General features: G+C 65.0%; 53 protein-coding genes (2 of these 53 running past the window's edge). 20 read left to right on the forward strand and 33 right to left on the reverse strand.

Features of this window, described 5'->3' with window-relative positions; genetic code table 11:
* The 4 genes in view from ABWW33_RS26080 to ABWW33_RS26095 are tightly spaced (at most 10 nt apart) and all read left to right on the forward strand, a layout consistent with a single transcriptional unit that may run on beyond the window.
* Positions 1–412 carry the 3' portion of an aminoglycoside phosphotransferase family protein gene (locus tag ABWW33_RS26080; protein WP_353404363.1) on the forward strand. The gene continues 644 nt to the left of window position 1, outside the view, so only the last 412 of its 1,056 coding nucleotides appear in the window; the start codon falls outside the window, past its left edge; the stop codon is at positions 410–412.
* Between the two features lie 10 nt (positions 413–422).
* Positions 423–1,157, forward strand: coding sequence for an N-acetylmuramate alpha-1-phosphate uridylyltransferase MurU (gene murU, locus ABWW33_RS26085; protein WP_353404365.1), 735 nt, complete (start codon positions 423–425; stop codon positions 1,155–1,157).
* Complete coding sequence (locus tag ABWW33_RS26090; RefSeq protein ID WP_353404366.1) at positions 1,154–2,479, forward strand: aminopeptidase P N-terminal domain-containing protein; 1,326 nt, start codon at positions 1,154–1,156, stop codon at positions 2,477–2,479. The genes murU and ABWW33_RS26090 overlap by 4 nt, the downstream gene beginning before the upstream one ends.
* Positions 2,476–3,615 (forward strand): UbiH/UbiF/VisC/COQ6 family ubiquinone biosynthesis hydroxylase, encoded by a 1,140-nt coding sequence (locus ABWW33_RS26095; protein ID WP_353404367.1) that lies wholly within the window; start codon positions 2,476–2,478, stop codon positions 3,613–3,615. Before ABWW33_RS26090 ends, ABWW33_RS26095 begins: the two co-directional genes overlap by 4 nt.
* A gap of 87 nt (positions 3,616–3,702) precedes the next feature.
* On the opposite strand, the gene ABWW33_RS26100 is transcribed toward ABWW33_RS26095, so the two are convergent.
* Positions 3,703–3,972, reverse strand: a complete 270-nt coding sequence (locus ABWW33_RS26100; RefSeq protein WP_353404369.1) for a hypothetical protein — start codon at positions 3,970–3,972, stop codon at positions 3,703–3,705.
* A 1-nt stretch (position 3,973) separates the two neighbouring features.
* On the opposite strand from ABWW33_RS26100, the gene ABWW33_RS26105 reads away from it, so the two are divergent.
* Positions 3,974–4,210, forward strand: coding sequence for a hypothetical protein (locus tag ABWW33_RS26105; protein WP_353404370.1), 237 nt, complete (start codon positions 3,974–3,976; stop codon positions 4,208–4,210).
* Position 4,211: 1 nt separating this feature from the next.
* On the opposite strand, the gene ABWW33_RS26110 is transcribed toward ABWW33_RS26105, so the two are convergent.
* From ABWW33_RS26110 to ABWW33_RS26125, 4 genes are all read right to left on the reverse strand, one after another.
* Positions 4,212–4,976: an SDR family oxidoreductase gene (locus ABWW33_RS26110; RefSeq protein WP_353404372.1), complete on the reverse strand. Its 765-nt coding sequence runs from the start codon at positions 4,974–4,976 to the stop codon at positions 4,212–4,214.
* A 98-nt stretch (positions 4,977–5,074) separates the two neighbouring features.
* Entirely contained in the window at positions 5,075–6,553 is a 1,479-nt protein-coding gene (locus tag ABWW33_RS26115) for an NAD(P)(+) transhydrogenase (Re/Si-specific) subunit beta (RefSeq protein WP_353404373.1), read from the reverse strand.
* The gene (locus ABWW33_RS26120; protein WP_176655730.1) at positions 6,550–6,879 is read right to left on the reverse strand and encodes an NAD(P) transhydrogenase subunit alpha part 2; all 330 of its coding nucleotides are present in this window, start codon (positions 6,877–6,879) and stop codon (positions 6,550–6,552) included. The genes ABWW33_RS26115 and ABWW33_RS26120 overlap by 4 nt, the downstream gene beginning before the upstream one ends.
* 26 nt (positions 6,880–6,905) lie before the next feature.
* Entirely contained in the window at positions 6,906–8,018 is a 1,113-nt protein-coding gene (locus tag ABWW33_RS26125) for a Re/Si-specific NAD(P)(+) transhydrogenase subunit alpha (RefSeq protein ID WP_353404375.1), read from the reverse strand.
* 274 nt (positions 8,019–8,292) lie between these two features.
* On the opposite strand from ABWW33_RS26125, the gene ABWW33_RS26130 reads away from it, so the two are divergent.
* Together ABWW33_RS26130 and mnmA are read left to right on the forward strand one after the other, a co-directional pair.
* Complete coding sequence (locus tag ABWW33_RS26130; protein WP_176655732.1) at positions 8,293–8,790, forward strand: NUDIX hydrolase; 498 nt, start codon at positions 8,293–8,295, stop codon at positions 8,788–8,790.
* 14 nt (positions 8,791–8,804) lie between these two features.
* Positions 8,805–9,911, forward strand: coding sequence for a tRNA 2-thiouridine(34) synthase MnmA (gene mnmA, locus ABWW33_RS26135; RefSeq protein WP_176655733.1), 1,107 nt, complete (start codon positions 8,805–8,807; stop codon positions 9,909–9,911).
* Here mnmA and ABWW33_RS26140 read toward each other — a convergent pair.
* The 3 genes from ABWW33_RS26140 to ABWW33_RS26150 all read right to left on the reverse strand — a co-directional run bounded on the left by ABWW33_RS26140 (position 9,908) and on the right by ABWW33_RS26150 (position 11,888).
* Entirely contained in the window at positions 9,908–10,339 is a 432-nt protein-coding gene (locus ABWW33_RS26140) for a response regulator (protein WP_353404376.1), read from the reverse strand. The two genes, mnmA and ABWW33_RS26140, sit on opposite strands and share 4 nt — an antisense overlap.
* A gap of 34 nt (positions 10,340–10,373) precedes the next feature.
* The gene (locus ABWW33_RS26145) at positions 10,374–11,150 is read right to left on the reverse strand and encodes a 5'-3' exonuclease (protein WP_176655735.1); all 777 of its coding nucleotides are present in this window, start codon (positions 11,148–11,150) and stop codon (positions 10,374–10,376) included.
* A 66-nt stretch (positions 11,151–11,216) separates the two neighbouring features.
* Positions 11,217–11,888: a glutathione S-transferase gene (locus ABWW33_RS26150; protein ID WP_353404377.1), complete on the reverse strand. Its 672-nt coding sequence runs from the start codon at positions 11,886–11,888 to the stop codon at positions 11,217–11,219.
* A gap of 152 nt (positions 11,889–12,040) precedes the next feature.
* Between ABWW33_RS26150 and ABWW33_RS26155 the strand changes: the two genes are divergently transcribed.
* Complete coding sequence (locus tag ABWW33_RS26155; protein ID WP_176655737.1) at positions 12,041–13,651, forward strand: FMN-binding glutamate synthase family protein; 1,611 nt, start codon at positions 12,041–12,043, stop codon at positions 13,649–13,651.
* 13 nt (positions 13,652–13,664) lie between these two features.
* On the opposite strand, the gene ABWW33_RS26160 is transcribed toward ABWW33_RS26155, so the two are convergent.
* Genes ABWW33_RS26160 through ABWW33_RS26170 form a run of 3 tightly spaced genes read right to left on the reverse strand, consistent with a single transcriptional unit; the run spans position 13,665 to position 16,114 of the window.
* The gene (locus ABWW33_RS26160; protein ID WP_176655738.1) at positions 13,665–13,940 is read right to left on the reverse strand and encodes a DUF6587 family protein; all 276 of its coding nucleotides are present in this window, start codon (positions 13,938–13,940) and stop codon (positions 13,665–13,667) included.
* A gap of 2 nt (positions 13,941–13,942) precedes the next feature.
* Entirely contained in the window at positions 13,943–15,844 is a 1,902-nt protein-coding gene (feoB, locus tag ABWW33_RS26165) for a ferrous iron transporter B (RefSeq protein ID WP_176655739.1), read from the reverse strand.
* Positions 15,845–15,847: 3 nt separating this feature from the next.
* Positions 15,848–16,114 carry a FeoA family protein gene (locus ABWW33_RS26170; RefSeq protein ID WP_176655740.1) on the reverse strand — a complete coding sequence of 89 codons (267 nt, stop codon included), beginning with the start codon at positions 16,112–16,114 and terminating at the stop codon, positions 15,848–15,850.
* A 227-nt stretch (positions 16,115–16,341) separates the two neighbouring features.
* On the opposite strand from ABWW33_RS26170, the gene ABWW33_RS26175 reads away from it, so the two are divergent.
* Positions 16,342–16,554 carry a (2Fe-2S)-binding protein gene (locus tag ABWW33_RS26175; protein ID WP_353404379.1) on the forward strand — a complete coding sequence of 71 codons (213 nt, stop codon included), beginning with the start codon at positions 16,342–16,344 and terminating at the stop codon, positions 16,552–16,554.
* Between the two features lie 67 nt (positions 16,555–16,621).
* A complete protein-coding gene (locus ABWW33_RS26180; RefSeq protein ID WP_353404380.1) occupies positions 16,622–17,284 on the forward strand; it encodes an energy transducer TonB in 663 nt (220 codons plus the stop codon).
* Between the two features lie 9 nt (positions 17,285–17,293).
* Here ABWW33_RS26180 and ABWW33_RS26185 read toward each other — a convergent pair whose 3' ends face one another.
* Positions 17,294–17,812: a pyridoxamine 5'-phosphate oxidase family protein gene (locus ABWW33_RS26185; RefSeq protein WP_353404382.1), complete on the reverse strand. Its 519-nt coding sequence runs from the start codon at positions 17,810–17,812 to the stop codon at positions 17,294–17,296.
* A gap of 69 nt (positions 17,813–17,881) precedes the next feature.
* Positions 17,882–18,562: a Fe2+-dependent dioxygenase gene (locus ABWW33_RS26190; RefSeq protein ID WP_176655744.1), complete on the reverse strand. Its 681-nt coding sequence runs from the start codon at positions 18,560–18,562 to the stop codon at positions 17,882–17,884.
* Positions 18,563–18,735: 173 nt separating this feature from the next.
* Between ABWW33_RS26190 and bfr the strand changes: the two genes are divergently transcribed.
* Positions 18,736–19,209: a bacterioferritin gene (gene bfr / locus ABWW33_RS26195; protein WP_176655745.1), complete on the forward strand. Its 474-nt coding sequence runs from the start codon at positions 18,736–18,738 to the stop codon at positions 19,207–19,209.
* A gap of 3 nt (positions 19,210–19,212) precedes the next feature.
* Here the strand turns inward: bfr and ABWW33_RS26200 are convergent, their stop codons facing one another.
* From ABWW33_RS26200 to ABWW33_RS26225, 6 genes are all read right to left on the reverse strand, one after another.
* Positions 19,213–20,538: an MFS transporter gene (locus tag ABWW33_RS26200; RefSeq protein ID WP_353404384.1), complete on the reverse strand. Its 1,326-nt coding sequence runs from the start codon at positions 20,536–20,538 to the stop codon at positions 19,213–19,215.
* A complete protein-coding gene (locus tag ABWW33_RS26205) occupies positions 20,535–21,476 on the reverse strand; it encodes a PfkB family carbohydrate kinase (RefSeq protein WP_353404386.1) in 942 nt (313 codons plus the stop codon). Before ABWW33_RS26205 ends, ABWW33_RS26200 begins: the two co-directional genes overlap by 4 nt.
* Before the next feature lie 34 nt (positions 21,477–21,510).
* A complete protein-coding gene (locus tag ABWW33_RS26210; RefSeq protein WP_353404387.1) occupies positions 21,511–23,370 on the reverse strand; it encodes an alpha-amylase family protein in 1,860 nt (619 codons plus the stop codon).
* Positions 23,360–25,642, reverse strand: a complete 2,283-nt coding sequence (locus ABWW33_RS26215) for a TonB-dependent receptor (RefSeq protein WP_176655749.1) — start codon at positions 25,640–25,642, stop codon at positions 23,360–23,362. The genes ABWW33_RS26210 and ABWW33_RS26215 overlap by 11 nt, the downstream gene beginning before the upstream one ends.
* A gap of 164 nt (positions 25,643–25,806) precedes the next feature.
* The gene (locus ABWW33_RS26220) at positions 25,807–26,853 is read right to left on the reverse strand and encodes a LacI family DNA-binding transcriptional regulator (RefSeq protein ID WP_176655750.1); all 1,047 of its coding nucleotides are present in this window, start codon (positions 26,851–26,853) and stop codon (positions 25,807–25,809) included.
* A 3-nt stretch (positions 26,854–26,856) separates the two neighbouring features.
* Positions 26,857–27,465 carry a glutathione S-transferase family protein gene (locus ABWW33_RS26225; protein ID WP_353404388.1) on the reverse strand — a complete coding sequence of 203 codons (609 nt, stop codon included), beginning with the start codon at positions 27,463–27,465 and terminating at the stop codon, positions 26,857–26,859.
* A 110-nt stretch (positions 27,466–27,575) separates the two neighbouring features.
* Between ABWW33_RS26225 and purB the strand changes: the two genes are divergently transcribed.
* The 5 genes from purB to ABWW33_RS26250 all read left to right on the forward strand — a co-directional run bounded on the left by purB (position 27,576) and on the right by ABWW33_RS26250 (position 31,461).
* A complete protein-coding gene (gene purB, locus ABWW33_RS26230) occupies positions 27,576–28,952 on the forward strand; it encodes an adenylosuccinate lyase (protein ID WP_353404390.1) in 1,377 nt (458 codons plus the stop codon).
* A gap of 135 nt (positions 28,953–29,087) precedes the next feature.
* Entirely contained in the window at positions 29,088–29,612 is a 525-nt protein-coding gene (locus ABWW33_RS26235; RefSeq protein WP_176655753.1) for a cytochrome b, read from the forward strand.
* A gap of 26 nt (positions 29,613–29,638) precedes the next feature.
* Positions 29,639–30,184 (forward strand): YceI family protein, encoded by a 546-nt coding sequence (locus ABWW33_RS26240; protein ID WP_176655754.1) that lies wholly within the window; start codon positions 29,639–29,641, stop codon positions 30,182–30,184.
* Positions 30,185–30,206: 22 nt separating this feature from the next.
* Entirely contained in the window at positions 30,207–30,773 is a 567-nt protein-coding gene (locus ABWW33_RS26245) for a YceI family protein (protein ID WP_353404392.1), read from the forward strand.
* Between the two features lie 121 nt (positions 30,774–30,894).
* Positions 30,895–31,461, forward strand: coding sequence for an NADPH-dependent FMN reductase (locus tag ABWW33_RS26250; protein ID WP_176655756.1), 567 nt, complete (start codon positions 30,895–30,897; stop codon positions 31,459–31,461).
* On the opposite strand, the gene ABWW33_RS26255 is transcribed toward ABWW33_RS26250, so the two are convergent.
* Entirely contained in the window at positions 31,462–32,205 is a 744-nt protein-coding gene (locus ABWW33_RS26255) for an MBL fold metallo-hydrolase (protein ID WP_353404393.1), read from the reverse strand.
* A gap of 194 nt (positions 32,206–32,399) precedes the next feature.
* On the opposite strand from ABWW33_RS26255, the gene ABWW33_RS26260 reads away from it, so the two are divergent.
* Genes ABWW33_RS26260 through ABWW33_RS26270 form a run of 3 tightly spaced genes read left to right on the forward strand, consistent with a single transcriptional unit; the run spans position 32,400 to position 37,181 of the window.
* Positions 32,400–34,088, forward strand: a complete 1,689-nt coding sequence (locus tag ABWW33_RS26260) for a M14 family zinc carboxypeptidase (protein ID WP_353404394.1) — start codon at positions 32,400–32,402, stop codon at positions 34,086–34,088.
* A gap of 7 nt (positions 34,089–34,095) precedes the next feature.
* Positions 34,096–36,249 carry an FUSC family protein gene (locus tag ABWW33_RS26265; protein WP_176655759.1) on the forward strand — a complete coding sequence of 718 codons (2,154 nt, stop codon included), beginning with the start codon at positions 34,096–34,098 and terminating at the stop codon, positions 36,247–36,249.
* 17 nt (positions 36,250–36,266) lie between these two features.
* Positions 36,267–37,181 (forward strand): EamA family transporter, encoded by a 915-nt coding sequence (locus ABWW33_RS26270; protein ID WP_353404395.1) that lies wholly within the window; start codon positions 36,267–36,269, stop codon positions 37,179–37,181.
* Here the strand turns inward: ABWW33_RS26270 and ABWW33_RS26275 are convergent.
* The gene (locus tag ABWW33_RS26275; protein WP_353404396.1) at positions 37,178–38,527 is read right to left on the reverse strand and encodes a sensor domain-containing diguanylate cyclase; all 1,350 of its coding nucleotides are present in this window, start codon (positions 38,525–38,527) and stop codon (positions 37,178–37,180) included. The two genes, ABWW33_RS26270 and ABWW33_RS26275, sit on opposite strands and share 4 nt — an antisense overlap.
* Before the next feature lie 226 nt (positions 38,528–38,753).
* Between ABWW33_RS26275 and ABWW33_RS26280 the strand changes: the two genes are divergently transcribed.
* Positions 38,754–39,005, forward strand: a complete 252-nt coding sequence (locus ABWW33_RS26280) for a hypothetical protein (protein ID WP_353404398.1) — start codon at positions 38,754–38,756, stop codon at positions 39,003–39,005.
* Positions 39,006–39,207: 202 nt separating this feature from the next.
* Here ABWW33_RS26280 and ABWW33_RS26285 read toward each other — a convergent pair whose 3' ends face one another.
* The 12 genes from ABWW33_RS26285 to ABWW33_RS26340 all read right to left on the reverse strand — a co-directional run.
* The gene (locus tag ABWW33_RS26285) at positions 39,208–40,668 is read right to left on the reverse strand and encodes an APC family permease (RefSeq protein WP_176655762.1); all 1,461 of its coding nucleotides are present in this window, start codon (positions 40,666–40,668) and stop codon (positions 39,208–39,210) included.
* Between the two features lie 342 nt (positions 40,669–41,010).
* Positions 41,011–41,520, reverse strand: a complete 510-nt coding sequence (locus ABWW33_RS26290; RefSeq protein WP_353404400.1) for a DUF1993 domain-containing protein — start codon at positions 41,518–41,520, stop codon at positions 41,011–41,013.
* Between the two features lie 56 nt (positions 41,521–41,576).
* The gene (locus ABWW33_RS26295) at positions 41,577–42,092 is read right to left on the reverse strand and encodes an EF-hand domain-containing protein (RefSeq protein WP_353404401.1); all 516 of its coding nucleotides are present in this window, start codon (positions 42,090–42,092) and stop codon (positions 41,577–41,579) included.
* Positions 42,093–42,190: 98 nt separating this feature from the next.
* Positions 42,191–43,180, reverse strand: a complete 990-nt coding sequence (locus tag ABWW33_RS26300; protein WP_353404402.1) for a succinylglutamate desuccinylase — start codon at positions 43,178–43,180, stop codon at positions 42,191–42,193.
* Between the two features lie 4 nt (positions 43,181–43,184).
* Positions 43,185–47,909 carry an NAD-glutamate dehydrogenase domain-containing protein gene (locus ABWW33_RS26305; RefSeq protein WP_353404403.1) on the reverse strand — a complete coding sequence of 1,575 codons (4,725 nt, stop codon included), beginning with the start codon at positions 47,907–47,909 and terminating at the stop codon, positions 43,185–43,187.
* A gap of 120 nt (positions 47,910–48,029) precedes the next feature.
* Positions 48,030–49,367, reverse strand: coding sequence for an N-succinylarginine dihydrolase (gene astB / locus ABWW33_RS26310; protein WP_353404404.1), 1,338 nt, complete (start codon positions 49,365–49,367; stop codon positions 48,030–48,032).
* Between the two features lie 9 nt (positions 49,368–49,376).
* Entirely contained in the window at positions 49,377–50,849 is a 1,473-nt protein-coding gene (astD, locus tag ABWW33_RS26315; protein ID WP_353404405.1) for a succinylglutamate-semialdehyde dehydrogenase, read from the reverse strand.
* Entirely contained in the window at positions 50,842–51,900 is a 1,059-nt protein-coding gene (astA, locus tag ABWW33_RS26320; RefSeq protein ID WP_353404406.1) for an arginine N-succinyltransferase, read from the reverse strand. The genes astD and astA (ABWW33_RS26320) overlap by 8 nt, the downstream gene beginning before the upstream one ends.
* A 13-nt stretch (positions 51,901–51,913) precedes the next feature.
* Entirely contained in the window at positions 51,914–52,951 is a 1,038-nt protein-coding gene (gene astA, locus ABWW33_RS26325) for an arginine N-succinyltransferase (RefSeq protein ID WP_353404407.1), read from the reverse strand.
* 144 nt (positions 52,952–53,095) lie between these two features.
* Positions 53,096–54,340 (reverse strand): acetylornithine/succinylornithine family transaminase, encoded by a 1,245-nt coding sequence (astC, locus tag ABWW33_RS26330; RefSeq protein WP_353404408.1) that lies wholly within the window; start codon positions 54,338–54,340, stop codon positions 53,096–53,098.
* A gap of 141 nt (positions 54,341–54,481) precedes the next feature.
* Positions 54,482–55,426, reverse strand: a complete 945-nt coding sequence (locus ABWW33_RS26335) for a GlxA family transcriptional regulator (protein WP_176655772.1) — start codon at positions 55,424–55,426, stop codon at positions 54,482–54,484.
* Between the two features lie 7 nt (positions 55,427–55,433).
* Positions 55,434–55,816, reverse strand: partial view of a DMT family transporter gene (locus ABWW33_RS26340; protein ID WP_353404409.1) — the end only. 532 nt of this gene lie beyond the right edge of the window; only the last 383 of its 915 coding nucleotides appear in the window; its start codon lies beyond the right edge, outside the window; its stop codon occupies positions 55,434–55,436.

Here is a 55,816-nt window from a genome sequence, read left to right on the forward strand (position 1 = left end):
GGACGCCGGCAACCCCGGCGTGCTGGATTTCCAGGACGCGCTGTACGGCCCGATGACCTACGACCTGGCCTCGCTGCTGCGCGACGCCTACGTGCAGTGGGACGAGGAGCTGGTGCTGGACTGGGCGATCCGCTACTGGCAGCACGCCAAGGCGGCCGGCCTGCCGGTCAACCAGGACATCGACGCCTTCTACAAGGATTTCGAGTACATGGCCCTGCAGCGCCACCTGAAGATCCTCGGCCTGTTCTGCCGCCTGAACTACCGCGACGGCAAGGCCCAGTACCTGGGCGACCTGCCCACCGTGATGGACTACGTGCGCAAGACCGCCGGCCGCTACAAGGACCTGAAGCCGCTGCTGCGCCTGCTCGACACGCTGGAAGACAAGCAGCCGCAAGTCGGCTACACCTTCTGAGGTGGCGCGCATGAAAGCCATGATCTTCGCCGCCGGACGCGGCGAGCGGATGCGTCCGCTGACCGACACCACGCCCAAGCCGCTGCTCAAGGTACGCGGCCGGCCGCTGATCGTCTGGCATATCGTCAACCTGGTGCGGGCCGGCATCACCGAGATCGTCATCAACCATTCGCACCTGGGCCAGCAGATCGAGGCGGCGCTGGGCGACGGCAGCCAGTTCGGCGCGCGGCTGATGTACTCGCACGAGCCGGTCGCGCTGGAGACGGCCGGCGGCATCGCCCAGGCCCGCCACCTGCTGGGCGAGGAGCCGTTCGTCGCCGTCTCGGGCGACATCTATATTCCCTACTTCGACTTCGAGCAGGTCAAGGACGTGCTGCACGACAAGGACATGTGGGGCAACCCCTACCCCGCCGACCAGCGCGACATCTGCTGGCTGTACCTGGTGCCGAATCCGGACTTCCTGCCGGACGGCGATTTCGGCCTGACGATGTACTCGCTGACCAACGACGGCTCGCCGAAATGGACCTTCGGCAACATCGGCGTCTATCGTCCCGAAATGTTTGACGGCATCGCGCCCGGCGCACACGCCAAGCTGGGACCGCTGATCCGCGCCTACGCCGACAAGAAACAGGTCGGCGGCGAGGTCTACCAAGGCGAGTGGCACAACCTCGGCACCGTGCAGCAGCTCGACCGGCTGAACGCGCCTATCGCCCCCCGCGCACGCGGCGCCAAGGGCGTGCAATGACGACGGTCCACGCCGAGCGCCGCGCGCGCCTGCTGGCCCACATGGCGCCCGGCGCGGTGGCCGTGCTGCCGACCGCGCCGGAAGTGACGCGCAACAGCGACAGCGAATACCTGTACCGCCACGACAGCTACTTCTACTATCTGACCGGCTTCACCGAACCGGACAGCGTGCTGGTGCTGGCGGCCGCGCGCGGCGATGTGCCGGCCCGCGCCGTCCTGTTCTGCCGCCAGAAAAATCTCGAGCGCGAAATCTGGGAAGGCTTCCGCCACGGCCCCGAGGGCGCGCGCGCGGCCTTCGGCTTCGACGCCGCCCACGCCATCGAAGATCTCGACGGCGAGATAGTCAAGCTGCTGGCCGACGCGCCGGCGCTGTACTACGCGCTGGGCAGCCCGCTGGATGCGCAGGTCAGGCTGTGGCTGGCCAACGTGCGGCGCATGGCGCGCACCGGCGTGAGCGCGCCGGCCAGCGCGGTCGACCTGCTGCCGCTGCTGGACGAAATGCGCCTGTTCAAGGACGCGGGCGAACAGGCGACCATGCTGCGCGCCGCGGCCATCTCGTCGCAGGCCCACGCGCGGGCGATGCGGGCCGCGCGGCCAGGCATGTACGAATACGAACTCGAGGCGGAACTGCTGTACGAGTTCCGCCGCAACGGCGCGCAGGCGCCGGCCTACAACTCCATCGTCGCGGCGGGCGCCAACGCCTGCGTGCTGCACTACAGCGCCAACAGCGCGCAGAGCAGGGACGGCGACCTGGTGCTGATCGACGCCGGCTGCGAGCTCGATGGCTACGCCTCCGACATCACGCGCACCTGGCCGGTCAACGGCCGTTTCAGCGCGCCGCAAAAACGCCTGTATGAACTGGTGCTGGCGGCGCAGTCGGCCGCGCTGAAGGCGATCGCCCCCGGCCTGCCCTACTCCGGCGGCCACGAGGCGGCGGTGCAGGTGCTGGCGCAGGGCATGCTGGACCTGGGGCTGCTCGACAAGAACAGCCACGGCAGCCTGGCCGACATCATCGCCGACAAGCGCTACCTGCAGTTCTACATGCACGGCACCGGCCACTGGCTGGGCATGGACGTGCACGACGTCGGCCAGTACCGCGACACCGCAGCCGAAGGCAAGCCGTCGCGCGCGCTGCAGCCGGGCATGGTGCTGACGGTGGAGCCGGGCATCTATGTGCGTCCGGCGGAGGGCGTGCCCGAGGAATACTGGAACATCGGCATCCGCATCGAGGACGATGTGCTGGTGACGCACGGCGGCCACACCATCCTCAGCACCGCGCCCAAGACCGTCGACGAGATCGAGCAACTGATGCGGCAGCAATGACGGATTCCACTTTCGACGTCGCCATCTGCGGCGCCGGCCCGGCCGGCATGGCGCTGGCCGCGCTGCTGGCCAGGCGCGGCATGGCCCCGAACCGCATCGCGCTGATCGATGCCAGGACGCTGGAGCAGGCCGGCAAGGATCCGCGCTCGATCGCGCTGTCCTGGGGCAGCCGCCAGATACTGGAAGACATCGGCGCGTGGCCGGTGGCGGCCACCGCCATCCACCAGATCCACGTGTCGCGCCGCGGCCAGTTCGGCCGCAGCCTGATCGACCGCGACGAGCACAAGCTGCCGGCGCTCGGCTACGTCACCCGCTACGGCGATCTGGTGACCGCCCTGGGCGCCGCCTGCGAACGGGCCGGCATCGTCATGCTGCGTCCCGCCCGCGTGCAGGCGATCAACGAAGGCGACGACGCCGTCGCGCTGGCGCTGGACGCCGCCGGCACCGCGCGGTCGCTGCACGCAGCCATCGTGGTGCAGGCCGAAGGCGGCTTGTTCAGCGACCAGGAAAGCAAGGCCCGCCGCCACGACTACCAGCAAACCGCGATCATCGCGCAGGTGCGCGCCAGCCGCCCGGTCGAGCATCGCGCCTACGAACGCTTTACCGGGCAAGGCCCGCTGGCGCTGCTGCCGCAAGGCGACGAATATTCATTGGTCTGGTGCGTGCGCCCCGAGTCGGCGGCGCGCCTGCAAGGCCTGGACGACGAGGCCTTCCTGGCCGAACTGGGCGCCGCGTTCGGCGAGCGCGTCGGCCGCTTCACGCACGCTTCTCCCCGTTTGGCGTTCCCCCTCGGCCTGAACGCGGACCCGCGCGGCACCGCCCGCACCGTCGCCATCGGCAACGCCGCGCAAACGCTGCATCCGGTCGCCGGACAAGGCCTCAACCTCGGCCTGCGCGACGTCACCGTGCTGGCGCGGCTGCTGGCGCAAGGCGCCAATCCGGCGATGCTGGCGCAGTTCACCGAACTGCGCCGCCAGGACCGCGACACCACCGTGCGCCTGACCGACACCATGGCCCGCATTTTCGCCAACGATTCGCCGGCCCAGGCGCTGCTGGGCCTGTCGCTGGCCGCCATCGACATGATCGGCCCCGCCCGCGGCGTGCTGGCCGAACTGATGATGTACGGTCACCGTTGACCTGAGAACACACAGGTGGGCTTGCCCGTCCCACTCCCTGTGGTAAACCATCGCTTTCGACCTCTCTTTTCCTCTCTTTTTCTTGCCTTACCTCGCTTTTTGAACTTCTTCCAAAATTTGCGGTCTAAAGAAATGAAAAGTGAAGAAAAGAGAGGAGAAAGCAGAATGTTTACCACAATGAGCGTGCAGCTCTCTACTGATACCCTGCTCCGGCTGGTCGAGCGGCTGCGCCGCGACGGCGGCGTGCAGGACTTGTCCGAAGCAATGAACGCGGCGCTGGAATTCTGGCTCGACGCCAAAAAAGCGCTGCCGCCGGTTCGACCTGTCCGTCAAATTCCCGGGCGAAAAGCATTTCAAGATGGCGAACCTGCTGCGCAAGGAGCAGGCGAAGCAGGAAGAGCTGCGGACGCAAGCGCAGCCCGGGGCCGCGGCTGCCGCGGCCTCTGTCCTGCCACCGCCTTTACCCGTCCCGGTCCAGGTCAAGCCGGCACCGGAGCCATCCCCCGCCCCGGCCAGAAATACCGACCACGAGCCGGGATGGAATCTTCCAGAGCGGCGCAAATTCCGCTACCGCCTGGAAGACGTGGCCTACTAGACTAGGTGCGGGTGATCGAAGCGCCGCCGTCGACCAGCGAGGCGGTGCCGGTGACGAAGGACGAGTCGTCCGAAGCCAGGTACAGCACCGAGCGCGCCAGTTCTTCCGGCTGCGCCACGCGTTTCAACGCATGCAGGTTGGTGACGAAGGAGGTCGACTCCGGCGTATCGTTCATGTCGCGATACATCGCCGTATCGACGGCGCCCGGCAGCACCGCGTTCACGCGCACGCCCTGCGGGCCGTATTCCGCCGCCAGCGCCTGCGTCAGCCCGATCAGGCCTGCCTTGCTGGCCGCGTAAGCCGCCACGCCCGGGAAGGCGAAGCTGTAGCCGACGAAGGTCGAGGTGAAGATCACCGAACCGCCGCCATGCTTGATCATTTCAGGAACCTGGTGCTTGGCGCCGAGGAAGGCGCTGGTCAGGTTGGCGGCGAGGGTGTCGTTCCAGCCCTGCTCGGAAACGCCGGTGGTTGCGCCCATTTCGCCCAGCGTGCCGGCGTTGTTGTAGGCGATGTCCAGGCGGCCGTAGGCTTCCACCGCGGCGGCGACCAGTTGCGCGTTGAACGATTCGGAAGTGACATCGCCGGCCAGCGCGATGGCGGCACCGCCGTCGGCGACGATTTCAGCAACGAGGGTATCGAGTTCGGCCTGGCGGCGCGCGGCCACCACGACTTTGGCGCCTTCGGCGGCGAACAGTTTGGCGGTGGCGCGGCCGATGCCGGAAGATGCGCCGGTGACGATGGCGACTTTGTTTTGCAAGCGGTTCATGGTGAGGCTCCTTGTGGTGGGTTGATGTAGCCATGGTAGGCTTCACCAACACCACCAACAATCACCTCAAAGCTAAGACATCATTCACAAAATGTGAATTACTCCACAGCCTTGACCATGTCCTCGATGACCTTCTTCGCATCGCCGAACACCATCATGGTGTTGGCCTGGTAGAACAGCTCATTGTCCAGGCCCGCATAGCCGGAGGCCATCGAACGCTTGTTGACGATGATGCTCTTGGCCTTGTAGGCCTCCAGGATGGGCATGCCGGCGATCGGCGATTTCGGATCCTTGGCGGCCGGGTTGACCACGTCGTTGGCGCCGAGGATCAGCACCACGTCGGTCTGGCCGAATTCGCCGTTGATATCCTCCATCTCGAACACCTGGTCGTACGGCACCTCGGCTTCGGCCAGCAGCACGTTCATGTGCCCCGGCATGCGGCCCGCCACCGGGTGGATCGCATACTTGACGGTCACGCCCTTGTGCGTCAGCTTCTCGACCAGCTCCTTCAGCGAATGCTGCGCGCGCGCCACGGCCAGGCCGTAGCCCGGCACGATGATCACGCTTTCAGCGTTGGCCATGATGAACGAGGCGTCGTCCGCCGAACCGGATTTGACCGGACGCTGTTCCTTCGAACCGCCACCGCCCGCTTCCGCCGGCGCGCCGCCGAAGCCGCCCAGGATCACGTTGAAGAACGAACGGTTCATCGCCTTGCACATGATGTACGACAGGATCGCGCCGCTTGATCCGACCAGCGACCCGGCAATGATCAGCATCGCGTTGTTCAGCGAGAAGCCGATGCCCGCCGCCGCCCAGCCGGAGTACGAGTTCAGCATCGACACCACCACCGGCATGTCGGCGCCGCCGATGGGGATGATGATCAGCACGCCGAGCACGAAGGCGATCGCGGTCATGATCAGGAACGGCACCCACGCCGGCTCGTTGCCGCCGGCGAAGCAGAACGCCAGGCCCAGGCCGACCATGACGATGGCCAGGATCAGGTTCAGCATGTGCTGGCCGGCAAAGCTCACCGGCGCGCCCTGGAACAGGCGGAACTTGTACTTGCCCGACAGCTTGCCGAACGCGATCACCGAACCGGAGAACGTGATCGCGCCGACGAAGGTGCCGATGAACAGCTCGATGCGGTTGCCGAACGGCAGCGCCTCGCCCACGGCGGCGATGCCGAAGGCGTGCGGTTCCGACACGGCGGCCACCGCGATGCAGACGGCGGCCAGGCCGATCAGCGAGTGCATCGCCGCGACCAGTTCCGGCATCTTGGTCATCTCGACCTTCTTCGCCAGCACCGCGCCGATGCCGCCGCCGACGATGACGCCCAGCGCCACCAGGCCGAGGCCCATGCCGCCGGAAGTGCCCGCCACGGCGGCGGCCGTCGCTTCCGCCTTCAGCTTCAGGATCAGCGCGATCGTGGTGACGGCCGCGATGGCCATGCCCGACATGCCGAACGCATTACCGGTACGCGCCGTGGACGGCGACGACAACCCTTTCAGCGCCTGGATAAAGCACACCGATGCGATGAGATACATCATCGTCACCAGGTTCATGGAGATGAAATTCATGCGTGCTCCTCCTTGATGGCCACGACGGGCTTCGCCTTGGGCTCTTTTTTCTTGAACATCTCCAGCATGCGCTGCGTGACCAGGAATCCGCCGAACACGTTGACGGCGGCCAGCGCCACCGCGACGGTGCCGGCGACCTGCCCGATCACGCCTTCGGTCAGCGAGGCGGCCAGCATGGCGCCGACGATGATGATCGCCGAGACGGCGTTGGTGACCGCCATCAGCGGCGTATGCAGCGCCGGCGTGACGGTCCAGACCACGTGGTAGCCGACATAGATGGCGAGCACGAAGATGATCAGATTGATGATGGTGTGGCTGACTTCCATGATGGTTCTCCTTCTTATTTTCTTACTTATTTTCGTAACAATTCGCCGCCGGAGCACAGCAGCGTGGCCTTGATGATTTCGTCTTCGCGGTCGATCACCAGCTTGTCTTCCTTGTCGATGATCAGCTTGAGGAAGTCCAGCACGTTGCGCGCGTACAACGCCGACGCGTCGGCCGCCACCAAGGTCGCCAGGTCCGGCTCGCCGACGATGTGCACGCCGTGCCTGACCACGGTTTTACCGAGTTCCGACAACGGGCAGTTGCCGCCCTGCGACACGGCCAGGTCGACGATCACCGAGCCCGGCTTCATGGCCTTGACCGTCTCCTCGGAAATCAGCACCGGCGCAGGACGCCCCGGTATCAGCGCGGTGGTGATGATGATGTCGGCCAGCTTGGCGCGTTCGTGCACCAGCTCGGCCTGGCGGCGCATCCAGTCCGCCGGCATCGGCCGCGCATAGCCGCCCACGCCCTTGGCGATTTCCTTTTCCTCGTCGGTCAGCAAAGGCACGTCGATGAACTTGGCGCCCAGCGACTCCACCTGCTCCTTGACCGGCGGCCGCACGTCCGACGCCTCGATGACCGCGCCCAGCCGCTTGGCCGTCGCGATCGCCTGCAGGCCGGCCACGCCCACGCCCATGATCAGCACCCGCGCCGCCTTGACGGTGCCGGCGGCGGTCATCAGCATCGGCATGAAGCGCTGGTAGGTGTTGGCCGCCACCATCACCGCCTTGTAGCCGGCGATGTTGGCCTGCGACGACAGCACGTCCATCGACTGCGCACGCGTGATGCGCGGCACGGCCTCCAGCGCGAACGCCTGCAGCCCCGCCGCCGCCATCGCCGCGTTGTTGTCCGCGTCGAAGGGGTTGAGCATGCCGATCACCACCGTGCCGGCCTTGATCAGCGCCCGTTCCTCGGCGCTGGGGGCGCGCACCTTCAGAACCACGTCCGCCGCGTAGGCTTCCGCCGCGCCAACGATTTGTGCGCCCGCCGCCGCATAGGCCTCGTCGGTCACCGAGGCCGAAATGCCGGCTCCCGATTGCACGACCACCTGATGCTTGGTTGCGAGTTTCTTGACTGTCTCGGGCGTTGCCGCGACCCGGGTCTCCCCCGGCCGTGTCTCGGCCGGTATGCCTATTCTCATGCTGCCTCCAAAAGGATTAATAAACTGACTAGAATCTAACACGGAATGCCGGGACAGCAACGCCCCTCGTTGGCCCCATCATACCCAATGAATTTTTATCAATAAATAGCGGTTTCATCACATCATTTATTACTATTTATCATGAATTGCCCGCTAAAAGCTTAATCCGACACAAAGCTTGTATCTTTTTGCTACGTTCCCGCCATTCGCCAGCGGCGTTCCAGACCAAATGCCAGGAACAGGCTAAAATGTCGGCTCTTTTCAAGGATGACTCATGCCGCGTATCTGGAAACCCTCTGTGACTGTTGCCGCCATCGTGGAAAAGGATGGCAAGTTCCTGCTGATCGAAGAAGAGACCAGCGACGGCATCCGCATCAACCAGCCGGCCGGCCACCTGGACCCGCACGAATCGCTGGAGCAGGCGGTGATCCGCGAAACGCTGGAGGAAACCGCCTACGACTTCACGCCGACCGCGCTGGTGGGCATGTATATGTCGCGCTACACCTCCAACCGCACCGGCGAGGAAGTGACGTATCTGCGCTTCACCTTCTGCGGCGTGCCGGGCGCCCAGCACGACCGGCCGCTGGACGAGGGCATCCTGCGCACCATGTGGCTGACGCGCGACGAACTGGCCGCCTGCGCCGACCGCCACCGCAGCCCGACCGTGCTGCAGTGCGTCGACGAATACCTGGCCGGGCGCCGCGCCCCGCTGGAACTGATACAAACCCACACCTCGGTGTACAAGCAAGCGGTGAGCACCGCGAATGGATAGGCAGGATTAGCAAGATGAGCAAGAAAAAAGTCGTCATCGGTATGTCGGGCGGAGTCGATTCCTCGGTCGCGGCGTGGATGCTCAAGGAACAGGGCTACGACGTGGTCGGCCTGTTCATGAAGAACTGGGAAGACGACGACGATTCCGAATACTGCTCGACGCGCCAGGACTGGATCGACGCGGCCAGCGTGGCCGACGTCATCGGCGTCGACATCGAGGCCGTCAACTTCGCCTCCGAATACAAGGACCGCGTGTTCGCCGACTTCCTGCGCGAATACCAGGCCGGCCGCACGCCCAACCCGGACGTGCTGTGCAACGCCGAGATCAAGTTCAAGGCCTTCCTCGACCACGCCATGCACCTGGGCGCCGACCTGATCGCCACCGGCCACTACGCGCGTGTGCGCCGGAACGGCGAGCGCCACGAGCTGCTGAAGGCGGTCGACCACACCAAGGACCAGAGCTATTTCCTGCACCGGCTGAACCAGGCCCAGCTGTCGAAGACGCTGTTCCCGCTGGGCGAGATCCCCAAGACCGAGGTGCGCAAGATCGCCGAGAAGCTGGCGCTGCCGAACGCGGCCAAGAAGGATTCGACCGGCATCTGCTTCATCGGCGAGCGGCCGTTCCGCGAATTTTTGAACCGCTACCTGTCGTACAAGCCGGGCCCGATGAAGACGCCGGACGGCAAGGTGGTCGGCGAGCACGTCGGCCTGAGCTTCTACACGCTGGGCCAGCGCAAGGGCATCGGCGTCGGCGGCATGAAGGCCTACAAGAATCCGGACGGCAGCAGCGACGCCTGGTACGTGGCGCGCAAGGATGTGGCCGAGAACACGCTGTACATCGTCCAGGGCCACGAGCATCCGTGGCTGCTGTCGTCGCGGCTGCGCGCCGACCAGGCCAGCTGGATCGCCGGCGAGGCGCCGTCGGCGCGCGCGATGTCGGCCAAGACCCGCTACCGCCAGGCCGACGTGGCGTGCGAGCTCGCCCCGGAAGGCGATACCGATTTCGCGTTGAAGTTCATGGATGCCCAGTGGGCGGTGACGCCGGGCCAATCGGCCGTGCTGTACGACGGCGACGTCTGCCTCGGCGGCGGCATCATCGACAGCTCGACCTTCGTCGGCTAAGCCGGCGCGCCGTCGTCCGCCTGCGGCGCATCGGCGGCCTTCGCCAGCGCCGCGCGCTGGCGCTTGACCATCGCGATCACCGTGTTGCGTATCGTATTGAGCACGGTGTCGGCCTTGAACGGCTTGACGATGAAGCCGTTCACGCCCATCGCGTGCGCGGCCTGCACGGTGGCCGCGTCGAATTCGCTCGAGACCATGAAGATCAGGGTCTTCGGCCAGTTGGTCTTGATTTCGCGCACCACGTCCTCGCCGTTTTCGATCTGCTCGCGGGCGATGCAGACGATGTGCGGATGATGCTTGATCAGCAGCGCCAGGCCGCTGGCGCAGGTGTGGGTCTGGCCCACCACGTCGTAGCCGCCGTCCAGCAGCACCGTGTTGAGCAGCCCGCGTGCGACGGCGCTGGTGTCGATAATGACCGCTTTTAACATCTTGCAAACCTTGTTCTAGTGGCCGCGTGCGCGCCTAGAAAGTCTCCCAGGCCAGCATATTCCAGGTCACCCCGACCCGCACGTCCGTTTTTAATTGCACCAATTGTCGAGAAAGATACAGCATTTCGCGTTCTTTTCGTAGTGTTTCGCCCAGCGTGTCCTTCAGAATCCCGGCGCCGGCCATGATCGCGTCCAGAGTGCCGTATGTACGCAACAGTCGGGCCGCCTTCTTGACGCCGACCTTGGACACGCCGGGGATGGAATCGGTGGCGTCGCCCATCAGCGCCAGCAGGTCCGGCAGCTGCTCGGGCGGCACGCCCCACTTCCGCTCGACCCAGGCGTGGTCGTGCCATTCGCTCTTGAAATGGTCCCACACGCGGGCGCCCTGCGCGATCAGGCCGTGCAGGTCCTTGTCGGTGCTGGCGATGGTGGCCTCGCCGCGGCCGTCGGCCAGCCAGCGCAGCACCACCGTGCCGATGACGTCGTCGGCCTCCACCTCCGGCAGCGACACCACGTGCAGGCCGAACTCGCGCAGCTTGTCGTAGAAGGCCGGCAGCGCCTCGCGCAGCGGCGACGGCATCGGCGCGCGGCCCTCGCGGTAGCCGGCGTACAGCTCGTGGCGCCAGGTGCGGCCGCCGAAGTCGAAGGCAGGCAGCACATGGGTCGGTTCGTGGTCGGTGACCAGCTTGCGGAAAGAGGACAGCGCGTGGCGCAGCGCGATCTCGGCCTTTTCCGGGCTGTCGGGTTCGGGGCTGGCTTCGTAGACGCGGCGCACAATATTGAGGCCGTCGATGGCAAGGAGTCTACCCATGTTCAACATCATCCGGGCTTGTTCAAGCCGCCATTCTACCGCACCGCCGCACCGGCCCGGCTTGATCTATTTCAGCAGCTCGTAAGGGCCGCCGCGCTCGAGCGCGCGCTGGAACGCCGGGCGGCTGTGGATGCGTTTGAGGAAGGCGCTCAGGTTCGGCCGGCTCGCGTCCAGCCCGGCGCGCGCGGCGGCGGCCTCCAGCGGAAAGCTCATCTGGATGTCGGCCGCCGTGAACTCGGCGCCGGCAAACCACGGCGTCTTGTTCAGCTCCGCCTCCAGGTAATCCAGGTGCGCCGCGATCTGCGGCAGGATGTAGCTGGTCTTGACCTTGCGGGCGATGGCGCGCGCGATCGGCTTGACGAAGAACGGCGCCGGGCTGGTCTCGACCCGGTCGAAGACCAGCTTCATCAGCAACGGCGCCATCGCCGAGCCCTCGGCGTAGTGCAGGAAGTAGGTCCAGCGGCGCCGTTCCGCCGTGCCGGCCGGCGGCACCAGGCGGCCGTTGCCGTAGGTCTCGATCAGGTACTCGACGATCGCGCCCGACTCGGCCACCACGATGTCGCCGTCGGTGATCACCGGCGACTTGCCCAGCGGGTGGATCGCGCGCAGTTCCGGCGGCGCCAGCATGGTCTTCTTGTCGCGCTGGTAGCGCACGATCTCGTATTCCAGGCCCAATTCCTCCAGCAGCCACAGCACCCGCTGCGAGCGCGAATTATTCAGATGGTGGACTACGATCATGGTCAGCTTCCCGAAAAAAAAGAACGGCCGTGCGCCGCAACCCCGCTAGCTTAGCATTGTTGTCCATCTTGCGCGCCCCCCCGCCATAGACTGATGGATTCCCCTGAGAAACAGCAGTACACTGCCCCCATCAGTGGCCTACCGGAGCGTCCATGAACCTGTTTTCACCGCGTTACCTCGTCTTTGTTGCAGCTGTCGTCACGCTGGCCGCCTCGCTGGCGCTGGGCGCGCCGTGGTGGATTCCGCTGACCGCCGCCGCGCTGACCGTCGTCGGCATCACCGACCTGCTGCAAACCAAGCGCGCGCTGCGGCGCAACTATCCGATCCTGGCGCACTTCCGCTTCTTCTTCGAATCGATACGGCCCGAGATCCGCCAGTACTTCCTGGAAGACGACACGGTGGCCGAGCCGTTCTCGCGCAACCAGCGCAGCATCGTCTACCAGCGCGCCAAGATGGACACCGACAAGCGCCCGTTCGGCACCCAGATGGACGTCTACGCGCCCGGCTACGAATGGATCAACCATTCGATCAGCCCGGCGCCCGAGCAGCACCACGACTTCCGCATCGAGATCGGCAACCATCCGGACTGCCGGCGCGCGCAGCCGTATTCGGCCAGCGTGTTCAACATCTCGGCGATGAGCTTTGGCGCCCTGTCGGCCAACGCCATCCTGGCGCTGAACGGCGGCGCCAAGGCCGGCGGCTTCATGCACGACACCGGCGAAGGCAGCATCAGCCCCTACCACCGCCAGAACGGCGGCGACCTGGTGTGGGAAATCGGCTCCGGCTACTTCGGCTGCCGCAACGCCGACGGCAGCTTCTCCGAGGCGAACTTCGTCGCCAACGCCACCTCGCCGCAGGTCAAGATGATCGAACTGAAGCTGTCGCAGGGCGCCAAGCCCGGCCACGGCGGCGTGCTGCCGGGCGCCAAGGTGACGATAGAAATCGCCACCACGCGCGGCGTCACGCCGGGCCAGGACTGCATCTCGCCGTCCAGCCATTCGGCCTTCAGCACGCCGCTGGAAATGCTGGCCTTCATCGACAAGCTGCGCACGCTGTCCGGCGGCAAGCCGACCGGGTTCAAGCTGGCCATCGGCCATCCATGGGAATTTTTCGGCATCGTCAAGGCGATGCTGGCCAGCGGCATCACGCCGGACTTCATCGTGGTCGACGGCGGCGAGGGCGGCACCGGCGCGGCGCCGGTCGAGTTCACCGACCACATCGGCACGCCGCTGCAGGAAGCCCTGCTGCTGGTGCACAACACGCTGGTGGGCGCCAACCTGCGCGACAAGATCAGGATCGGCGCCTCGGGCAAGATCATCACCGCCTTCGACATCGCCCGCATCCTCGCGCTGGGCGCCGACTGGTGCAATTCCGCGCGCGGCTTCATGTTCGCGCTGGGCTGCATCCAGTCGCAGAGCTGCCACACCGACCACTGCCCGACCGGCGTCGCCACCCAGGACAAGCAGCGCCAGCGCGCGCTGGTGGTGCCGGACAAGACCCGGCGCGTGGCCAACTTCCACCAGAACACCCTGAAGGCGCTGGCGCAGCTGATCGCCGCCGCCGGCCTGACGCACCCGTCGCAACTGAAGCCGCACCACCTGGTGCGGCGCATCTCGACCAACCAGGTCAAGCTGGCGTCGACCCTGCTGCCGTATCTGGAACCGGGCGAGCTGCTGGACCCGAGCCAGCTGTCGCGCCTGCCGCCGGTGTTCGGCCTGTACTGGCCGATGGCGCAGGCGGAGTCGTTCAATCCGCTTTGTTAGGAAGGCGTGGCAATCAGCGCTGCACGTGCAGCTTGATGACGCGCTTGAGCGGCGCGGAGGCGGGGGCGTCGGACGACGCGGACGGCGTGGTTTCGCACGAGCCGCAGCTGGCGCAGCCGTCGCCGCAGCTCGATTTCGTGTTAAACAGTTTAGCCAGTTTGTTCTGGTCGAAGCCGCGCCGGGACAGCAGGTAGACGATCTGCTTGCGCAAGGCCGCCGGCAGGTACTTGGTGCAGAAATGCGCCAGCGCCGCCACCACGATCAAAGCCACAATCACTTGCTGCCACATGGTCAGCCTCCGATAAAGAACAGTGAAATGCGATAAGTCAGGAACGATGCCGTATAGGCCAGCGCGAACATGTAGCCGGCCATCAGCAGCGGATAGCGGATGCTGTTGGTCTCGCGGCGCACCACGCTCAAGGTCGACATGCACTGCGGCGCGAACACATACCAGGCCAGCAGCGACAAGGCCGTCGGCAGCGCCCACGAGCTGGCGATGATGGGCGTCAGCGACTGCGCCAGTTCCTCGCCGCTCTGCGACAGCGCATACACGGTGCCCAGCGCGCCGACCGCCACTTCGCGCGCGGCCAGGCCCGGCACCAGCGCGATGCAGATCTGCCAGTTGAAACCGATAGGCGCGAACACGTATTCGAGACCGCGCCCCAGGATGCCCGCCAGGCTGTAATAGATGGCCGGATGCGTCGCCCCTTCAGGCGCGCCGGGGAAGGAGCTGAGGAACCACAGCAGCACCATCAAGGTCAGGATGATGGTGCCGACGCGCGACAGGAAGATCTTGCAGCGCTCCCACAGGCCCAGCGCCAGGTTCTGCAGATGCGGCCAGTGGTAGTCCGGCAGCTCCAGCATCAGCGGCTGCTGGTGGCTCGAGCCCATGGTGCGCTTCATGAAGTAGGCCACCGCCATCGCCGACGCGATGCCGGCGAAGTACAGCGCGAACAGCACCAGGCCCTGCAGGCTCATGAAGCCGCCCACTTCGCGCTCCGGGATGAAGGCCGCGATGATCAGCGCATACACCGGCAACCGCGCCGAGCAGGTCATCAGCGGCGCGATCATGATGGTCACCAGCCGGTCGCGCGGATTCTGGATCGTGCGCGCCGCCATGATGCCGGGAATGGCGCAGGCAAAGCTGGACAGCAGCGGAATGAAGGCGCGCCCCGACAGGCCGACGCCGCCCATCAGCCGGTCCAGCAGGAAGGCCGCGCGCGGCAGGTAGCCGCAGTCCTCGAGGATCAGGATGAAGAAGAACAAGATCAGGATCTGCGGCAGGAACACCAGCACGCTGCCGGCGCCACCGAGGATGCCTTCGACCAGCAGGCTGCGCAGCAGGCCGTCGGCCATCGCCCCCTTGATCAGGCCGCCGACGCCGTCGACGCCGGCCTTGATCATGTCCATCGGCACATTGGCCCAGCTGAACACGGCCTGGAACACCAGGAACATCAGCACCGCCAGGATCACCGGCCCCAGCGCCGGATGCAGCACCACGTTGTCGATCTTCTCGGTCAGGTTGCCGGTGTCGTGGAAATCGCTGCTGACCAGCGCCAGGATGCGGCGCACTTCGCGCTGCGTCTCCTCCACGCTGACGGCGTCGATCGCCGACAGCGGCTGCGGCGTGCTCACGTGCAGCGGCCACATCTCGTCGAGCGCGCGCAGCAGCGACTTCTCGCCGCCGGCCTGCACCGCCACCGTCTCGACCACCGGCATGCCCAGCTCCATCGCCAGGCGGTCGGCGTCGATCTCGATGCCGCGCTTCTTGGCCACGTCGACCATGTTCAGCGCCAGTATCATCGGCAGGCCCAGGCGCTTGATCTCCAGCACCAGGCGCAGGTTCAGGCGCAAATTGGTCGCGTTGACCACGCACACCACCACGTCCGGCGATTGCTCGCCCGCGCGCAGCCCGGCCACCACGTCGCGCGTGATCGCCTCGTCCGGCGTGTGGGCCGACAAACTATAAGCACCGGGCAGGTCCAGCACGCGGAAGGCGTTGCCGGCCGGCGAGTTGAACGAGCCTTCCTTACGCTCGATGGTCACGCCGGCGTAGTTGGCCACCTTCTGGCGCGCGCCGGTCAGGCGGTTGAACAGCGCGGTCTTGCCGCAATTCGGATTGCCCAGCAACGCCACCATCGGCGTCCTGGAGACGACCGGCGCTTCCGGCACTGGTTTTTCTACTGCACCCATGGTTTATTCCGGTTGGATCGAGATCAGCGCCGCCTCGAAACGGCGCAGCGCGAAAGTGGAGTTGCCGACCTTGATCGCCAGCGGCTCGCCGCCCGGCATGCCGCGCTTGAGCATGCGGATTTTCTCGCCCGGCACGAAGCCCAGCTCCATCAGCCGGCGCGCCAGCGTGGAGCCGTCCTCGTGCACGTCGCCGGGGGCGACATGCACCACGGTGGCGCTGCCGCCTACCTTCAGGGCATCGAGAGTGATCAGGGGAACAGCGTGCGTCATGGGCTAAGTCCGTTCAAGGCTTGCCGGCGGGCAGCAAAAACGCGTTCTCGCCGGAAATAAGATACTAGCATTATAAACGGTAATGCGAATTACTTCTATTTGCGCTTGCATCTGGATTCAAGTTGAGGCAGTATACGCTTAATGATAATGATTCGCATTAAGTAGCTAAGAAGCAATCATGTCGCTCTGTTATTTGTTCTCATGTAGCTTAGCCAGAAGGTGTAGCAATGATTGTATGTGTCTGCAACAACATATCTGATCGTGAAATCCGTCAAGCCATGGAGCTGGGCATCACCAGCATGGAAGAACTGTGCCGCGACCTGGGCGTGGCGACCTGCTGCGGCCAATGCTTCTCCTGCGCCGAGGAAATCCTGAACGAGCACCTGGCCGGCGCCGGGCTTCAGGAAACACAATTGAAGCGTCCCGTCTTCACCAACTAAGACTGTCTATATGAACACCATGGTTTATGGCCGGACGGCGCCAGCGCCCTCCGGAGATGCTGTCGGCTTGCCCGCGCAATTGCAGCGGCAATGGCAAACGCGCGGCCGCAAGTTCGCGCCGCTGGCCGCCATCGTCCTCGGCCATGCGTTCATGTTTTACCTGTTCCAGTCGGGCATGCTGCACAAGGCGGCGCACGCGATGATGCCGCAGGTGGTCAACATCACCTTTGTCGCCTCGCCGGAACCGCTGAAAGCGCCCGCGCCGCCGCCCAAGACAGTGCCGGTGGTGCACAAGGCGCCTGCTTACGTGCCGCCGCTGCCCCAGCTGAACATCGTGCAGACGGAACCGGCCATCACCGCCGCGCCGGTGCAGCCGCGCAACAGCGAGCCGGTCGCCGTAGCCGCGCCGGCGGCAACGCCCGCGCCGGCCCATGCGGCCGCACCGGCCGCGCCGAAAACCGTGTCAGGTGTGGAATATGTGCGGGCGCCGCAGCCGGTGTATCCAAGCATCTCGCGCCGCATGGGCGAGAGCGGCACCGTGATGCTGCGCGTGCTGATCGGCGAAAAAGGCCAGGCGGTGCAAGTGGATATCCAGAAATCGTCCGGCTCGGCCAACCTCGACGAGGCCGGCCGCCAGGCCGTGCTGCGCGCGCTGTACAAGCCGTGCTATGAGGACGGCAAGCCGGTGCCCGTGTACGCGCTGGTGCCGATCAACTTCCAGCTGGGCTAAGCCCGGCTCTCAAACGTCCAGGCGCCCCTCGACCGAGTCGTCGAGCGTCTTGCCGATGACGGCGCCGATCAGCATCTTGACGCTGGCCACCGCCCTGCCATGGCGGGTATCCCAATAATAGCCGTAGGTCGGCGCGAACTTGATCAGCGTGATGCGCGGATCGTCTTCGCCGCCGGTAAACCACGTCTTCATCGTAAAGCTCCACAACTCCTTCAGCTTGAGCGGATCGCGCAGCACCGTGGCGATGCCTTCCAGGTGCATGAACTCGGCGTTGCCCGTCCCCTGGAAATACAGCGTGGCCGACGGCTCGACCGCCAGCTCCTGGTTCTTCAGGCTGTCGCTGGCGCTGATGAACCACAGGTTGCCCTGCTCGTCGACCTGCAGCGCCGTCATCGGCCGCGCGTCGCCGGGGCCGCCCTGCGCGTCGCTGGTGCAGAAGAAGCAGCCTGGCGTGCTGTCGACGAAGTCCTTGATTTTCTTGACGGCATCCTCGCCGATCAAGTCCCGATGATGTTCTGTTGTATCCATGGCGATGCGCTCCGGTGGGGATGGTGGACCGATACTACCCCCGGCGGCGTCAGCACATCGTGCTGTTCCTCACACATCGGCCCACATGCGCAGCAGATTGTGATAATGGCCGGTCAGTTCCACGGTGATATCCGAGTCGCCGTGCCTGGCGCGCAGCTTCTGGATGTTCTGGTCCAGCTCGAACAGCATGCCGCGCTTGGCGTCCTCGCGCACCATGCTCTGCGTCCACATGAACGAGCTGACGCGCTCGCCCCTCGTCACCGGCTCGACCCGGTGCACGCTGCTGGCCGGGTAGACGATCAAATCGCCCGCCGCCAGCTTGACCTCGTGCGTGCCGTAGGCATCCATCACCACCAGTTCGCCGCCGTCGTACTCCTCCGGCTCGCTGAGGAACAAGGTGGACGACACGTCGGCCCGCATCGCGTTCGCGGTGCCGGGGCGGGTGCGCACCGCGCCGTCGACATGCATGCCGTAGTGCTCGCCGCCGGCATAGCTGTTGAAGTACGGCGGCAGGATGCGCAGCGGCAGCACCGCGGCGAAAAACATCGGATGCTGGGCCAGCGCCTGCGTGATGAAGCCGCCCAGCTCCTGCGCCAGCGGCGACATGTCCGGCAGCTGGCGGTTGCGCTTGACCTGCGCGCTCTGTTCGCCGGCGGTGGCGCGGCCGTCGATCCAGTCGGCCTGCGCCAGGCGCTGGCGGATTTCCTGCACCTGCGGCTTGGTCAGCACGGCGGGGATATGCAGCATCATCGGACGTCCTTGGCGGTGAGTGGCATGCGAATGTTAATTGTTTTCATTAGCGCCAACAATCTCAGTCCGGGCATATTGCTACAGTTTGGCCGGTTTCTGCCTGCGAGACTACGTGCCGGAAGGTGGTTCGTGGCAAAATGTCAGTATTCCACCACCATTTTAGAAAGCCTCCCATGAAGGGTGACCCAGAAGTAATCCGATTGCTGAATGCTCAGCTGACCAACGAACTCACCGCCATCAACCAGTACTTCCTGCACGCGCGCATGTACCGCCACTGGGGCCTGGAAAAGATCGCGAAAAAAGAGTACGAGGAATCGATCGGCGAAATGAAGCACGCCGACAAACTGATCGACCGCATCCTGATGCTGGACGGCCTGCCCAACCTGCAAGCCATGCACAAGATCATGATCGGCGAAAACACCGAAGAAATGATCGGCTGCGACCTGAAGCTGGAAAAAGGCGCGCAGATCACCGTCAAGGAAGGCATCGCGGCCGCCGAGAAGGCCGCCGACTACGTGTCGCGCGACCTGCTGCTGACGATACTGGAAGACACTGAAGAGCACATCGACTGGCTCGAGACGCAGCTGGACCTGGTCGGCAAGATCGGCATCCAGAACTACCTGCAAAGCCAGATGAACGAGGACTAAGCTCTACGCCGCCTCGTCAAGCCGCAGCTTCGCCTGCGGCTTTTTTATTTTCACCGCCAGCACGGCCAGCGCGCCGCACAGCATCAGCCCGCCGGCCAGCCGGATCACGTTCTCTGGATTGCCGCCCAACAGGCTGCGGTAGTACAGCGGCAGCGTGAAGATCTGGATGATCATCGGGATCACGATGAACATGTTAAAGATGCCCATGTAGACGCCGGTGCGCTCGGGCGGGATGCAGCCCGCCAGCATGACATACGGGTTGCCCATGATGCTGGCCCACGCCAGGCCGATGCCGACCATCGGCACGAACAGCAGCGCCGGCGTATGGATCATCGGTATCGCCAGCATGCCGATGCCGGCCAGCGCCAGGCAGATGCTGTGCGTGACCTTCGGCCCGTGGCGGCGCGTGAACGGCACCAGCGCCAGCGCGCCGATAAACGCGACGAAGTTGTAGAACGCGCCCACCTGCCCGGCCAGCAGGCCGGCGTCGCGGAAACCCTGCGAGCCCTGGTCGGTGGTGCCGTACAGGGTGGTCGACAGCGACAGCATGATGTACTGCCAATAGCAGAACATCGCATACCACTGGAACAGCTTGACCCAGGCCAGCTGCTTCATGGTCGCCGGCATCTCGCGCATCGCGCTGGCGACATCGCCCAGCGTGTGGCGCCAGCCGGCCGGACGCGCGCGGATCTGCGCCAGCTCCGCGCTGCTCAACGGATGTTCGGGCGTGGTCTTCAAGGTCCACAGCACGGAGGCGATCGAGAACACCGCGCCGATCAGGAAGGCGACGATGACGATATGCGGAATATGGCTGCCGTTGACGGCGTCCTTGTTCATGCCCAGCCACACCAGCAGCGACGGCGTCAGGTAGGCCAGCGTCTGCCCCAGGCCGGTGAAAGCGCTCTGCATCAGGAAGCCGACCGAATGCTGCCGCTCATCGAGCTTGTCGCTGACGAAGGCGCGGTACGGCTCCATCGTCACGTTGTTGGCCGCGTCCAGTATCCACAGCAGGCTGGCTGCCATCCACAGCGTGGGGCTGAACGGCATCGCCAGCAGGCCCAGGCTGCAGAGGATGGCGCCGACCAGGAAGTACGGCGTGCGCCGCCCCCAGCGCGTGACCGTGCGGTCGCTCATGGCGCCGATCAGCGGCTGCACCAGCAGGCCGGTCATCGGCCCGGCCAGCCACAAATACGGCAGGCTGGCCTCGTCCGCGCCCAGGTATTTGTAGATCGGGCTCATGCTGCTCTGCTGCAGGCCGAAACTGAACTGGATGCCGAAGAAGCCGATGTTCATGTTGACGATCTGCCAGAACGACAGGCGCGGCTTCATGACACGGCTCCGGCCCGCCACGCGGCGGCCCACGGCAGGTAGAACGCGATATCCGCCGGCACCGCGCCGGAGATGCCGCAAATGGCGCCGGCAAAGGCGTTGGCCCGCGCCAGCGTGAGCGCCAGCGGCCAACCCTGCAATTGCCCGTACAGGAACACGGCCGAGAAGGCGTCGCCGGCGCCGACCGTATCGACGATGCGCACCGGCGCGTGGCAATCCTGGTTGGACGTGACCGTGCCGTCGGCGCCGAAGTGCAGCGCGCCGCGCTCGCCCAGCGTGACGATCAGGCCTTGCAGCGAGAAGATGCGCATCAGCGCCTGACAGGCCTCCACCATCTCGGCGCCGTCGATGGCCTTGGTGCCGGGCTTGGTGTGGGTATACCAGCTGAACAAATCCTTGAGCTCATCCTCGTTGACCTTGACGATGTCCGCCAGGTGCAGCGACTCGAAGGCGCAGCGCTCCGTCACCTGGCCCTCGCGCACGTTCAGGTCCAGATAGCGCTGCGCGCCGGACGCATCGAGCATGGCCCGCAGCGCTGCGCGCGAACGCTCGTGCCGCTGCGCCATGGTGCCGAAGTAGATGACGCCGGGCGCGGCCTGCGCCAACGCGGCCAGCGCCGGCGCCGTTTCCACGTAGTCGTAGGCCTGGTCGGGCAGGATGATGAAGCGGTGGCCGTCCGCGTTGCGCTCGACCACGACGCGGCCGGTGGCCTCCTTCGCATCGATCTGCAGGCCCGCCTCGCTCATGCCGAAGCGCTCGAATTCCTTGCGCACCAGCGCACCGTTCTTGTCGGCGCCGATGCGCGTGACCATCAGCGTGGCCACGCCGAAGGCCGCCAGGTTGCGCGCGACGTTGAACGGCGCACCGCCGACGACTTGCTCGGTGATGAAATCGTCGACCAGCGCTTCGCCGAATACGGCGATGGTTTGTTGGGTCATGCTTGTCTCCACGCCCTGCTTGGGCGATTCTATATTATTTGCGTTCCAGCCAGTACATCGCATACGGTTCCAGCACCAGCGTGCCGCCCGTTGCGCAATTGGCCACGCAATCCCGCCAATCGCCCTGCAGCGCATAGCTTTGCGGCTGGCCGGAGAAATTCATCAGCGTCAGGAAGCGTTCGCCGCGCGCCAGCGCCAGCATGCCGTCCGGCGCATCGTCCAGCAATGCGCGCGGCGCGTTGGCCGCCAGTTCCTCGTGCCGCTGGCGGATGCGCACCAGCCGGGCCAGCGCCTGGTGCATCGCGCCCGGCACCGTGGATGCGTCGTAGCGATGCTTCCAGCGCTGCTCGTCGAACAATGGCCGCTGCAGCCAGCGGCTGTCCATCGCATGCTGCGGGCGATTCAGGTAGCTGTAATCGTTTTCCATCGCCAGCTCGTCGCCCATGTACAGCACCGGCAGCGCGCCGAAGCTCAAGGCCAGGCCGTGCAGCAGCAGCATGCGGCGCAGCGCCAGCGCGCGTGCTTGCTCGTCGGCCGCGCCCTGCAAGCCCGTCAGCGAGGCGGCCATGCCGTTGCTGCCGTGCGCCGCGTTCGGATCGCTGCTCTGGAAGGCGGCGCCGCTGGCGTAGCTGCCTTCGGCGCCGCTGAAGAAGCGGGCCACGCGCGCGAGGCGCGCCGCGCTGTCGCTGCCGTCGGCGGCCGCTTCCGCGCGCAGGACGTTCCAGCCGATGTCGTCGTGGCAGCGCACGTAGCTGAGCCACGTCGCGGCGGCCGGCAGCGCGGGCGTGTTGCGTATCACCTCGCGCAGCACGCCGGTGTCCTGCTCCGCCAGCCCCACCCAGCCGGCCGCCATCAGGCTGCTGTGATAGGCGATGTGGCACTCCGGCGCGGTGGCGCTGCCCAGGTAGGCCGGCAGCTCGCGCGTCGGCACGATGGCCTCGGCCTTCAGCAGCACGCCCGGGGCGACGATATCGACAATCGCGCGCAGGGCCTGCAGCAGCTGGTGCGCTTCCGGCTGGTTCATGCTGTTGCTGCCTTCGCGCTTCCACAGGAAGGCGGTGGAATCGAGGCGGAATACCTCGATGCCGCGATTGGCCAGGCGCAGCAGCGCGACGGCCATCTCGGCAAACACCGCCGGGTTAGCGTAGTTCAAGTCCCACTGGTAGGGATAGAAAGTGGTCCACACCCAGCCGTCCAGCGCGCCGACAAAACTGAAATTGCCCGGCGCGACTTGCGGGAACACCTGGCCCAGCGTGCGCTCGTAGCGGTCCGGCATATCGCGGTCGGCGAACACATGGAACATCGCGCGCGCGCCGGCGTCGCCCGCCTTGGCGGCCTGCGCCCAGGCGTGATCGTCGGCCACGTGGTTCAGGATGAAGTCCGAACACAGGCTGATGCCGGCCGCGCGCAGTTGCGCGGTCAGCGCATCCAGGTCGGCGTTGCTGCCCAGCGCCGGATCGACATCGTCGAAGCTGGAGACGGCGAAGCCGCCGTCGTTCTCGCCCGCGCGCGGGCGCAGGAACGGCAGCAGGTGCAGATAGCTGACGCCCAGCTCCTGCAGGTAAGGGATGCGCGACGCCACGCCGCGCAAATCGCCGCCGAAGTTCTGCACGTAGGCGCAGTAGCCCAACATGCGCTGGCTCAGGAACCACTCCGGCTGCGCCGCGCGCTGGACATCCAGCGCGCGCAGCTCCGCCGGCCGCGCCGCGTACAACACGCCCAGGGACTCCATCAGATCGCCAAGCCAGGCGTCGAAACCGGCGTGGCCGCCATACAGGCCGGCCAGCAGCCGGCGCAACACCGGCTCGGCCGCCGCCAGCCGCTGCGCGGCCTGCGGTCGCAGATCGTCGGGGAGGGCCGCCAGCAGGCGGCCCGGCATTACATTAGAAGGCATAGGACAGGCTGACTTTCGCGGCGCGGCCGGAGATCGAGCGCGCGGCGTGGCCGTCGCCTTCCACTTCGGTGTAGCCGATCTTGTTAAACAGGTTGTTCACGCTCAGCGACAGGGTGGCCTTCTCCGTCACGCGGTAATTGGCGAAGGCGTTCACCACCTCATACGCCGGCAGCACGATGGTGTGCGCGTCGTCGCCCCACGACTTGCCGGTGCCGATCAAGCTGGCGCCGACGGTGACCTTGTCGAATTCGTAGGTCGGAGCGATCTGGTACACCACCTTGGCCTGGCGACGCGGCGTGTTGCCGATCACCGCCACGTCGCCGGGCGCGGTGCCGGTGATCTTGGCGTCGGTGTAGGTCATGCCGCCGGTGACACGGAAGCCACCGATGTTGTACGCGCCTTCCAGCTCGACACCCTTGGCGTCGTACTGGTTGGAGGTGCTGCGCTGGGTGGTGGCTTCGTAGTTGCTCTCGTCGGTCTTGGCCTGGAACAGCGTGACGAAGGTGCTGATGCCGCCGCTGCGCCACTTGACGCCGCCCTCGACCTGCTTGACGGTGTTGATGTTGATCGGCGCGCTGCCGTCGAGCGGCGTGCCGAACAGGATGCGGTCGGCATTGAAGGCCACGCCGTCGCTGACGCGGGCAAACGCCGCCAGGTTGCTGGTCACCCGATAGTTGCCACCCACCGAATACGAATTGTGATTGATCTTGTAGTCGACCTGCTGCTCGGTGGCCGCATCGTAGCGCAGGCCGCCGGTGGCGATGTTGGCGGTGCCGCTGGCGCGCTGGCGGTCCTGGCGCACGCTGGCGTCCAGGTTCAGCGGGCCGGCTTCATAGCCCAGGTTCAGGTACGGCGACGTCAGCTTGTATTCCATGTCGACCGCGCGCGAGCAGCAGCCGCCGAAGGCCGGACCGACCAGGCCCGGCGTGGCGTTCGCCGTCTGCAGCAGCGCCGGTTTGTCGCCGGTGGCCTGCATCAGGTATTCGTTGAAGTTCCAGGTCAGGCCCAGCTTCTGCGTCGACAGGTACAGGCCGGCGGTGGTGGTCAGCTTGCTGCCATCGGCCAGCTTGAAGGTCTTGGCCAGCTTGGTGTCGTTGAGCGTATTGCCGGCGTCGTCGATCGAGGTGTTGAACACCACGGCCGAGAAGGCGCGGCCGGCATAGGCCTTGCCCTTGTTCGGTCCGGTCGCGAACACGTAGTTGCCGACCGTGCCGTTGTTTGCCGCGAACACGCCGGTGAAGCGGCCGCTGTTGCTGGAGACGCGGAATTTGTCGCTCAGGTTCCAGCCCTCGCCCAGGTCGAACGAGCCTTCGAGGCCGACCGTGTCGCTCTTCACCTTCAAGCCGTCGTTGACGTTGGTCGAGACCTTGTTGTTGCTCTTGTCGAGCGTGACATCGCGCACCCAGTACGGCGAATAGAAGGTCACCTTGCGCGGATCGATGCCCGGGATTTCCTGGATCTGCTGGTTCACCACCTGCACCGGCACCGGCAGCGCGGTCGGCGACTTGTCGTCCAGGTGCTTGAACGACAGGCGGATGAAGCCGTTGTCCAGGTCATGCGTGATATTGCCGCGGATCTGGCCGCCGTTCTCGGTGCTCATGCCGGTGTTGCGCACGCCTTCGCCGGTGCGGTAGCTGCCGCCGATGAAGAAGCGCGTCTTGTCGGAGATCGGCGCGCCGTAGTCGAAGTCGAGACGGGTTTCGTCGTAGCCCAGGCCGTGGCTGATGCCGATATGGCCGCCCTTTTCCTCGCCGGTCTTGGTGATGAAGTTGATGATGCCGCCCGGCGCGTTGGTCGCCAGCGTGGAGGCCGAGCCGCCGCGCACCACTTCCAGGTGGTCCAGCGTGCCGTCGATCTTGACGTAGCTGTCCGGCGTGATGAAGTTGAAGTCGCCCGATTGCAGCACCGGCAGGCCGTCTTCCTGGATCTGCACGTAGCGCGCGCCGCCGGCCGAGATCGGCACGCCGCGCACGGTGATGTTGGCGTTGCCCTCGCCGCCCGACGATTCCGAGCGCACGCCGGGCACCGAACGCAGCACCTCGGCCGCGCTCAGCGGCGCGCCGTTCTTGATGGTATCGCCTTCCAGCGTACTGATCGACACGCTGCTTTTCATTTTCGACGAGCCTGCGGTGGTGCCGGTGACCACCACCCGCTCCATGTTGAGGCCGTCGGTGGCCGGTGCGGCCTCCTGCGCCGAGGCGCCGCCCATGTGCAGGACAGCCGTTGCAACAGCGGCAGCGATGCCGCCCAGTTTGAAGGTGCGTTGTTCCATTGTCGTCTCCAGATATTGTCGTTTTGGCCTGCCCTTTTATTGAGCAGATGCGCCATTATTCATCGGATTTCAATTTAATGCAATCGATTGCATAACGGTGCAAAAAAATATTTACCCGCTACCTATCTGTCATAGTGCACAGTCATTGCAATCGGTTGCGTAAATCACACAGAGCTGGCGCGGACGATCAATTGGGTGGGAAGTTGCAGCGAAGGCGCCGGGCGGCCGTCGACCAGTTCCAGCAGCTGGGCCACCAGCGCCCGGCCGGCCTCGCGGATAGGCTGCCGCACGGTCGTCAGCGGCGGATGGAAGTAGCTGGCCAGCTCGATATCGTCATAGCCGACCACGGCCACCTGGCCCGGCACGTCCAGCCCGTGCTGGCGCAGCGTGTTGATCGACGTCATGGCCATCAGGTCGCTGCCGGCGAAGACCGCGTCGAACGGCACGCCGCGGCGCAGCAACTCCTGCACCGCCTGCCTGCCGCCCTCCGGCAGGAAGGACACCGACACCTGCAGCGCCGGATCGACCGCGATGCCGGCCCGTTCCAGCGCGCGGCACTGGCCCGCGTAGCGCTGGCCCACTTCGGGCAGGTTGATGTCGCCGAAAAAGGCGATGTGCCGGCGGCCCTGCGCGATCAGGTGCGCGGCCGCCAGTTCGCCGCCGGTCAGGTTGTCGCCGCCGACGGTGCAGTACAGCTGCTGCGGCAGCTGCGCGCCCCACACCACGATGGGCACGTGGCGCGCGGCCAGCTGGTTCAGCTGTTCGTGGTGGCGCCACTGGCCGATCAGCACGATGCCGATGACCCGGCCCGTGTCGAACGGCGCGGCGGCCGCGTCCAGCTCCTCGGCATCGACGCGCGACACCAGCATGTCGAAGCCCAGCTCGGTGAGCGCGTCGGCCAGGCTGCCGAGCATCGACAGGAAGAAGGGATCGGACAGGTGCTGGCGCGTGGCCGAGTCGTAGGGAATGACCACGCCGACGGTGCGGTTCTGCTTCATGCGCAGGTTTTGCGCGCCGATGTTGATGGTGTACTTGAGCGAGCGCGCCAGCTCCATGATGCGCACCCGCGTCTCTTCGCTGACCAGCTTGCTGCCCGCCAGCGCGCGCGACACCGTCGACGTCGACACGCCGGCCAGCCGCGCGATGTCGGCCATTTGCAGGCGCCGCTGCTGGGCGGAGCCGTCCGCGTCGGGCGGCGTGGTCTTGGGCATGGCTTATTGCGGCACGGTGTCTTTGAACGACTGGCGCTCGGACAGTTTGTCGTACAGCCGCGCCAAATTGGCGTAGTCGTCACGCCAGCTGATTTCCGGGAAGCGGAACGACAGCCAGCCCAGCGTGCAGCCGACCGCCACGTCGGCCAGCGTGTAGTGGTTGCCGGCGCAATAAGGCTGCTCGCCCAGCTTTTCCGACAGCGACGCCAGGCCCAGGTGCACCTTGCGCATCTGGCGCGCCATCCATTCCTTGCTTTGCTGCTCCACCGGGCGCTTGATGCGCTCCAGGCGCACGCTGACGGCGGCGTCCAGCATGCCGTCGGCCAGCGCTTCCCAGCACTTGATGTCGGCGCGGTCGCGGCCGTTGGGCGGCAGCAACTTGCACACGGGGGTCAGCGTATCGAGGTACTCGACCATCACGCGCGAGTCGATCATGACGTTGCCGTCTTCCATGATCAGGCTGGGCACCTTGCCCAGCGGGTTCAGCTTGTCGATGGTGGTATCCGCGGCCCACACATCTTCCAATTCAAACTCGTAGTCGAGCTTTTTTTCCGCCAAAACGACACGAACTTTGCGTACATAGGGACTGGCGAGGGAACCGATTAGTTTCATAGAGGCTTAGAGTGGAAGATCAGACAACAGTATAACATCGGCGGGGTGGGGGCCGGCCAATGGTAAAATCACGCTTTGCGCAATTTTAACCCTGCCTTTCCTCCCCCATCATGACCACTACTCCTTACTCCACGCTGTCGGCGCTGTCGCCGCTGGACGGCCGCTACGCCGGTAAAACCGATCTGCTGCGTCCCATCCTGTCCGAATCGGGCTTCATGCACCACCGCGTCAAAGTGGAAATCTCCTGGCTGCAGGCGCTGTCGCAGGCCGGCTTCGCTGAAATCAAGCCGTTCTCGGCCGCCGGCACCGCGCTGCTGGACAAGATCGCCAACCAGTTCACCGAACAGGACGCCGCCCGCATCAAGGAAATCGAAGCCGTCACCAACCACGACGTCAAGGCCGTGGAATACTGGCTCAAGGAGCAGGTCAAGGATGTGCCGGAACTGGTGGCCGCGTCGGAGTTCATCCACTTCGCCTGCACCTCGGAAGACATCAACAACACCTCGCACGGCATGATGCTGAAGGCGGCCCGCGACAGCGTCATGCTGCCGTCGCTGACCAAGATCATCGCCCGCCTGAAGGAAATCGCCATCGACAACGCCGACGTGCCGATGCTGTCGCGCACCCACGGCCAGACCGCCAGCCCGACCACCCTGGGCAAGGAAATGGCCAACGTCGTGGCCCGCCTGCAGCGCGCCATCCAGCGCATCGAGCAGGTCGAGATCCTCGGCAAGATGAACGGCGCCGTGGGCAACTACAACGCCCACCTGTCGGCCTACCCGTCGTTCGACTGGGCGTCGTTCTCGAAGGACGTCATCGAGCAGCGCCTGGGCCTGGTGTTCAACCCGTACACCATCCAGATCGAACCGCACGACTACATGGCCGAGCTGTTCGACGCCTTCGCCCGCGTCAACACCATCCTGCTGGACCTGAACCGCGACATCTGGAGCTACGTCTCGCTGGGTTACTTCAAGCAGAAGACCAAGGCCGGCGAAATCGGTTCGTCGACCATGCCGCACAAGGTCAACCCGATCGACTTCGAAAACTCGGAAGGCAACCTGGGCCTGGCCAACGCCGTGCTCAAGCACCTGTCCGAAAAACTGCCGGTCTCGCGCATGCAGCGCGACCTGACCGATTCGACCGTGCTGCGCAACATCGGCGTCGGCCTGGGCTACACCCTGCTGGCCTACGACAGCTGCCTGCGCGGCCTGAACAAGCTGGAAGTGAACCACGCCCGCCTGGCCGCCGACCTCGACGCCAACTGGGAAGTGCTGGCCGAGCCGGTGCAGACCGTGATGCGCCGCTACGGCATCGAGAACCCGTACGAGCAGCTGAAGGAGCTGACCCGCGGCAAGGGCATCTCGAAAGACGCGCTGCGCGACTTCATCACCGGCCTGGCCATCCCGCAGGACGCCAAGGACCTGCTGCTGGCCATGACCCCGGCCAACTACATCGGCATCGCCGCGTCTCTGGCTAAAGCCATCTGATGTAGCAAAGCAATCTGCTTTACACTAGCCCCCGCGACGCAAGTCCCCCGGGGGCTTTTTTTTCGCCCGTCCAGCACGCAATGCATTTCTTTGGTATATTAGTCCTAACACGTACTATTTTCTGGAGCAACGCTTATGCAACGCTATACCAAAACGGCAATGTTGCTGCACTGGCTGACCGCCCTGCTGATCATCGCCGCCTTCTTCCTCGGCCTGACCATGGTCGACATCCCCGGCATCACGCCGACCAAGCTGAAGTACTACTCCTGGCACAAGTGGCTGGGCGTGACGGTGCTGGGCGTGGCCGCCGTGCGCCTGTTGTGGCGCAAGGCCAATATCCCGCCGCCGCCGCTGGCCAGCATTCCCGCCTGGCAGCACAAGGCGGCCGAAGGCATGCACTACCTGCTGTACTTCTTCATCTTCGCGGTGCCGGTGTCCGGCTACCTGTACACCTATGCGGCCGGCGTGCCGGTGGTCTACCTGGGCCTGTTCCAGCTGCCGGCCCTCATCGCGCCGAACGCCGAGCTTAAGCCCATCTTAAAGACCGTTCATTATGTTTTGACCATGACGATGGCAGCGGCGGTGGTCGCCCACGCCCTGGCCGCACTGAAGCACCATTTTATCGACCGCGACATCACGCTCAAGCGCATGCTGCCATAAACTTCGCCTACTATTGGAGTCCAACAATGAAAAAACTCGTACTCGTATCCCTGATGGGCGTTGCCCTGGCCGCCAGCGCCGCGGCGCTGAAAACCGATCCCGCCAAGTCGACCGTGTCGGCCGTGTTCAAGCAGATGAACGTGCCGGTGGAATCGAAGTTCAAGAAATACACCGTCGCCATCGACTACGATGCGGCCAAGCCGGACGCCTCCAAGGCCACCGTTGAAGTCGAGACCGCCAGCCTGGACGTCGGCGACGCCGACATGAACAAGGAAGTGGCGAAGAAGGAATGGTTCAACTCGGCCCAGTTCCCGAAAGCCACCTTCGTCTCGAGCGCGATCAAGAGCGCCGGCGCCGGCAAGCTGACCGTGACCGGCAAGCTGACCATCAAGGGCAAGAGCGCCGACATCACCTTCCCGCTGACGGTCAAGGCCGACGGCGGCAAGCAGGTATTCGACGGCGCGCTGCCGATCAAACGCCTGGCCTACAACATCGGCGAAGGCGAATGGAAAGACACCGGCATGGTTGCCGACGAAGTGACGATCAAGTTCCACGTCGTCGCCGGCCAATAATTTTTCACACGGAGAGCGCTACATGAAATTACAGATCCTGATCGCCACGCTGCTGGCCGCCTCGGCCTCGTCGGCCATCGCCGCCACCTACAACATCGACCCGACGCACACCTACCCGAGCTTCGAGGCCGACCACATGGGCCTGTCGGTATGGCGCGGCAAGTTCGGCAAGACCAGCGGCACCGTGACCATGGACCGCGCCGCCAAGACCGGCGCGCTGGACGTGACCATCGCGGCCGACTCGGTCGACTTCGGCATGGACAAGATGAACACCCACGCCAAGACGGCCGACATGTTCAACGTCGAGAAATTCCCGACCATCACCTACAAGAGCAAGTCGTTCAAGTTCGACGGCGACAAGCTGGTCGGCGTGGACGGCGAGCTGACGATGCTGGGCGTGACCAAGCCGGTATCGCTGAAGGTGGACAAGTTCAACTGCATCATGCACCCGCGCTACAAGCGTGAAGTGTGCGGCGCCAACGCGCTGGCCGAGTTCAAGCGCACCGATTTCGGCCTGAGCTACGGCACCCCGGCCTTCGCTCCCGAAGTCAAGCTGGCGATCCAGATCGAAGCCATCAAGGCCGACTGAACGCCTGAGCCGGCGTAGCGTTGATCGCTTGCAAGACCCGACCACGCCCCGGCAACGCGGCGTGGTTTTTTTTGCAAATGGGTTACATTAACGTTCCATTCCACCAACCTGAGGAGATGTCATGGCCGCGAAAAAAATCGCCGTAGTGATCGGCAGCCTGCGCAAGGATTCGCTGAACCGCAAATTCGCCCACGAGGTCATCGCGCTGGCGCCGCCATCGCTGGCGTTCGAGATCGTGGAGATCGGCGAACTACCGCTGTATAACCAGGACCTGGAAGAGAACGGCGCCACCGCGCCGCAGGCGTGGACGCATTTCCGCCAGCGCATCAAGGACGTCGACGGCGTGCTGTTCTTCACGCCCGAATACAACCGCTCGGTGCCGGCGCCGCTGAAGAACGCCATCGACGTAGGCTCGCGCCCTTACGGCAGCAGCGTCTGGAGCGGCAAGCCGGCCGCCATCATCAGCGTGTCGCCGGGCGCGGTCGGCGGCTTCGGCGCCAACCACCACCTGCGCCAGTCGATGGTGTTCCTCGACATGCCGCTGCTGCAGCAGCCGGAAGCCTATATCGGCGGCGCCGCCGGCCTGCTGGGCCCGGACGGCAAGCTGAACAACGACAGCACCAAACAGTTCCTGCAGAAGTTCGCCGCCACCTTTGCCGCGTGGGTAGAGACCAACGCCAGGAAGTGATCAGCGCCTGATCGCCCTGAAGGCAAGCCCGGCCGCAGTCAGCGTGGCCGGCTTGCCTGGCGGTGCCGTCTCGCGCCGCAGCGCCAGCAGCAAGGGCGTATTCCCGGCCGGCAGCAGCGCCAGGTCGGCGCCCGGCAGGCGCTGCGCCAGCAGTCCCGCCTCGTCCTCGCCCACGCGCTCACAGCTGACATAGAGCCGGTACGACGCCCAGCTATTGCCCACCTCCAGCATGAATCCGGCGACGTGGGACGTGCCCGGCTGTCCCGGCAACGCCGTCACCCGCAGCCGCGTCTTGCCCTTGCGCAGATGCAGCGTATCCCAGGTTTGCATCGGATAAAACCGCGGCGCATCCGCCGCCACGGCAGCGCCCAGCTCAGCGTTGGTTGACGGCTCGACCATGATCACCGGCAAGCCGCCCAGCGCATCCAGCGGCGCCAGCCCGCCGTAGCGGCCGGCGCTGGCCGGCGTCACCAGCAGCAGGTCGGCTTGCGGCCAGTTGCGCACCGCCTCGGCGCTGTAAGCGTCCGCGTCGGCGCCCACCGTGAGAATATCCAGCCCCTGGAAGCGGATCAGCGCCAGCCCCTTGCCGGCCAGTTGCACACGCCCGGCGGACGTCTGCGGCACCCGGGTGGTCGCGTCCAGCTCGATCACATAACGGGGCCCGATCTGCGCCACGCCCATGCTGCAGCCCAGCGCCAGCAACAGCACCACGATCAATGCCCGCAATCCATACCTGTTCCGCATTGCTTCCTCCTGGCTGACGGCTCACCAGCCAGTAGAACACCGCCACCGCCAGCTTTTCTTGAAGCAACGCAATCGCGGCAGCCGGCTTGCCTGCCGGCGCTCAAAAATCGGGCACGAATGATACAATTCGCCCCTCGACGACGTGCTTATCCAGCGCGCTTCTTCCGCCAACTTCCTCTGAGATCCAGACAGCCATGCACCCAGAAATGCCGACGCCTTACGAAAAGGGCAATCAAAATCAAACCACCTTATGGACTGAATGCATCGCGTTCTACCAGGAGCTGGCGCAGCGCTTCCCGCAAGTGCTGCGGTTTGAGCAGATCGGCGTATCCGACGGCGGCATCGCCGTGCATGCGGGCGTGGTCAGCGCGGACGGCGTGTTCGACCGCGCGCAGATCAAGGCCGAAGGCCGCCCCGTCTTCTTCAACAACAACGGCATCCATCCCGGCGAGCCGGAAGGCGTGGACGCCTGCATGGCCATCGTGCGCGACCTGTGCTTCGAGCCGGCCCGCCTGGCCGCGCTGGGCAAGACGGTGCTGCTGTTCGTCCCGCTGTACAACGTCGACGGCGCGCTGAACCGCGCCAACACCTCGCGCGTGAACCAGGACGGTCCCGAGCAGTTCGGCTTCCGCGGCAACAGCCGCCACCTCGACCTGAACCGCGACTTCATCAAGTGCGACACGCTCAACGCACAGCTGTTCAACCAGCTGATCGCCAGCTGGGATCCGGACGTCATGGTCGACACCCACACCTCCAACGGCGCCGACTACCCGTACACGATGACCTTGATCCACACGCAGGCGGACAAGCTGGGCTACGGCCTCGGCCCCTTCCTGCGCGAGACCATGCTGCCGCACATCTACGCGCAGATGGAGGCGAAAGGCTGGCCGACCTGCCCCTACGTCAACCCGGTCAAGGACAGCCCGGACGACGGCATCGCCGAATTCCTGGAAGTGCCGCGCTTCTCGACCGGCTTCACGGCGCTGCACCACGTGATCGGCTTCATGCCCGAGACGCATATGCTCAAGCCCTTCAAGGACCGCTACGATTCGATGCGCGCGCTGCTGGACGTGACGATGGCCTTCACCGTCAGCCACGGCGAGCAGATACAGAAGCTGCGCGCCGAAGCGCGCGAGCAGGCCGCCAGCGCAAAGGAATGGACCGTCAACTGGAAGCTGGACGAATCGAATCCATCGACCTTCCGCTTCAAGGGCTACGAAGCCAAGCGCAGCCCCAGCCTGCTGGGCGACTACATGCGCCTGTCCTACGACCGCAGCAAGCCGTGGGAAAAAGACATCCCCTACTACAACAGCTTCGTGCCGTCGGTCACCGTGCGTGCGCCGAAAGGATACGTGGTGCCGCAAGCCTGGCGCGAAGTGATCGAGCGCCTGCAATGGAACGGCGTCGAGATGGCCCGCTTCGACGAGGCCTCGGTCATCGAGGCGCAGTACTACCATATCGCCGCCGTCACCTCGCGCCCGAACGCCTACGAAGGCCATATGTACCACGACGCGGTGGAACTGGAAGCGCGCACCGGCAGCTTCACCGTGCAGCCGGGCGACTACTTCATTCCACTCAAGCAGGTGCGCGCCCGCTACGTCGTCGAAACGCTGGAACCGCAGGGCCACGACTCGTTCTTCCGCTGGGGCTTCTTCAACAGCGTGCTGGAGAAAAAAGAAGCGTTCTCCGACTACGTGTTCGAAGACCTGGCGCTGGAGATGCTGGAAACCGAGCCTGAGCTGAAGGCCAGGTTCGAGCAGTGGAAGGCCGCCCATCCGGAACTGCTGGCCAACCAGGACAAGGTCCTCGGCTTCATCTTCGAGCACGGCAAGCGTCACGCCGAGCCGGAATGGCGCCGCTACCCGGTGCTGTCGGTTTTCTAAAACCGCCATGCACTACGCCCTCAACCCGCGCACCTTCTTCTACAGTCATTACTTCTATCTGGGCCTGCGCTTTGCCGCGGGCCTGATCGGCGTGACGCTGATCGCCCTGCAGTTCTCCAACATGGCGACCGCGATGACGGTCTGCATCGGAGCCCTCTGCACCGCGCTGATGGACATGCCCAGCCCGTTGCGCCACAAGTTCAACGAGATGAGCGCCTCGGTGCTGCTGTGCAGCGCCGTCACGCTGCTGATCAGCCTTTGCGCGCCGCTGCCATGGCTGCTGATGACGATGCTGGTGGTGATCAGCTTCCTGGCCTGCATGATGGTCGTCTACGGCAAGAAGTCGATGCCGCTGCAACTGGCCACCTTGTTCATCATGACCATGTCGATGGAACACGAGATGACGGTGCGCGAGTCCTTCATCCACACCGGCCTGTTCACGCTGGGCGCCGTCGCCTACCTGGCCTACGCCATGGGCATCTCGTGGATACTGCGCCACCGCATCAAGCAGCAGGTGCTGGCGGAAGCCTTGTTCGAGCTGGCCGCCTACATCGACATCAAGGCCGACTTCTACGACAACCGCTACAACCTCACCGAACAATTCAACAAGCTGGTGCGCCATCAAAGCCTGCTGGCCGACCGCCAGCAGGCGTCGCGCGACCTGATACTGCGCAGCCACCAGAACAGCAAGGACGCCATCGTCGTGCAGACCCACGTCTGCATGCTGGACCTGTATGAGCTGATCCTGTCGACCCACACCGACTACACCCAGCTGCGCCTGCACCTGGCCGATGCGCCGGTGCTGAAAACGCTGCACGACCTGGCTTACAAGGCTGCGCGCGATATCGAATCGGTGGCCTACGACGTCACCCGCAAGAAGGCTTCCTACCCGGAGATCAGCTACGCACCGGAGCTGGAGGCGATAGAGGCGGAGCTGGCGGCCCTGCAGCGCCGCATCGACGAGGGCAAGCCGCAGCAGGAGGCGCTGGCCGTGCTGCGCGCCCAGCGCAACAAGATCCGCGCCATCATCAAGATGATCGGCGAGCTGCACCAGGCCAGCCAGAAGGCCTACGACAGCACGCCATTCTGGGTCGACGCCGACATGGGCCCGTTCCTGTCGCAGCAGAAGTACGAGTTCCGCATGATCCTGTCGCACCTGCGCTGGGACTCGCCGATCTTCCGCTTCTCGCTCCGCGTGGCGATGGCGATCTCGGTCGGCCTGGCGGTGGCCGCGTGGCTGCCGTATGCGGCGCACAGCTACTGGATCGTGCTGACCATCGTCATCATCCTCAAGCCCAGCTTCAGCATGACCAAGCAGCGCCGCGGCGACCGCATCGTCGGCACCATCGTCGGTTGCGTGATCACCGCGCTGATCATCAAGTTCTTCAACTATCCGGCGGTGATACTGGGCTTCCTGATTTTGTCGACAGTGGCCACGCCGACCTTCATCTACCTGCGCTACCGCTATGCGGCGATCGCCGTCAGTATCATGATACTGCTGCAAATGCACCTGATCGCGCCGGGCAACCACGACCTGATCATGGAGCGCCTGATCGACACCTTCATCGGCGCGGCCGTGGCGACGGCGTTCAGCTTCGTGCTGGCCAGCTGGGAATATCAAACCCTGCCGGGCCTGATCCGCGAGGTGCTGGACGTGAACCTGCGCTACATGCGGGCCAGCTTCGATCTGCTGCAAGGCAAGGGCAAGGACGATTTCGCCTACCGCATCGAGCGCAAGCGGCTGATGGACAGCCTGGCCTCGCTCAGCTCCGCGCTGGTGCGCATGCTCGACGAGCCGGCCCGCATGCAGCGAGCGGTGGAGGACATCAATCTGTTCATCGTGCAGAACTACCTGCTGGTGGCCCATGTGGCCGCGCTGCGCGCCATCCTGCGCCGCCACACGAAGGAACTGCCGACGGCGCCCGTCAACGCCATGCTGAGCGAAAGCCACGACCAGGTGGTGCGCATCCTGACGCAGGCGCTGGCGCCGCAGGGCAAGGCCGCCATGACGATGACCGCACCAGCCGCCGCACCGTCCATCGACGAAACCAGCGTGCCGTGGTCCGGCTGGCCGCTGGTCCAGCGCCGCATCCGCCTGCTGCAGGCCGACGCCCTCAAGATCATCGTCCACAGCGAAGCCATCGTACGCGACGTCGCCTAGGCTGATAACATAGGGCGATGAACTCATCGTCCACTTCCTTCAGCACGCGCGACCTGGTGTCCGCATTGTTCGTCGTCCTGATCTGGGGCACCAACTTCGTCGCGATGAAGGTCGGCCTGCGCGACCTGACTCCGTTCCAGATGGGCGCCGGCCGCTACGTCTTCGCCGTGCTGCCGCTGATCCTGTTCGTGCGTCCGCCCAAGCTGCCGGTCAAGTGGGTCGTGCTGTACGGCCTGTTCCAGGGCGTCGGCCAATTCGGCCTGCTGTTCCTGTCGCTGCGGATCGGCATGTCGGCCTCGCTGGCCTCGGTGATCCTGCAAACCCAGGTCTTCTTCACCGCCTTCTTCGGCTTCGCGCTGCTGCACGAACGCGCCAGCCGCGCGCTGCAGGCGGGCTTGCTGCTGGCCGCCGCAGGCCTGGTCTGCTTCGGCATGAACTACGTGCAACCTGGCCACGCCGGCGCCACCACCGCTGGCGGCTTCGCCCTGTGCCTGGCCGCCGCCGCGATGTGGGCGGCATCGAACATCGTCGTGCGCCGCGCGCAGCAGGCCACGCCGCAATTCGATGTGGTGAGCTTCATGGTCTGGTGCAGCCTGGTGCCCATCGTGCCGTTCGTCGGCCTGTCGCTGGCCTTCGACGCTCCCGCCACCCGCTGGCACTGGACCGCCGCGCCTTTCAGCACCTGGATCGCCGTCGCCTACCTTGGCTGGATGGCCACCATCCTCGGCTACGCGATGTGGACGCGTTTGTTGAAGCGCCACCCCGTCAACCGCGTCGCGCCGTTCAGCCTTGGCGTGCCGGTGGTCGGCATCAGCACCGGCATGATCGTGCTGGGCGACGTCATCACCGCCTGGCAGTGGGGCGGCATCACGCTGATCGTGCTGTCGCTGGTCTGCACCATGTTCGGCGGCCGCTGGCTGGACAGGCGCTAGGCGAAGCACACCCGGTTGCGGCCCGACTCCTTGGCGCGGTACAGCAGCGCGTCGGCCTTCTGCAGCATCGCTTCCGCCGTGCCGGCGGCGATGTCGGCGTACACGCCCATGCTCATGGTCACCTTCAGGTCCGGGTGCATTTCATGCCACGGGAAGCCCTCGATCAGGTTGCGCAGCTTGTCGCACAGCGCGGCCGCCTGCGGCAGCTCGGTCTCCGGGAAGGCGATGACGAATTCCTCGCCGCCGTAGCGCGCCACCAGGTCGCTCAGGCGCATGTGGCTGCGCAGGATCTCGCCCACCTGGCGCAGCACCGCGTCGCCGGTGGCATGCGAGAACTGGTCGTTGATGCGCTTGAAGTGATCGATATCGCCGATCACCATGCTGAATGGGCGCTGGTGGCGCACCGCATGGCTGAACAGCGTGGTGGCCTGCTCGTCGAAGTGCCGGCGGTTATGCAGCTTGGTCAGCGCATCGCGCACGCTCAACTCGCGCATCTGCTCCGCCTGCGCCAGGATGGTCTGGTGCGAGTTCTTCAACTCTTCGTGCGAGCGCGCCAGCTTCTCGCTCATGTCGTTGAAGGCGCTGGCCAGCGTCGCCACTTCGTCCTTGCCCTCCACCGGCACGCGCTGCAGCAGCGAGCCGCCGTGCATCGCCCGCACGGCGCCGGTCAGGTGGCTCAGCTTGCGGCTCAGTCCACGGCTCAGCAGCACGCCCAGCGCCAGCGCCAGCACCGCGGCGCCCGTCACGCCGGCGATCAGCGCCTCGCGCATCGCCGCCAGGTATTGCAGTTCCTGCTTGCTGGGCGTGAACACGCCTTCCGGCGAGATGTAGGCGGCCACCTGGCCGTTCACCATCACCGGGCGCGCGTCCTTGCGCGAGGCCTCCGGCAGCAGGTCGTCGTGACGATAGACGCCGGCGCCCAGCAGCACACGGTAGTTCGGGCCGGTCAGGATGAAGTGGAAAGGCGGCTCTCCGCCCGCACCCGGCCCCCGTGGCGGTGGCGGGCGACGGCCTTCCGGCGGCCCGTTCTCCTCGCCACGAGGGCCTTCGGGCGGTGGCCCTTCCGATCTTTGGCCATCTTCCTCGCGCGGTGGCCTGCCGTTATCCGGCCGGCCGTCGGCGCGATGCATATAGTTGTCGAACGGCTCGGCGGCCACGGCCGCCTCCCAGCTGCCATGCTTTTGCAGATAAGCGTTGACGGCGTCGTAGAAATGATCGGCCGCCTGCTGGCGCCGGATCAGGTCGACTTTCTTGGTCATGCCGACGTACGCCAGTCCCCCCACCATCGCCACCGCAGCCAGACCGGTCAGCAGCAAAGCCAGCATGAATTTTGTGCGCAGGGACATCGAAACTCCATCAGATTATTGCCAATTGGACACAATGATACCTCGAACGAACGCGTCCGAGCCAAGAAATACTGACTATAACGTTGCCAATAGGAACGCTTTTCTCATAGGAGAAAGCACCAGTTATATAGAAAACTTATGGCGTTTATCACAAATCAAAAGTTTTCTTATTACTGAAAGCCGCGCATACTGCACTGCAACAAACGAACATTCATAGGAGCTTCTGATGAGCACGACCAACCTGACCTACAACGACTTCGCAAGCAATGGCTACCTGAGCAACGTGGCAACTGCCGCCCGCCAATTGATCGCAGCACTGTTCGCTGTCAAGGCAAGTCCAGCCGTAGTGGCGGACGAGGTGGCCGAGATGCACAGCAAGGAAGCTTCGATTTACTGGCTGAACAGCCTGGCCAATGATTGCGAACGTCATTCCCCTAACCTGTCTGCCGAACTGCGCTTCATGGCGTCGCGCGGTTAATTGAACCAATTTTTGAATTTAACTTCCTGGAGATCACCATGCTGACCATTATCGAAAACCTGCCTGCCGCCATCGCCCTGTCCGGCCTCGTTCTGCGCCTGTACCTGGGTGCCAACCCAAGCAAAGACGAAGCGTAAGCTGCAGACGTAAAAAAAGCCCCGGCCGCATTCAGCGCGCCGGGGCTTTTTTACGTCCAGGGCTGTTACTTGTTCAGGTTCGACTTGCGGATGCCGTAGAAGAAATAGGTAACGATCGCGGCGCTCATCCAGATGATGAAGATGGTGTAAGTCGTCAGCGACAGGCCGAACATCAGGTACAGGCAGGCGCAGATGCTCAGGCCCGGCACAAAGTAAGGGCCGAAAGGCACGCGGAAGCCCTTGGTGCCCTTGCCGTTTTCCTTCTTGCGCATCACCGGCACCGCCAGCGACACCACGATGAAGGCCGTCAGCGTGCCCATGCTGACCATGTCCCACAGGAAGGTCGCGTCGACAAAGCCGGCCACCAGGCCCACCACCGTGCAGACGATCAAGGTGTTGTGCACCGGCGATGCCGTGCGCGGGCTCACCTTGCGGAACGATGGCGAGATCAGGCCGTCCTTCGAGATCGCGTACAGGATGCGGGTCTGGCCGTAGATCGTCACCAAGGTCACGCTGAACACCGAGATCACCGCGCCCGCAGCCAGCACCAGCGCCGGCCAGGTCTTGCCGGTGACGTTCTGCAGGATCACGGCGAGGCCGGCTTCCTGCCCGGCGAATTTATAGGCCGGCTGCGCGCCCATGGCCGCCACGGCCACCAGCAGGTAGAACAGGGTCACGATGCCCAGCGCGGCCAGGATGCCGATCGGCACATTGCGCTTGGGGTCGCGCACTTCCTCGCCGGCGGTGGCCACGGTGTCCAGGCCGATGAAGGAGAAGAACACGGTTGCCGCGGCGGCCGTCACGCCGGTCATGCCGGTGATGTGGACGCCGTTGTCCGGGCTGAAGAACGGATGGAAATTGTTTATATCAAAGCCGGAGAAGGCGATCACCACGAAGAAGATCAGGATCGCCAGCTTGATCATCACCATGATCGCGTTGGTGGTGGCCGATTCCTTGGTGCCGCGTATCAGCAGCAGGCAGCACAGGCCCACCAGCAGGATGGGCGGCAGGTTGATATGGCCGCCATGGAACTCGATGCCCTTGGCCGTCGACACTATCATCGGCGAGCGCAGCACTTCGGGGATATGCCAGCCGAAGGCGTTGTTGAGGAAGTTGTTCAGGTAGTCGGACCAGCCGATCGCCGTGGCGCTGGCCGCCAATCCATATTCGAGCAGCAGGCAGGCGGCCATGATGAAGGCCAGGAACTCGCCCACCGTCGCGTAAGCGAAGGAGTACGAAGAGCCGGACGCCGGAATGCGGAACGACAGCTCGGCATAGCACAGCGCGGTCAGGCCGGCGGTGATCGCGGCGAACAGGAAGGACAGGATCACGGAAGGACCGGCTTTTGGCACGGCTTCGACCATCGTGAAGAAAATGCCGGTGCCGATCGTGGCGCCGACACCGATCATAGTCAGGGGAAACAGTCCGATGGAGCGGTGCAGGCTGTTGCTGCTTGGGGCGTGTTCTACTGCTGTGGTGTCGACCGGTTTGGTACGGGTCAGTTTCTGGACCAGCGTTTGGTTCACAGGCGGTTCCTTGTGGGAGAGATGTTCGGGCAAAAAAACTAAGCGATTATAGGGCCTTCCGGCCCATCGCCATACAGTAATTTTGTGTTAGAAAAACAACTCAGAGGCCAGACGCCACAAGGGGAAGGTTACAGTTGCTTACTTTTGATACAGCACGATGTATAGATTGAAAACCCGCGCCCCGCTACTCTTGAGTCAAGTGTTACATTCCGTCAAGAAGGAGCCTGCCATGCCTATCCAAAAGATCCCTACCGTATCCCGGCGTTTCCACCCTGCGGTGGCGGGCGCCGCCGTGGCCCTGCTGGGGCTGGCGGGCACCCTGGCGGCGTTGCTGATGCGCGGTTAAGCGAACGGTCCCAGATAGTCGCGTTTCCCCACCGGCACGCCCTGGTTGCGCAGGATGTCGTGCGCGGTGACGATGTGGAAGAAGAAATTCGGCAGCGCGAAGGTCAACAGGTAATCGTCACCTTTGAACTCGGGCTGGAACGAACCAAAATTAAGTTTGATCGTACGCACCTCGCTGCCCGCCAGCGCATCCGCGTCGACGCTGTTCAGATAGGCGATGGTGTTGGCGATGCGTTCCTGCAATTGATCGAACGACGTCTCGTTGTCTTCAAACTTGGGCGCCGCCACGCCGCTGAGGCGCTCCACCGACATTTTCGACGTATCGCTGGCGCGCTGCACCTGCGCCGACAGCGGAAGCATATCGTCGGCCAGCCGCGCAGAGATCATCGCATCCGGCACCGAGCCATGCTGCTCCACGTGCGCCTCCGCCTTGTGCAGCAAATCCGCCAGCACATTCAACCCGCGCACAAACACGGGCACCGAAACCTGATGCATCGATAGCGACATAGTCTGCTCCTGTTGATTGAATACAGCAGTATAGCCGCTACCCACCATGCGCGCCGTCAGGCCAGCTCGTCGACGTTGTTGCCGATTTTGCTGGCATCGGAAGCCTTGTCCGATGGATGCGAGACATCGTAGACCAGCTGCTCCTGTTCGGAGACCGTGCCATCCTGGTTGGTGTCGGCCGCTTCGTAGGTTTTGGTCGAGCTGCTGGCGCCACCTGCTCCGCCCGCGCCTTCAGGAGGCTTGCCACCGCCGTGTGCTCCGCCGGTGCCGCCCGCACCACCCGCAGGACGCGGCGGTGCGAAGGTGCCGCTCTTGATCGCCGTCTCCAGATCGGACTGCGTGATCGAGCCGTTCTTCTGCGTGTCGATGGCGTCGAACTGCTTGGTGGCGTCATCGGCCGATACGCCCTTGGACTCCAGGCCGGACACGAATTCATCCTTGTTGACCTTGCCATCCTTGTCGGTATCCAGATCGCTGAATACCTTGGATGCAAAGCGCGCCGCGCCCTTGGCGGGATCGAAGACGGTGGCTTGGGTGCTGGTGCTTGAGATGCCGCTGATTGCTGTCGTCATGGTGCTTACTCCGTAGTTAAGGACAATGCTGCTCCTGTTAACGAACTAATCCATGTAACCATGATCCCGCAAGGTGTAAAGGCGGGTAAAGATCGGGATCAGCTGACGCGCACCACCATCAAGCCGGCCCGCAGGCCGACGCGCACGTCGGGATTGGGGAAAACCACCAGCTCCTCGGGATGCTGGACGGTGTAGATCGTGTCGCCGTCGCGGGCGATTTCCTCGCCTTGCTTCAGCGCCGTGAAGTTGTGCGTGTCCTTGCCGAAGGCCATCTGGAACTGATCGCTCAACTTGATGATCTGGCGCGCGGTGTTGAAGACGTGCGGCTGTTGTTTGGCCTCGCGCCTGGCCGCGCCGCGCAGCAGATCGTCCAGCGCCAGCGAGGCGTCGGCAAATTGCGCGAGGTCGTTCTGGCCCAGCGTGCCGATGCGCCCCAGCTCGATCGTGGTGCCGGCCGCCGCATGATGCTCGGCCGAATAGTAGCTGTACGTCCCCACCGACGCCGGGTTCATGATGACGGCGCCGATGCCGGCCAGGCCCAGCCATTCGATCAGCGTATGCCGCGGCTGGTCCGCGATAATCTCCGGCACGATGGCGAAGGTTGGATAGACCGACGGCCGTATCGCCGTGTGCAGATCCAGGTGCCAACGCACCGGCCCCGCATCCGCAAAGAAGGCCGTGGTGGCGGCGATCATCACGTCGGCGCGCGCCGCTTCGGCGGTGCCTTCCAGCGACCCGCGCTCCTTGCGGAACATGCGGTTCAGGTCGGCATCGATGAAGCGTTTGCCGGCGCGGATGGCGCCGATATTGCCGACGCAAAGCATCAGGTTGACCGCCAGCGAGGAAGCCTGATGCGACAGGGCGTCCAGCAGATACGCCACCATCTCGATCGGGCCGGTCTCGTCGCCGTGCACACCGACCGAGACCAGCACGCTCGGACGATCGCCGGCAGCCTTGATGGTCAGGATACCGTCGGCCGGCTGCGCCACCGCAAAACCGGCCGCCGAAAAGCGCTGCGCCACGGCGCTGAAATCCGCTTCGGCGAGCGAGCGTACGGCTTCCGGCAAGGCTGCTGGAAAATCTCCCATCGCCTTACACCACCAGCATCGTGTTGCCGGAGTTGGTCGCTTCGGACAATGCCCACACATCCAGCATCGCCTGCTCCAGGTCCGTCGCCGCCGCATAGCCGGACAGGCCCAGCGTGTTGGCCACGACTTCCACCGCCTCCGACGCGCTGTGGCCGCCGGTCGCATGCTGCAGCACCTGCGACAGCAGGCGTTGCTGCGTGCGGCGCAGCGCGTTCTGCGCATAGCTGCGCAGCTGCTCCTGTGAACGGCTGGTGGCAGGCAGTTTCAGGCCGCGCTCCAGCGTATCGATGCCGACCTGCGCGCGCAACGCCAAGCCAACCTGCAGGAACGCCGGCAGGTCCATGCCTTCCGGACGCGATACCGACAGCGCGGCAAACACAAACGCCGCCACCGCCTCGATCGCTTCGACCGCTTTCCATGCCAGCACAAAACCGGTGCGCAGGCCGGCGGTGATATCCGCGTCGGACTGACTACCCGCAGGCGTCAGCGCCGCCAGCGTCTCCGGCTTGGCGAACAGCTTGGTCAGTTCGGCCACGCCCGCGCGCAGCTGGTCCGCAGGCACCGTCAGCACGCCTTCGATGACGGATTTCTGCAGCACGCGGGTACGGCCGTCGACCTTGATCGACACGGCGCGCGGCACCTTCAGCGCGTCGGCATCCAGCGTGGCAAAGACAGGCGCCAGGTTCAGCGCGGACCATGCCTGGCCCCACGCCAGGATCACTTCCGGTTCATCCACGCCATGCTCGCCGGCCAGCTGGCGCAGCATCAATGGACCGCAACGGTTGACCGATTCATTGGCCAGCACGGTCGCCAGGATGGCGTTGGCCAGCGGGTGCCCCAGCGCGGGACGGGTAGCCACCAGCAGGTCCGGGAAGTACGGCTTCAGCACCGACTCGGCCCAGCTCAGGTCCGTCAGCGGCAGCGCCGACAGGATGCGCTTGTAGCGGTTCTTGACGTTGGCGATCACCACCGCCAGTTCCGGCGTGGTCAGGCCACGGCCGTCGGCCTTGCGGCGCGCCAGTTCAGCCACGGATGGCAGCTGCTCCAGCTCGCGCGACAGCGCGCCCTCTTCTTCCAGGAAGGCGATCAGCGATGCGTAGCCGTCCTGCACGGAGGCGTCGGCCTGCGCCTGGGCTTCGCGCACCAGCAACTGCGTTTGCAGCGTGTTGTCGCGCAGGACCAGGCGTTCGATGTCGGCGGTCATTTCGTTCAGCACGCGGTTGCGGTCCGCTTCGCTCAACTGGCCGGCGTTCATTTCCACGTCCAGCCACATCTTCGCGTTCACTTCATGGTCGGAGCAATCCACGCCGGCCGAGTTGTCGATCGCATCGGTGAAGATGCGGCCGCCCGACAGCGCGAACTCGATGCGGCCGGCCTGGGTCGCGCCCAGGTTGCCGCCCTCGGCCACGACCTTGCAACGCAGCTGGTTGCCGTCGACGCGGATGTTGTCGTTGGCGCGGTCCTTGACCTGCGCGTGCGATTCGGTCGACGCCTTGATGTAGGTGCCGATACCGCCGTTATAGAACAGGTCCACCGGCGCCAGCAGGATGCGGTGCATCAGCTCTTCCGGCGGCAGCGAGGTTTCCTCGATATCCAGCGCGGCGCGGATCTGCGGCGACAGCTCGATGCTGCGGGCGGTGCGCGGGTACACGCCGCCGCCGGCCGAGATCAGTTCCTTGTTGTAGTCGTCCCACGAGGAGCGCGGCAGCGCGAACATGCGCTCGCGTTCGACGAAGGATTTTTCCATGTCCGGATTCGGATCGAGGAAGATGTGGCGGTGATCGAAGGCCGCGACGATCTTCAGCTTGCGCGACAACAGCGCGCCGTTGCCGAACACGTCGCCCGACATGTCGCCGACGCCGACCATGGTCACAGGCGTGGCGTGGATGTCGTGATCCATTTCGTAGAAGTGGCGCTTGACGGCTTCAAACGCGCCCTTGGCGGTGATGCCCATCTTCTTGTGGTCGTAGCCGTTCGAGCCGCCCGACGCGAACGCGTCGCCCAGCCAGAAGCCGCGCTCCACGGCGATGCCGTTGGCGATGTCGGAGAAGGTCGCGGTGCCCTTGTCGGCAGCCACCACCAGGTACGGGTCGTTGCCGTCGTAGCAGACGGTGTCGGCCGGCGAAACGATATTGCCCAGCACACGGTTGTCGGTCATTTCCAGCAGGCTGGCGATGAACAGGCGGTACACCGCCTCGCCTTCGGCCGCGATGGTCTCGCGCACGGCGTCCTTCGGCATCTGCTTGCAAACGAAGCCTCCCTTGGCGCCAGCCGGCACGATGACGGCGTTCTTCACCATCTGCGCCTTGACCAGGCCGAGGACTTCGGTGCGGTAGTCTTCCATGCGGTCCGACCAGCGCAGGCCGCCGCGGGCGACAGGGCCGCCGCGCAGGTGCACGCCTTCGAAGCGGCGCGAGAACACGAAGATCTCGCGGAACGGACGCGGCTCCGGCACCAGCGACAGATTGCTGGTGTCGAACTTGAAGATGATCTTGTCGCCCTTCTGATTGTTCTGGAAGTAGTTGGTGCGCAGCGTGGCGGTGATCAGGTCGACCATCGCACCCAGCACTTCTTCGCTGTCGGCGTGGTTGATGGCCGGCAGGCGGCTCTTGATGCCGGCCAGCGTATCGAGTGCGGCGGCGCGGGTGGCGGCGTCCAGCGCGGGATTGAAGCGCTGCAGGAACGCGTCCACCAGCTCCTTCACAATCGCCGGCTGCTTGCGCAGCGTTTCAGCGATGTAGCGCACCGAGAAACGGGTGCCGGTCTGGCGCCAGTAGCTCATGTAGGCGCGCACCAGTTGCACTTGTCGCACGCTCAAGCCGCCTTCGATGACCAGGCCGTTCAGGCGGCCGTCTTCGGCCTCGTTGTTGAACAGCGAGGCAAACAGTTCCTGCGCGACCGGCACCACTTCGGCCTTGGCCAGGTTGGCGGCGCTGGCTACATCCACCGTCAGGCTGGTGACGAAGCGACGCTGGCCGTCCAGGCGGATCGAGTGCGCCTGTTCGCGGTCGATGGCGACGCCGGCGTTATGCAACGCAGGCAGGATGGTTGACAGCGACGGTACGCGGTCGACGGAATACAAACGGATCGTGGTGGCATCTGCCTCCGCGCCGTTGCCGACGTCGACGCGAACGTCCACGCGCGATGGGTCGGTGTTGGCCAGGATCGCTTCCAGGTCGTGGAAGGCGGCTTGCGGCGCGGTCGAAGCGACATAGTCGGTCGGCAGCGTGGCGCACATGCGGCGCAGGTGCGCGCGCATCGGCACGTTCGGCACGGCGTCGGCCAGCGCGGAGAACTGGTCATGCCAGCCGTCCAGCACCGACAACAGCGGCTGCTGGATATCGGTTTCCAGGTCCAGCGGATAGCGCGCGGCATGGGCGATCAGGTAGACGCGGGCCAGCGGACCATCGGCCACCAGCGTCTGCGAGCTGACATGCTGGGCGCCGGAGCTGGCTTGCAGCGCCTTGGCCAGCGACGAAGCGACGCTTGCGCTGTAACGCTCGCGCGGCAGGTAGACCAGTACATTCAGGTGGCGCGCATAGACGTCGCGGCGGGCAAACACCTTGGTGCGCGGCTGCTTGTACAGCGATACCACGGCGCCGCAGACCTCGGCCAGCCATTCCGGTTCGCCTTCCAGCGCTTCGGTGCGCGGCAGCGATTCCAGGATCTCGATGAATTTCTCGGCGCGGAAGCCTTCCTGGCGCACGCCGGCGATGCTCAACACCTTGGCGACGCGGCCGCGCGCGAACGGCAGGCGATTCAACGGCGTGGCGGTGGCGGCGCGGGTGAACAAACCGACGAAGCAATATTCGCCAAGGATCGCGCCTTGCGCGTCGGTGTGGCGCACGCCGATGAAGTCCAGCTGCTGGTCGCGGTGCAGCGTGCCTTCGACGTCGGCCTTGACGATGGACAGCGTGTTGGCGCGTTTCGACAGCGTGTCGAAATCTCCGGGAATATTGGCCAGGCAGGTGCCGTAGACCGGATGCGACGTATCCTGCAGCACGCCGATGCGGCTCGGGATGTCGCGTTCCAGTTCGCGCACGCCCGGCTTGACCTGGTAGTAGGCATAGCCGAACGGCTCGAAGCCTTCGGTCTTGGCCCATTCGAGGAAGGCCGCGACTTCCTTGCCTTCGTCGCCGTGGGCGGCGGCTTCGGCGCCGATGCGGCTGAAGTGCGCTTCCATCGCGGCCTTGTCGCGGCGGACCACGGCGGCATCGCGCGACACCATTTCCAGTCGCTCGACCAGCATGCCGATTTCAGCATCCGGCAGGTCTTCGGACAGCAGGCACAGTACGTACGATTCCAGCTTGTCGCCACTCTGGCCGACGGCCGTCACCACGCCGTCCGCGTTACGCGCGACCGGCAGCACCGAATTCAACACGCCGTCGACGCCGACGCGCAGCTTGCGCATCGCCATGACGATGGAGTCCACCAGGTACGGCATGTCATCGTTCAGGATCAGCAGCGCGGTGGCCATGCCGCCGCGGCCGTCCGCGTAGCGCAGTTTGGCGATTTGCGCGCCGGATCCGGTGCGCTTGGAAGCGAAGGTGAAACCATCCCACAAAACTGGCGCCAGGCTGTCGGGCGCGGTGCCCGACAAGTCTTCGTCATCCAGGGAGCCGAGCCAGGCGCCGATCAGCGCCGCGACTTGTGTGCTGTCGCTGGCAGGCTTGCTTGCGTTGACCAAATCCAGCGTCTGTTTGCGCAGGTCTTGTGGCATTTGTTTCATCGTTGCTTCTCCAATACGTTATGAGTATTTTATGTTGCAGAGCCGCGCCGGCTTGTGGCTGCGCGGCGGTGGTCGCGTGTTATTAAACACCAAATCGCCATATGGGGGTGAAATCCCGTTTTACAAATCGTACAGGCCAGGCAGGCCCAAAATACGGCTCAAATCTTCCAGCGCGGCGTGCACCTCGATCGCCAGCGCGGGATCGGCCAGGTCGGACGGCTCCAGGCGGTCGCGGTAGTGTTTCTCGACCCACGCCACCAGCGTGTGGTACAGCGCTTCCGTCATCACCACGCCTTGATGCATGGCCGCCGCTTCGGCGTCGGTCAGCGCCACGCGCAGGCGCAGGCACGCAGGACCGCCGCCGTTGCGCATCGACTGGCGCAGGTCGAAATGTATCAGTTCGTCGACCGCGTTGCCGCTGGCGACCAGGCCTTCGAGATAGGCCGCGACGGCGGCGTTTTCCTGGCATTCCTGCGGGATCACCAGCGCCATCTTGCCGTTGCCCTTGCTCAGCAGCTGGCTGTTGAACAGGTAGCTGTGCACCGCGTCGGCCACCGACACCTTTGCCGTGTCGACGCGGATCGCGTTCAGGTCCGCGCCCACGCCGCCCATCGCGCGGCGCAGCTGCTCGAGCGCGCCCGCTTCGTCGGCGAAAGCCTGCTCGTGGTAGAACAGCACATTGCCGTTGCCTACCGCGATGACGTCGTTGTGGAACACGCCCTGGTCGATCACGTCGGGATTCTGCTGGATGTAGACGGTGCGTTCCGCCGACAGGCCGTGCAGTCGCGCGACCGCCTGCGACGCTTCCAGCGTCTGGCGTGCCGGGTATTTTTTCGGCTGCGATGCCGACACGTCGAACTCGGTACGGCCGTAGACGAACATCTCGACGGCGGCGCTGCCGTGGTCCTTGCACAGGCGCGTGTGATTGGCCGCGCCTTCGTCGCCGAACGCCGGTGTGCCCGGCAAGGCGTCATGCACGGCGAAGTGCTTGTCGTCCTTGAAGATGGCGCGCAGCGAACGGGCCGACTGCGCGTGCTCGAAAGCGCGGTGCAGCTTGTTGTTCAGGTTGGCGGCGGTGAAATGCGCGCGGCCATCGGCGCTGTCGGCGGATGGGCTGACGGTGGCCGCGTTGGCGGTCCACATCGGCGAGGCCGACCAGGCGCAGGCCAGGATAACCGGCGCTTCCTTGGCGGCCTTCGCCAGCACCTCGGCATCGCTGCCGGTAAAGCCTATGCTGCGCAGCAGGCGGAAATTCGGACGGTCCTGCGGCGGCAACAGCGCCTGGCCAAAGCCGCGCGCGGCCAGCGCGCGCATCTTGGCCAGGCCTTGCAGGGCCGCCAGCTTCGGATTCGAAGCGCTCTTGACGTTGCTGAACGAGGCCACATTGCCGAACGACAGACCGGCGTAGTTGTGCGATGGGCCGACCAGACCGTCAAAATTGAATTCGCGTGCGCTCATGGCAGTTCCTTAGAAGTTCATACCCGGCGACAGCTTCGCAGGCATTTCAAGTACGTTGTTTTCGATCGATGCGACCGGGTAGGCGCAGTAGTCCGCCGCGTAGTAGGCGCTCGGACGATGGCTGCCCGACTTGCCCACGCCGCCGAACGGCGCGCTGCTGGCGGCGCCGGTGGTCGGACGGTTCCAGTTGACGATGCCGGCGCGCGCGCGGACCTGGAAGATCTTCCACAGGTTCTCGTCGTTCGAGATCAGCGCCGATGCCAGGCCGAATTCGGTGGCGTTGGCCGCCTTGATCGCGCTGTCGAAGTCTGCCACGCGGATCACCTGCAGCAGCGGGCCAAACCACTCTTCGTCCGGAATGCCCTGCGCATCGGTCACATCGACGATGCCGGCGGTGACGAAGCCGGTGTTCTCGTCCAGCTGGCGCATCTGCAGCAGGCTCTTGCCGCCCTTGGCCACCATGTCGGCCTGCGCCTGCACCAGTCGTTTAGCGACGGCTGACGAAACCACAGGACCCATGAATGGCGCAGGTTCCGCGTTCGAGGCGCCGACCGTCAGGCGGCTGGCGACATCGACCAGGCGCACGACGATCGCATCGCCCTCGGCGCCCTGATTGACAATCAGGCGGCGCGCGCAGGTGCAGCGCTGGCCGGCCGAGATGAAGGCCGACGAAATCGCCATGAAGACGGCGGCGTCGATGTCCTTGACGTCCCACACCACCAGCGGATTGTTGCCGCCCATTTCCAGCGCCAGCATCTTGCCCGGCTGGCCGCCGAACTGCTTGTGCAGCGCGGTGCCGGTCTGGCAGCTGCCGGTGAACAGCACGCCGTCCAGCAGTTCGTTCCGGCCCAGCGCGATGCCCGCATCGCGGCCGCCGTTGACCAGGTTGATGACGCCCTTCGGTAAGCCGGCCTTCTCCCACAGTTGCACGGTCTTGACGGCGGTGCGCGGGGCGAATTCGCTGGGCTTGAAGACGACGGTGTTACCGGCGATCAGCGCCGGCACGATATGGCCGTTCGGCAGGTGGCCGGGGAAGTTGTATGGACCGAACACGCCGAACACGCCGTGCGGACGGTGGCGCAGCACGGCCTCGCCGTCGGCGACCTTGCTCTGCGTTTCGCCGGTGCGCGCGCCGTAGGCCTGGACCGAGATGTCGATCTTGTTGGCCATGGTGGTCGCCTCGGTGCGGGCTTCCCACAGCGGCTTGCCGACTTCCTCGGAGATCAGCAGCGCCAGCTCTTCGGCGTCCTGCTTCAGCAGATCGCGGAAACGGGTGCAGACGGCGATGCGCTCGGCCAGCGGCGTCAGCGCCCAGGCTTCGAAGGCGCCGCGCGCGGCGGCGCAAGCCTGCGCCACGTCCTGCGCGGTCGATTCCTTGCTGGCCCAGGTCTGCTTGCCGTTCGACGGGTCGATGGTGACCAGTTCGGCGCCGCTGCCCGGCAGCCATTCGCCGTTAATGTAGTTGCTTAAAACGTTAGACATGTGGATTCTTCCTCAGATTGAGAGACAGCGTGCGCACGGTATCGCCGGTGTGGCAGTGCAGGAGTTGTTGTTCGGCGTCCGGCAGCGCCACGATGCCGGCGACCGGCACCGACTGCGACAGGATCATGCGGAAATCCTTGAGCGTGGTGTTCGACACCAGCATCGGTTCGGCCACGGCGGTCTCCGGTGCGCAGGCCGAATCCCAGTCGCCGGCCAGGCCGATCTCGGCCAGCGTGCTGTCGCGCATCGCGCGCAGCTCGGACACGCGGGCCTGCAGCACCGGACCGGCGTCGAAGATGTCGATATAGCCCTCGAAGTACATGCCTTCCTGCTCCAGCAGCCGGCGCGCGGGCGCGGTCGAGGTGTGCACCTTGCCGATCACGGCCTGCGCGTCGTCCGGCAGGTAGGCCACGTACAGCGGCTGGCGCGGCATCAGCTCGGCGATGAAGGACTTCTTGCCGACGGCGGTCAGGTCGTCCACGTGGTCGAAGTCCATCTTGAAGAAGTGGCGGCCCAAACCTTCGTAGAACGGCGAACGGCCGCTCTCCTCCTGGTAGCCGCGCATCTCCGCGATCAGCTTTTCGGTGAACAGGTGCGGGAACTGCGCGATGAACAGGAAGCGGCTCTTCGACAGCAGCTTGCCGTTGTTGCCGGTGCGGTAGTCGGGATGCAGGAACAGCGAGCACAGTTCGGTGCTGCCGGTCAGGTCGTTCGACAGGTACAGCGTGTCCATGCGGGTGAACACGTCGAGCTCGCGGCTCGAGTGCACCAGCGTGCCGATGCGATAGTTATAGAACGGCTCCGTCAAGCCGACCGCGCCCTTGATCGCGCACACGCCGGCCAGGCGGCCCGTGTCGGTATCCTCCATGACGAACATGTAGTCGCGCTTTTCGGGCGGGATGCTCTCGGCGAACGAAGCGACGGCGATCGCCACGCGGTCGCCCATCATCTTCATGTCCGGCTTGAGGGTGGTCATGCCGCTGCCGACCTGCGTGGCCATCACGTACAGGGCGTCGAGGTCTTCGGCTTTGATTGCGCGTACTACTAGCATAGGTTGTCCACTCTTAGATTCTGACGCAGATGACGGTGTCGCCCTCGGCGACCTGGAGCGCTTCCTGCACATCGGCAGGCAGCGCCACATTGACTTGCGATTCCAGCGACGGGCAATGCGTGATCACCGCGCGGAAATTATGCTCGGAGCCGGAAGCGACGGCGTAGCGCAGCTGCGGCTCACGGCCGCGGTCCGGCGATTCGGCGGCGGTGGTCACGCGCCGCTGCAGCGCGCCGGTGAAGGTGCGCAGCGAATTCTTGTGCGCCTGCAGGATCGGGCCGCCGTCGAAGATGTCGATGTAGTCGTCGGCCTCGAAGCCTTCGGCCGTCAGCAGGTTGAACGCCAGCTCGCCCGACGGATGGATCTGGCCCATGGCCGCCTGCGCGTCGCCCGGCAGCAGCGGCACGTAGACCGGATAGTGCGGCATCAGCTCGACGATCAGGGTGCGGTTGCGGGCGCCGCCGATGACGCGCTCGGCGTCGAGGAAGTCCATCTTGAAGAATTTACGGCCCAGCGCATCCCAGAACGGCGAACCGCCGTCGGCATCGGTCACGCCGGCCAGCGGCACGAAGAAGCGGTCGGCGAAGCGGTGCGGAGCCAGCACGGCGAACATCAGCCGCGCGCGCGACAGCAGCGCCGCTTCCGGCGTGCCGTGCTCGCGCTCGCCGACGTAAAAGCTCGACAGCTGCGAATAGCCGGTCAGCTCGGAGCACAGCGTCAGCGCGTGCACGCTGTGGCTGATGTTCAGGTCGCGCGAGACCTGCTGGATCACGTCGTTGCGGAAGGAGAAGTAGGTGCCGTTGGAGCCGGCTGCGGCGAAGATCGCGGCGGTGCCGACGATGGTCTGGTCCTGCGGCGATTCCAGCACCAGCAGGTAGGATTCCTCGCTGGGGATGTCGACATGCGCGGCAAACGACGCGATCGAACGCTCGATCATGGCGACGATTTTCTCGCGCGTTTTCGGCAAGGTGTGCACACCCGGCATGGTCACTGCGGCCAACGCTTCGAGGGCAGCAAGATCCGCAAGTTCTACCGGACGGACTACATACATGGGAACTCCTTAGAAAATGCGAACCGGCCCGGCGAGCGCCGGGCCGTGTAGTCGTCATTCCCGCGCAGGCGGGAATCCATAGAACGCTGGCAACTCAAGCGCGGCATGGATCCCCGCTTTCGCGGGGATGACGGTGGTTTTAACTCAGGCCGCCGCCATCATGCCGTCCAGCGACAGGCGCAGGATGCGGTCGACTTCGGCGATCTGCGCGTCGGAGACGATCAGCGCCGGCGCCAGGCGCACCACGTCCATGCCGGCGATCAGCACCATCAGGCCGTTGCCTTCGGCGGCTTTCTGGATGTCCTTCGAACGGCCTTTCCAGGCATCCGTCACAACCAGGCCCAGCAGCAGGCCGGCGCCGCGCACTTGCGCAAACACTTGCGGGTAGTCGGCGATCAGCTTGTCCATCGTCGAGCGCAGCTTGGCGCCGGCTTCCTTGACACGGGCCAGGAAGGCCGGCTGGTTGATCGTGTCCAGCACCGTCAGCGCCACGGTCGCGGCCAGCGGGTTGCCGCCGTAGGTGGTGCCGTGGGTGCCCACGCCCAGCGTCTTGGCCAGTTCCTCGGTGGTCAGCATGGCGCCGATCGGATAGCCGTTGCCCAGCGCCTTGGCCGAGGTCAGGATGTCCGGCGTGATGCCGTAAGTCATGTAGTGGAACAGGTCGCCGGTACGGCCCATGCCGCACTGGACTTCGTCGAAGATCAGCAGCGCGCCGGTCTTGTTGCACAGCTCGCGCAGCTCCTGCAGGAAGGCCTTGTCGCCCGGCACCACGCCGCCCTCGCCTTGCAGCGGCTCGACGATCACCGCGCACACGTCGTCGCCGATGGCGGCGCGTGCGGATTCGATGTCGTTATACGTGATGTGCTCGATCGATGGCGGCAGCGGCTCGAAGCCTTCGGTGTACTTCGACTGGCCGCCGACGGACACGGTGAACAGCGTGCGGCCGTGGAACGACTGGTAGCACGACACGATGCGCGACTTGTGCTCGCCGAACTTGGTGTGGGCGTACTTGCGCGCCAGCTTCAGCGCCGCTTCGTTGGCTTCGGCGCCGGAGTTGCAGAAGAAGGCGCGGTCGGCGAAGGTCGCCTCGGTCAGCGCGATGGCCAGGCGCAGCACCGGCTCGTTGGTGTAGCCGTTGCCCAGGTGCCACAGGGTGTTGGCCTGGCGGGTCAGCGCTTCGACCAGGATCGGGTTGCAATGGCCCAGCGAGGCCACGGCGATGCCGGAGGTGAAGTCCAGGTAGTGCTTGCCATTCTGGTCCCACAGGTCCAGACCAGCGCCTCGGACCGGTACCATCGCTGCGGGTGCGTAGGTTGGCACCAGGACTTCATCAAAGGTCTGACGAGTCACAGGACGGGTGGTTACGGTCGTATCTAGCTTGGCGTTCATGGCATTCCCTATCAGTGTTGGGTAAGGCGCGGCACAGCACCGCGTGGACCCATTATAAAAAGCGGCATGCTAAAACTCTTTTCTAATGGCGACAAGGATTTTCACTTTTGGCCGCAAAGTAAGCTTGCCAGAACGACCAGTCTATACAACCGGCATCAGCTTGCGCTGCCGCTCCTCGCGCGGCGTGTTGCCGAACAGGGCGCCGAAGGCGGTGGAAAAATGCGAGCCGGAGGAGAAGCCGCACATCAGCCCCACCTGCACGATGGAGTGATTGGTTTCCAGCAGCAACTGCCGCGCCCGCTGCAGGCGCAGCTCCAGGTAGTAGCGCGACGGCAGGCTGCCCAGGTATTGCTTGAACAGGCGCTCCAGCTGGCGCCGCGACAGGCCGACCAGGTTGGCGATGTCGTCGGTGGACAGCGGTTCCTCGATATTGGTTTCCATCAGCGTCACCGCCTCGGACAGGCGCGGCTGCAGCGCGCCGAAGCGGGCCTGCAGGGCGACGCGCTGGCGCTCCTCGTGGCCGCGCACGCGCTCGACGCACAGGCTCTCCTTGATGGCGGCCTGCACGGTGGCGCCGAACAGGTGCTCGATCAGCGTCAGCGAAAAGTCGATGCTGGCGGAGCCGCCGCAGCAGCTCAGGTGCCGGCCGTCCAGTTCGAACAGGTGGGGCGTCAGGATGGCGCGCTCGGCGATTTCCTCGGTGTCGGCGTACAGCGCCCACGGCAGCGCGATGCGCACGCCCGACATCAGCCCGGCGCTGGCCAGCCACAGCACGCCGGCGCCGACGCCGCCCCAGTATTCGGCCGAGCGGCAGCGTTCGATGACGGCGCGGCACACCTCCGGCGCCAGCGGCGCCTGGCTCTCGTCGGCGACCAATAGCGCAATGTGCCAGCCCGGCTGCGCCAGCACCACTTGCGCCGGCGTCATTGTTTCCAGATGAAATTGATGCGGACCCAGCGACGCGGCGGCCAGCCGCAGCGGCTGCACCAGGCCGGCCCAGGTGATGGAATCGGCCTCGCCGGCGTTCACCAGCAGCATGCGCAGCGGCCGCTCCTGGGTGACGCGGGACAGGTTATCGAAAGACATGGGCTAGCTACTCCGGGGCCAGCGCGGCGGCAGGCCGCTCGGTGCTCCACTGGCTGACGATCATACCGGAGATCAACAGCACCGCGCCCAGCAGTCCGTTCCAGGCCAGCGTCTCGCCCAGCCAGAAATACGCGAAGATGGCGGCGCAGCCCGGCTCGAAGGCGTAGATCACGGCCGCCTCGTTGGCGCTGCTGTGGCTCTGGCCCCAGGTTTGCAGCGAAATGATGGCCGCCGTGGCCACCACGCCCAGGTAGACCAGGTTCAGGCCGTACATCTGCAAGCCCTTCCAGATATAGCTGACATAGTCCGGCAGGTCCTGGCTGCGCTCGGCCAGGCCCAGCGGCACTTCGCGTATCAGCAGCCAGGCCGCCGCGCACACGGCCACGGTGA

Source organism: Duganella hordei (genome assembly GCF_040369125.1).
Taxonomy (GTDB): domain Bacteria; phylum Pseudomonadota; class Gammaproteobacteria; order Burkholderiales; family Burkholderiaceae_D; genus Rugamonas; species Rugamonas hordei.

Bases quoted from the DNA above. Each gene is read 5' to 3' on its own strand.
- murU (WP_353404365.1), top strand. From the start codon at position 423: ATGAAAGCCATGATCTTCGCCGCCGGACGCGGCGAGCGGATGCGTCCG.
- ABWW33_RS26090 (WP_353404366.1), top strand. From the start codon at position 1,154: ATGACGACGGTCCACGCCGAGCGCCGCGCGCGCCTGCTGGCCCACATG.
- ABWW33_RS26095 (WP_353404367.1), top strand. From the start codon at position 2,476: ATGACGGATTCCACTTTCGACGTCGCCATCTGCGGCGCCGGCCCGGCC.
- ABWW33_RS26105 (WP_353404370.1), top strand. From the start codon at position 3,974: ATGGCGAACCTGCTGCGCAAGGAGCAGGCGAAGCAGGAAGAGCTGCGG.
- ABWW33_RS26110 (WP_353404372.1), bottom strand. From the start codon at position 4,976: ATGAACCGCTTGCAAAACAAAGTCGCCATCGTCACCGGCGCATCTTCC.
- ABWW33_RS26115 (WP_353404373.1), bottom strand. From the start codon at position 6,553: ATGAATTTCATCTCCATGAACCTGGTGACGATGATGTATCTCATCGCA.
- ABWW33_RS26120 (WP_176655730.1), bottom strand. From the start codon at position 6,879: ATGGAAGTCAGCCACACCATCATCAATCTGATCATCTTCGTGCTCGCC.
- ABWW33_RS26125 (WP_353404375.1), bottom strand. From the start codon at position 8,018: ATGAGAATAGGCATACCGGCCGAGACACGGCCGGGGGAGACCCGGGTC.
- ABWW33_RS26130 (WP_176655732.1), top strand. From the start codon at position 8,293: ATGCCGCGTATCTGGAAACCCTCTGTGACTGTTGCCGCCATCGTGGAA.
- mnmA (WP_176655733.1), top strand. From the start codon at position 8,805: ATGAGCAAGAAAAAAGTCGTCATCGGTATGTCGGGCGGAGTCGATTCC.
- ABWW33_RS26140 (WP_353404376.1), bottom strand. From the start codon at position 10,339: ATGTTAAAAGCGGTCATTATCGACACCAGCGCCGTCGCACGCGGGCTG.
- ABWW33_RS26145 (WP_176655735.1), bottom strand. From the start codon at position 11,150: ATGGGTAGACTCCTTGCCATCGACGGCCTCAATATTGTGCGCCGCGTC.
- ABWW33_RS26150 (WP_353404377.1), bottom strand. From the start codon at position 11,888: ATGATCGTAGTCCACCATCTGAATAATTCGCGCTCGCAGCGGGTGCTG.
- ABWW33_RS26155 (WP_176655737.1), top strand. From the start codon at position 12,041: ATGAACCTGTTTTCACCGCGTTACCTCGTCTTTGTTGCAGCTGTCGTC.
- ABWW33_RS26160 (WP_176655738.1), bottom strand. From the start codon at position 13,940: ATGTGGCAGCAAGTGATTGTGGCTTTGATCGTGGTGGCGGCGCTGGCG.
- feoB (WP_176655739.1), bottom strand. From the start codon at position 15,844: ATGGGTGCAGTAGAAAAACCAGTGCCGGAAGCGCCGGTCGTCTCCAGG.
- ABWW33_RS26170 (WP_176655740.1), bottom strand. From the start codon at position 16,114: ATGACGCACGCTGTTCCCCTGATCACTCTCGATGCCCTGAAGGTAGGC.
- ABWW33_RS26175 (WP_353404379.1), top strand. From the start codon at position 16,342: ATGATTGTATGTGTCTGCAACAACATATCTGATCGTGAAATCCGTCAA.
- ABWW33_RS26185 (WP_353404382.1), bottom strand. From the start codon at position 17,812: ATGGATACAACAGAACATCATCGGGACTTGATCGGCGAGGATGCCGTC.
- ABWW33_RS26190 (WP_176655744.1), bottom strand. From the start codon at position 18,562: ATGATGCTGCATATCCCCGCCGTGCTGACCAAGCCGCAGGTGCAGGAA.
- bfr (WP_176655745.1), top strand. From the start codon at position 18,736: ATGAAGGGTGACCCAGAAGTAATCCGATTGCTGAATGCTCAGCTGACC.
- ABWW33_RS26200 (WP_353404384.1), bottom strand. From the start codon at position 20,538: ATGAAGCCGCGCCTGTCGTTCTGGCAGATCGTCAACATGAACATCGGC.
- ABWW33_RS26205 (WP_353404386.1), bottom strand. From the start codon at position 21,476: ATGACCCAACAAACCATCGCCGTATTCGGCGAAGCGCTGGTCGACGAT.
- ABWW33_RS26210 (WP_353404387.1), bottom strand. From the start codon at position 23,370: ATGCCTTCTAATGTAATGCCGGGCCGCCTGCTGGCGGCCCTCCCCGAC.
- ABWW33_RS26215 (WP_176655749.1), bottom strand. From the start codon at position 25,642: ATGGAACAACGCACCTTCAAACTGGGCGGCATCGCTGCCGCTGTTGCA.
- ABWW33_RS26220 (WP_176655750.1), bottom strand. From the start codon at position 26,853: ATGCCCAAGACCACGCCGCCCGACGCGGACGGCTCCGCCCAGCAGCGG.
- ABWW33_RS26225 (WP_353404388.1), bottom strand. From the start codon at position 27,465: ATGAAACTAATCGGTTCCCTCGCCAGTCCCTATGTACGCAAAGTTCGT.
- purB (WP_353404390.1), top strand. From the start codon at position 27,576: ATGACCACTACTCCTTACTCCACGCTGTCGGCGCTGTCGCCGCTGGAC.
- ABWW33_RS26235 (WP_176655753.1), top strand. From the start codon at position 29,088: ATGCAACGCTATACCAAAACGGCAATGTTGCTGCACTGGCTGACCGCC.
- ABWW33_RS26240 (WP_176655754.1), top strand. From the start codon at position 29,639: ATGAAAAAACTCGTACTCGTATCCCTGATGGGCGTTGCCCTGGCCGCC.
- ABWW33_RS26245 (WP_353404392.1), top strand. From the start codon at position 30,207: ATGAAATTACAGATCCTGATCGCCACGCTGCTGGCCGCCTCGGCCTCG.
- ABWW33_RS26250 (WP_176655756.1), top strand. From the start codon at position 30,895: ATGGCCGCGAAAAAAATCGCCGTAGTGATCGGCAGCCTGCGCAAGGAT.
- ABWW33_RS26255 (WP_353404393.1), bottom strand. From the start codon at position 32,205: ATGCGGAACAGGTATGGATTGCGGGCATTGATCGTGGTGCTGTTGCTG.
- ABWW33_RS26260 (WP_353404394.1), top strand. From the start codon at position 32,400: ATGCACCCAGAAATGCCGACGCCTTACGAAAAGGGCAATCAAAATCAA.
- ABWW33_RS26265 (WP_176655759.1), top strand. From the start codon at position 34,096: ATGCACTACGCCCTCAACCCGCGCACCTTCTTCTACAGTCATTACTTC.
- ABWW33_RS26270 (WP_353404395.1), top strand. From the start codon at position 36,267: ATGAACTCATCGTCCACTTCCTTCAGCACGCGCGACCTGGTGTCCGCA.
- ABWW33_RS26275 (WP_353404396.1), bottom strand. From the start codon at position 38,527: ATGTCCCTGCGCACAAAATTCATGCTGGCTTTGCTGCTGACCGGTCTG.
- ABWW33_RS26280 (WP_353404398.1), top strand. From the start codon at position 38,754: ATGAGCACGACCAACCTGACCTACAACGACTTCGCAAGCAATGGCTAC.
- ABWW33_RS26290 (WP_353404400.1), bottom strand. From the start codon at position 41,520: ATGTCGCTATCGATGCATCAGGTTTCGGTGCCCGTGTTTGTGCGCGGG.
- ABWW33_RS26295 (WP_353404401.1), bottom strand. From the start codon at position 42,092: ATGACGACAGCAATCAGCGGCATCTCAAGCACCAGCACCCAAGCCACC.
- ABWW33_RS26300 (WP_353404402.1), bottom strand. From the start codon at position 43,180: ATGGGAGATTTTCCAGCAGCCTTGCCGGAAGCCGTACGCTCGCTCGCC.
- ABWW33_RS26305 (WP_353404403.1), bottom strand. From the start codon at position 47,909: ATGAAACAAATGCCACAAGACCTGCGCAAACAGACGCTGGATTTGGTC.
- astB (WP_353404404.1), bottom strand. From the start codon at position 49,367: ATGAGCGCACGCGAATTCAATTTTGACGGTCTGGTCGGCCCATCGCAC.
- astD (WP_353404405.1), bottom strand. From the start codon at position 50,849: ATGTCTAACGTTTTAAGCAACTACATTAACGGCGAATGGCTGCCGGGC.
- astA (WP_353404406.1), bottom strand. From the start codon at position 51,900: ATGCTAGTAGTACGCGCAATCAAAGCCGAAGACCTCGACGCCCTGTAC.
- astA (WP_353404407.1), bottom strand. From the start codon at position 52,951: ATGTATGTAGTCCGTCCGGTAGAACTTGCGGATCTTGCTGCCCTCGAA.
- astC (WP_353404408.1), bottom strand. From the start codon at position 54,340: ATGAACGCCAAGCTAGATACGACCGTAACCACCCGTCCTGTGACTCGT.
- ABWW33_RS26335 (WP_176655772.1), bottom strand. From the start codon at position 55,426: ATGTCTTTCGATAACCTGTCCCGCGTCACCCAGGAGCGGCCGCTGCGC.